Source organism: Acinetobacter pittii ATCC 19004 = CIP 70.29, assembly GCF_000369045.1.
Taxonomy (GTDB): Bacteria; Pseudomonadota; Gammaproteobacteria; order Pseudomonadales; family Moraxellaceae; genus Acinetobacter; species Acinetobacter pittii.
In genome coordinates this window covers 311,529-369,199 of sequence record NZ_KB849797.1, presented here as the reverse complement: position 1 = coordinate 369,199, position 57,671 = coordinate 311,529, and the positions used below count along the sequence as shown (strand labels likewise).

55 protein-coding genes and 3 tRNA genes (2 of these 58 cut by a window edge) are annotated in these 57,671 nt (G+C 40.0%); 28 read left to right on the top strand and 30 right to left on the bottom strand.

Features of this window, described 5'->3' with window-relative positions; all coding sequences use genetic code 11:
- Window positions 1-1,769, top strand: partial view of a molecular chaperone HtpG gene (gene htpG, locus F928_RS20360; RefSeq protein ID WP_005079391.1) — the 3' portion only. It extends 151 nt beyond the left edge of the window; the window shows 1,769 of its 1,920 coding nt (coding positions 152-1,920); its start codon lies off the left edge, out of view; it ends in the stop codon at window positions 1,767-1,769.
- An 85-nt stretch (window positions 1,770-1,854) separates the two neighbouring features.
- Here htpG and F928_RS20355 read toward each other — a convergent pair whose 3' ends face one another.
- From F928_RS20355 to dsb, 3 genes are all read right to left on the bottom strand, one after another.
- The gene (locus tag F928_RS20355) at window positions 1,855-2,751 is read right to left on the bottom strand and encodes a hypothetical protein (protein ID WP_005079389.1); all 897 of its coding nucleotides are present in this window, start codon (window positions 2,749-2,751) and stop codon (window positions 1,855-1,857) included.
- 125 nt (window positions 2,752-2,876) lie between these two features.
- Complete coding sequence (locus F928_RS20350; RefSeq protein ID WP_005079387.1) at window positions 2,877-4,019, bottom strand: hypothetical protein; 1,143 nt, start codon at window positions 4,017-4,019, stop codon at window positions 2,877-2,879.
- Between the two features lie 359 nt (window positions 4,020-4,378).
- Window positions 4,379-5,080, bottom strand: coding sequence for a DsbA family oxidoreductase (gene dsb / locus F928_RS20345; protein WP_005079385.1), 702 nt, complete (start codon window positions 5,078-5,080; stop codon window positions 4,379-4,381).
- A 177-nt stretch (window positions 5,081-5,257) separates the two neighbouring features.
- Between dsb and F928_RS20340 the strand changes: the two genes are divergently transcribed.
- On the top strand, window positions 5,258-6,016 hold the full coding sequence (locus F928_RS20340) for a hypothetical protein (RefSeq protein ID WP_005079383.1): 759 nt from the start codon (window positions 5,258-5,260) through the stop codon (window positions 6,014-6,016).
- A 21-nt stretch (window positions 6,017-6,037) separates the two neighbouring features.
- Here F928_RS20340 and hmrR read toward each other — a convergent pair whose 3' ends face one another.
- Complete coding sequence (gene hmrR, locus F928_RS20335; protein WP_002114700.1) at window positions 6,038-6,403, bottom strand: MerR family transcriptional regulator; 366 nt, start codon at window positions 6,401-6,403, stop codon at window positions 6,038-6,040.
- 71 nt (window positions 6,404-6,474) lie between these two features.
- Between hmrR and F928_RS20330 the strand changes: the two genes are divergently transcribed.
- Window positions 6,475-7,119 carry an RBBP9/YdeN family alpha/beta hydrolase gene (locus tag F928_RS20330; protein WP_016805935.1) on the top strand — a complete coding sequence of 215 codons (645 nt, stop codon included), beginning with the start codon at window positions 6,475-6,477 and terminating at the stop codon, window positions 7,117-7,119.
- 69 nt (window positions 7,120-7,188) lie between these two features.
- Here F928_RS20330 and F928_RS20325 read toward each other — a convergent pair whose 3' ends face one another.
- Entirely contained in the window at window positions 7,189-7,905 is a 717-nt protein-coding gene (locus F928_RS20325; protein ID WP_005079377.1) for a YidX family protein, read from the bottom strand.
- A 278-nt stretch (window positions 7,906-8,183) separates the two neighbouring features.
- Here F928_RS20325 and F928_RS20320 point away from each other — a divergent pair, with 278 nt between their 5' ends.
- The gene (locus tag F928_RS20320) at window positions 8,184-8,675 is read left to right on the top strand and encodes a hypothetical protein (RefSeq protein WP_005079375.1); all 492 of its coding nucleotides are present in this window, start codon (window positions 8,184-8,186) and stop codon (window positions 8,673-8,675) included.
- A 47-nt stretch (window positions 8,676-8,722) separates the two neighbouring features.
- Here F928_RS20320 and fadA read toward each other — a convergent pair whose 3' ends face one another.
- The 3 genes from fadA to F928_RS22275 form a co-directional block, all read right to left on the bottom strand.
- Window positions 8,723-9,895, bottom strand: coding sequence for an acetyl-CoA C-acyltransferase FadA (gene fadA / locus F928_RS20315; protein ID WP_005065826.1), 1,173 nt, complete (start codon window positions 9,893-9,895; stop codon window positions 8,723-8,725).
- Window positions 9,896-9,907: 12 nt separating this feature from the next.
- Window positions 9,908-12,061: a fatty acid oxidation complex subunit alpha FadB gene (gene fadB / locus F928_RS20310; protein ID WP_005079372.1), complete on the bottom strand. Its 2,154-nt coding sequence runs from the start codon at window positions 12,059-12,061 to the stop codon at window positions 9,908-9,910.
- 150 nt (window positions 12,062-12,211) lie between these two features.
- Window positions 12,212-12,328 (bottom strand): hypothetical protein, encoded by a 117-nt coding sequence (locus F928_RS22275; protein WP_080591617.1) that lies wholly within the window; start codon window positions 12,326-12,328, stop codon window positions 12,212-12,214.
- Between the two features lie 307 nt (window positions 12,329-12,635).
- Here F928_RS22275 and lpxO point away from each other — a divergent pair, with 307 nt between their 5' ends.
- Entirely contained in the window at window positions 12,636-13,550 is a 915-nt protein-coding gene (gene lpxO, locus F928_RS20305) for a lipid A hydroxylase LpxO (RefSeq protein ID WP_002114943.1), read from the top strand.
- Between the two features lie 117 nt (window positions 13,551-13,667).
- On the opposite strand, the gene F928_RS20300 is transcribed toward lpxO, so the two are convergent.
- Window positions 13,668-14,474, bottom strand: a complete 807-nt coding sequence (locus tag F928_RS20300) for an NPP1 family protein (RefSeq protein WP_005079370.1) — start codon at window positions 14,472-14,474, stop codon at window positions 13,668-13,670.
- 290 nt (window positions 14,475-14,764) lie between these two features.
- On the opposite strand from F928_RS20300, the gene F928_RS20295 reads away from it, so the two are divergent.
- The 6 genes from F928_RS20295 to F928_RS20270 all read left to right on the top strand — a co-directional run bounded on the left by F928_RS20295 (window position 14,765) and on the right by F928_RS20270 (window position 20,439).
- On the top strand, window positions 14,765-15,295 hold the full coding sequence (locus F928_RS20295) for a CHAP domain-containing protein (protein ID WP_002114964.1): 531 nt from the start codon (window positions 14,765-14,767) through the stop codon (window positions 15,293-15,295).
- Window positions 15,296-15,428: 133 nt separating this feature from the next.
- Window positions 15,429-17,228: an excinuclease ABC subunit UvrC gene (gene uvrC / locus F928_RS20290; protein ID WP_031944454.1), complete on the top strand. Its 1,800-nt coding sequence runs from the start codon at window positions 15,429-15,431 to the stop codon at window positions 17,226-17,228.
- A gap of 121 nt (window positions 17,229-17,349) precedes the next feature.
- Window positions 17,350-18,144, top strand: a complete 795-nt coding sequence (locus F928_RS20285) for a thioesterase family protein (protein WP_005079362.1) — start codon at window positions 17,350-17,352, stop codon at window positions 18,142-18,144.
- A 118-nt stretch (window positions 18,145-18,262) separates the two neighbouring features.
- Entirely contained in the window at window positions 18,263-18,850 is a 588-nt protein-coding gene (gene pgsA / locus F928_RS20280) for a CDP-diacylglycerol--glycerol-3-phosphate 3-phosphatidyltransferase (protein ID WP_002114808.1), read from the top strand.
- Between the two features lie 126 nt (window positions 18,851-18,976).
- Window positions 18,977-19,831, top strand: coding sequence for a methylated-DNA--[protein]-cysteine S-methyltransferase (locus F928_RS20275; protein WP_005079360.1), 855 nt, complete (start codon window positions 18,977-18,979; stop codon window positions 19,829-19,831).
- Window positions 19,828-20,439 carry an alpha-ketoglutarate-dependent dioxygenase AlkB family protein gene (locus F928_RS20270; protein ID WP_005065844.1) on the top strand — a complete coding sequence of 204 codons (612 nt, stop codon included), beginning with the start codon at window positions 19,828-19,830 and terminating at the stop codon, window positions 20,437-20,439. The genes F928_RS20275 and F928_RS20270 overlap by 4 nt, the downstream gene beginning before the upstream one ends.
- Before the next feature lie 184 nt (window positions 20,440-20,623).
- Here the strand turns inward: F928_RS20270 and F928_RS20265 are convergent, their stop codons facing one another.
- A complete protein-coding gene (locus F928_RS20265; RefSeq protein ID WP_002114686.1) occupies window positions 20,624-21,397 on the bottom strand; it encodes an IclR family transcriptional regulator in 774 nt (257 codons plus the stop codon).
- A gap of 367 nt (window positions 21,398-21,764) precedes the next feature.
- Here F928_RS20265 and F928_RS22270 point away from each other — a divergent pair, with 367 nt between their 5' ends.
- Genes F928_RS22270 through ydhJ form a run of 4 tightly spaced genes read left to right on the top strand, consistent with a single transcriptional unit; the run spans window position 21,765 to window position 25,226 of the window.
- Window positions 21,765-21,896: a hypothetical protein gene (locus F928_RS22270; protein ID WP_002115031.1), complete on the top strand. Its 132-nt coding sequence runs from the start codon at window positions 21,765-21,767 to the stop codon at window positions 21,894-21,896.
- The gene (locus tag F928_RS20260) at window positions 21,887-23,986 is read left to right on the top strand and encodes an FUSC family protein (RefSeq protein ID WP_005079357.1); all 2,100 of its coding nucleotides are present in this window, start codon (window positions 21,887-21,889) and stop codon (window positions 23,984-23,986) included. Before F928_RS22270 ends, F928_RS20260 begins: the two co-directional genes overlap by 10 nt.
- A complete protein-coding gene (locus F928_RS20255; RefSeq protein WP_002115096.1) occupies window positions 23,979-24,185 on the top strand; it encodes a DUF1656 domain-containing protein in 207 nt (68 codons plus the stop codon). Before F928_RS20260 ends, F928_RS20255 begins: the two co-directional genes overlap by 8 nt.
- Before the next feature lie 39 nt (window positions 24,186-24,224).
- Window positions 24,225-25,226 carry an HlyD family secretion protein gene (ydhJ, locus tag F928_RS20250; RefSeq protein WP_002114928.1) on the top strand — a complete coding sequence of 334 codons (1,002 nt, stop codon included), beginning with the start codon at window positions 24,225-24,227 and terminating at the stop codon, window positions 25,224-25,226.
- A 31-nt stretch (window positions 25,227-25,257) separates the two neighbouring features.
- On the opposite strand, the gene ruvX is transcribed toward ydhJ, so the two are convergent.
- The 3 genes from ruvX to recN form a co-directional block, all read right to left on the bottom strand.
- On the bottom strand, window positions 25,258-25,698 hold the full coding sequence (ruvX, locus tag F928_RS20245) for a Holliday junction resolvase RuvX (protein ID WP_002115066.1): 441 nt from the start codon (window positions 25,696-25,698) through the stop codon (window positions 25,258-25,260).
- Window positions 25,698-26,252, bottom strand: a complete 555-nt coding sequence (locus F928_RS20240; RefSeq protein ID WP_002114753.1) for a YqgE/AlgH family protein — start codon at window positions 26,250-26,252, stop codon at window positions 25,698-25,700. Before F928_RS20240 ends, ruvX begins: the two co-directional genes overlap by 1 nt.
- A gap of 123 nt (window positions 26,253-26,375) precedes the next feature.
- On the bottom strand, window positions 26,376-28,043 hold the full coding sequence (gene recN, locus F928_RS20235) for a DNA repair protein RecN (protein WP_005079353.1): 1,668 nt from the start codon (window positions 28,041-28,043) through the stop codon (window positions 26,376-26,378).
- Between the two features lie 114 nt (window positions 28,044-28,157).
- Here recN and F928_RS20230 point away from each other — a divergent pair, with 114 nt between their 5' ends.
- From F928_RS20230 to F928_RS20215, 4 genes are all read left to right on the top strand, one after another.
- Window positions 28,158-29,468: a tetratricopeptide repeat protein gene (locus F928_RS20230; RefSeq protein WP_002114682.1), complete on the top strand. Its 1,311-nt coding sequence runs from the start codon at window positions 28,158-28,160 to the stop codon at window positions 29,466-29,468.
- Between the two features lie 76 nt (window positions 29,469-29,544).
- Window positions 29,545-29,871 carry a pyrimidine/purine nucleoside phosphorylase gene (locus F928_RS20225; protein ID WP_002115102.1) on the top strand — a complete coding sequence of 109 codons (327 nt, stop codon included), beginning with the start codon at window positions 29,545-29,547 and terminating at the stop codon, window positions 29,869-29,871.
- A 102-nt stretch (window positions 29,872-29,973) separates the two neighbouring features.
- Window positions 29,974-30,723 (top strand): 23S rRNA (guanosine(2251)-2'-O)-methyltransferase RlmB, encoded by a 750-nt coding sequence (rlmB, locus tag F928_RS20220; protein WP_005079348.1) that lies wholly within the window; start codon window positions 29,974-29,976, stop codon window positions 30,721-30,723.
- Between the two features lie 35 nt (window positions 30,724-30,758).
- Complete coding sequence (locus tag F928_RS20215) at window positions 30,759-31,673, top strand: DMT family transporter (protein ID WP_005079347.1); 915 nt, start codon at window positions 30,759-30,761, stop codon at window positions 31,671-31,673.
- On the opposite strand, the gene coaE is transcribed toward F928_RS20215, so the two are convergent.
- From coaE to pilB, 4 genes are read right to left on the bottom strand one after another with little or no spacing between them, the layout of a single operon-like run.
- Complete coding sequence (coaE, locus tag F928_RS20210; RefSeq protein ID WP_005065869.1) at window positions 31,670-32,266, bottom strand: dephospho-CoA kinase; 597 nt, start codon at window positions 32,264-32,266, stop codon at window positions 31,670-31,672. The two genes, F928_RS20215 and coaE, sit on opposite strands and share 4 nt — an antisense overlap.
- A gap of 1 nt (window position 32,267) precedes the next feature.
- Window positions 32,268-33,128 (bottom strand): prepilin peptidase, encoded by an 861-nt coding sequence (locus F928_RS20205; protein WP_005079345.1) that lies wholly within the window; start codon window positions 33,126-33,128, stop codon window positions 32,268-32,270.
- Window positions 33,128-34,354 carry a type II secretion system F family protein gene (gene pilC, locus F928_RS20200; protein WP_005079343.1) on the bottom strand — a complete coding sequence of 409 codons (1,227 nt, stop codon included), beginning with the start codon at window positions 34,352-34,354 and terminating at the stop codon, window positions 33,128-33,130. The genes F928_RS20205 and pilC overlap by 1 nt, the downstream gene beginning before the upstream one ends.
- Before the next feature lie 26 nt (window positions 34,355-34,380).
- A complete protein-coding gene (gene pilB, locus F928_RS20195; RefSeq protein WP_005079341.1) occupies window positions 34,381-36,093 on the bottom strand; it encodes a type IV-A pilus assembly ATPase PilB in 1,713 nt (570 codons plus the stop codon).
- Between the two features lie 291 nt (window positions 36,094-36,384).
- On the opposite strand from pilB, the gene tpiA reads away from it, so the two are divergent.
- From tpiA to rbfA, 9 genes are all read left to right on the top strand, one after another.
- Window positions 36,385-37,179, top strand: a complete 795-nt coding sequence (gene tpiA / locus F928_RS20190; protein WP_005079338.1) for a triose-phosphate isomerase — start codon at window positions 36,385-36,387, stop codon at window positions 37,177-37,179.
- A gap of 12 nt (window positions 37,180-37,191) precedes the next feature.
- Window positions 37,192-37,521, top strand: coding sequence for a preprotein translocase subunit SecG (secG, locus tag F928_RS20185; RefSeq protein WP_002115012.1), 330 nt, complete (start codon window positions 37,192-37,194; stop codon window positions 37,519-37,521).
- Window positions 37,522-37,577: 56 nt separating this feature from the next.
- A tRNA-Leu gene (locus F928_RS20180) sits at window positions 37,578-37,662 on the top strand.
- A gap of 38 nt (window positions 37,663-37,700) precedes the next feature.
- Window positions 37,701-37,777: transfer RNA gene (locus tag F928_RS20175), tRNA-Met, on the top strand.
- An 89-nt stretch (window positions 37,778-37,866) separates the two neighbouring features.
- Window positions 37,867-37,943, top strand: a tRNA-Met gene (locus tag F928_RS20170).
- 215 nt (window positions 37,944-38,158) lie between these two features.
- Complete coding sequence (rimP, locus tag F928_RS20165; RefSeq protein WP_002114922.1) at window positions 38,159-38,683, top strand: ribosome maturation factor RimP; 525 nt, start codon at window positions 38,159-38,161, stop codon at window positions 38,681-38,683.
- Between the two features lie 37 nt (window positions 38,684-38,720).
- Window positions 38,721-40,205, top strand: coding sequence for a transcription termination factor NusA (gene nusA, locus F928_RS20160; protein ID WP_002115134.1), 1,485 nt, complete (start codon window positions 38,721-38,723; stop codon window positions 40,203-40,205).
- A gap of 10 nt (window positions 40,206-40,215) precedes the next feature.
- A complete protein-coding gene (gene infB, locus F928_RS20155) occupies window positions 40,216-42,915 on the top strand; it encodes a translation initiation factor IF-2 (protein WP_002114697.1) in 2,700 nt (899 codons plus the stop codon).
- Window positions 42,915-43,316, top strand: a complete 402-nt coding sequence (gene rbfA, locus F928_RS20150) for a ribosome-binding factor A (RefSeq protein WP_002114836.1) — start codon at window positions 42,915-42,917, stop codon at window positions 43,314-43,316. Before infB ends, rbfA begins: the two co-directional genes overlap by 1 nt.
- A gap of 56 nt (window positions 43,317-43,372) precedes the next feature.
- Here rbfA and phaG read toward each other — a convergent pair whose 3' ends face one another.
- The 13 genes from phaG to F928_RS20085 all read right to left on the bottom strand — a co-directional run.
- Window positions 43,373-43,777 (bottom strand): Na+/H+ antiporter subunit G, encoded by a 405-nt coding sequence (gene phaG / locus F928_RS20145; RefSeq protein ID WP_005065884.1) that lies wholly within the window; start codon window positions 43,775-43,777, stop codon window positions 43,373-43,375.
- A gap of 12 nt (window positions 43,778-43,789) precedes the next feature.
- Window positions 43,790-44,065, bottom strand: a complete 276-nt coding sequence (locus tag F928_RS20140) for a monovalent cation/H+ antiporter subunit F (RefSeq protein WP_005065886.1) — start codon at window positions 44,063-44,065, stop codon at window positions 43,790-43,792.
- Window positions 44,062-44,589 (bottom strand): Na+/H+ antiporter subunit E, encoded by a 528-nt coding sequence (gene phaE / locus F928_RS20135; protein WP_005079335.1) that lies wholly within the window; start codon window positions 44,587-44,589, stop codon window positions 44,062-44,064. The genes F928_RS20140 and phaE overlap by 4 nt, the downstream gene beginning before the upstream one ends.
- Before the next feature lie 2 nt (window positions 44,590-44,591).
- Complete coding sequence (gene phaD, locus F928_RS20130; protein ID WP_005079332.1) at window positions 44,592-46,403, bottom strand: monovalent cation/H+ antiporter subunit D; 1,812 nt, start codon at window positions 46,401-46,403, stop codon at window positions 44,592-44,594.
- Window positions 46,403-46,771 (bottom strand): Na+/H+ antiporter subunit C, encoded by a 369-nt coding sequence (gene phaC, locus F928_RS20125; protein WP_002115033.1) that lies wholly within the window; start codon window positions 46,769-46,771, stop codon window positions 46,403-46,405. Before phaC ends, phaD begins: the two co-directional genes overlap by 1 nt.
- The gene (gene phaAB / locus F928_RS20120; RefSeq protein WP_016806026.1) at window positions 46,768-49,617 is read right to left on the bottom strand and encodes a monovalent cation/H+ antiporter subunit A; all 2,850 of its coding nucleotides are present in this window, start codon (window positions 49,615-49,617) and stop codon (window positions 46,768-46,770) included. The genes phaC and phaAB overlap by 4 nt, the downstream gene beginning before the upstream one ends.
- Before the next feature lie 294 nt (window positions 49,618-49,911).
- A complete protein-coding gene (locus F928_RS20115; protein ID WP_005079327.1) occupies window positions 49,912-51,303 on the bottom strand; it encodes an AAA family ATPase in 1,392 nt (463 codons plus the stop codon).
- Window positions 51,304-51,326: 23 nt separating this feature from the next.
- On the bottom strand, window positions 51,327-52,829 hold the full coding sequence (locus F928_RS20110; protein WP_005079324.1) for a UvrD-helicase domain-containing protein: 1,503 nt from the start codon (window positions 52,827-52,829) through the stop codon (window positions 51,327-51,329).
- A 9-nt stretch (window positions 52,830-52,838) separates the two neighbouring features.
- Complete coding sequence (gene hisIE / locus F928_RS20105) at window positions 52,839-53,612, bottom strand: bifunctional phosphoribosyl-AMP cyclohydrolase/phosphoribosyl-ATP diphosphatase HisIE (protein ID WP_002156965.1); 774 nt, start codon at window positions 53,610-53,612, stop codon at window positions 52,839-52,841.
- A 174-nt stretch (window positions 53,613-53,786) separates the two neighbouring features.
- Window positions 53,787-54,173, bottom strand: coding sequence for a VOC family protein (locus tag F928_RS20100; RefSeq protein WP_005079321.1), 387 nt, complete (start codon window positions 54,171-54,173; stop codon window positions 53,787-53,789).
- A 26-nt stretch (window positions 54,174-54,199) separates the two neighbouring features.
- A complete protein-coding gene (locus F928_RS20095; protein ID WP_005079320.1) occupies window positions 54,200-55,513 on the bottom strand; it encodes an FAD-dependent oxidoreductase in 1,314 nt (437 codons plus the stop codon).
- Window positions 55,514-55,638: 125 nt separating this feature from the next.
- Window positions 55,639-57,258, bottom strand: coding sequence for an ABC1 kinase family protein (gene ubiB, locus F928_RS20090; RefSeq protein WP_005079317.1), 1,620 nt, complete (start codon window positions 57,256-57,258; stop codon window positions 55,639-55,641).
- Between the two features lie 12 nt (window positions 57,259-57,270).
- A protein-coding gene (locus F928_RS20085) for a ubiquinone biosynthesis accessory factor UbiJ (RefSeq protein WP_005079315.1) crosses the window boundary here: on the bottom strand, window positions 57,271-57,671 show its 3' portion. The gene runs 268 nt beyond the window's last position; only the last 401 of its 669 coding nucleotides appear in the window; the start codon falls outside the window, past its right edge; its stop codon occupies window positions 57,271-57,273.

Genomic DNA, 57,671 nt, shown 5'->3' with positions numbered 1-57,671 from the left:
AAGGAATTAATCATCCTGAATATTATGAAAATGATCCAGACTTACATGTACGAATCAGTTTAAATAAAGAAGATAAAACGTTAACGATTTCTGATAATGGTATTGGTTTAAGCCAGCAAGAAGCAATTGATAACTTAGGTACAATTGCTAAGTCAGGTACTAAAGATTTCATGTCAAAATTGACTGGTGATCAAAAAGCAGATGCTCAGTTGATTGGTCAATTTGGTGTGGGTTTTTACTCAGGTTTTATTGTTGCCGACAAGATTACGGTTGAATCACGCCGTGCGGGTCTAGAGGCATCTGAAGGGGTGCGCTGGATTAGTGGTGGTACAGGCGAGTTTGAAGTTCAGCAAATTGATAAGGCGTCACGTGGTACTGACATTATTCTTCACTTACGTGATGATGCGCTTGATTATTTAGAATCTTATAAAGTTAAGCAAATCGTTAATAAATACTCTGACCACATTAGCTTGCCAATTGAAATGCAAAAAGAAGTTTGGCAAGAAGAAGAGGTTGCTGAAGGTGAAGAGCCTAAAGGCGGCCAAATGGTCAAAACTGACGAGTGGGAAGCGATTAACTCGGCAAGTGCTTTATGGACACGTAATAAAAGCGAAGTGACTGAAGAGCAATATATTGAGTTCTATAAAAACTTAACTCATGACTTTGAAGCACCACTGGCTTGGGCACATAACCGTGTTGAAGGTAGTACGGAATATACCCAATTACTTTATATTCCAAGTAAAGCACCACATGACATTTTTACACGTGAAGCAAAAGCGGGAATTAAGCTATATGTAAAACGCGTCTTTATTATGGACGATGCGGATAATTTAATTCCAAACTATTTGCGCTTTGTGCAAGGTGTAGTGGACAGCGCTGATTTACCGCTTAATGTTAGCCGTGAGTTGTTGCAAGAAAGCCGTGATGTCAAAACGATTCGTGAAGGTAACGCACGCCGTGTATTAACTGTACTTGATGGTTTGGCTAAATCGGAAGATGAAAAAGACCAAGAAAAATTTAAGACCTTCTACAGTGAGTTTGGTTCAGTACTTAAAGAAGGCTTGGGCGAAGACTTTGGTAACCGTGAACGTATTTTAAAATTATTACGTTATGCGACTTCAACAAATGATGAAGTAACGACTTCTTTTGCTGACTATAAGGCACGTATGAAAGAGGGCCAAAAAGCCATCTATTATGTGACTGCTGACAGTCTAGCAGCAGCGAAAAACTCGCCGCAGCTTGAGTTGTTTAAGAAAAAAGGCATTGAAGTGTTATTAATGGCAGAGCGTGTTGACGAATGGGCAATGAATTTTGTTCAAGAGTTTGACGGTACACCATTAAAGAATGTGTCGAAAGGGGCTGTTGATTTAGGCGATTTGCAAGATGCTGAAGAGAAGAAAGCACTTGAGCAAGCAGCTGAACAGTTTAAGCCTGTTGTTGAGAAACTAAGTGACTCATTAAAGGCTAAAACTAAAGAAGTACGTGTAACTACACGACTAGTTGATTCTCCAGCGTGTTTAGTAACAAGTGAAGGTGAGTTGTCTCCACAACTTATTCGTATGCTTAAACAAGCGGGGCAAGCCGTACCTGAAATTAAGCCAATTTTAGAAATTAACCCTGAGCATCCTTTAGTGAAAAAACTTGAAGGCTCAGAGCAATTTGATGACTTGGCAAATGTGATTTTCGATCAGGCTGTGATTGCTGAAGGTGGTTTACCTGAAGACCCAGCAGCTTACGTGAAACGCATTAATAGCTTATTGTTGAAATAATTTTTTGATATAAAAAAAGCCTCTGAACTGTCAGGGGCTTTTTTGTGGATAAAGAAAGAGTTATCCACAACCTGATGATTTTTGTTTAAAAATTAGCTTCAAGATTCATTTGCACACTGAGTTGGTGTTTCGGATCATCATCAATATGGTTAAAAAAATTAAGATCATTTTGCATAAAAATCCAATCTCTCCATATCGGTTGACGCCATGAAATATAAGGCCCCCAGCTATTTAGTCGAATATCATTTTTAGTATATACGCCACCGCTATAAATACCGTAAGTCAGGCTATTATCTTTCACAAACTCAAATTGTTGAAAAGTCCAATTGCCCCAGTTGTAATCTTCATTTTCGCTCTTGTTCACATTAAATTTATTAGAAAATAATGTGTTATCTTGCATTTTCTGCGTTAAGTTTAGGGTAGTTTCAGAATAATTTCGGCTGGTAGAGCCGTAACGAAAGATCTGTTCTGTATCAATTCTAATGTTATGTCTCAAATTCCATTTCTTCTTTGCTAAAAATTGTACGTAGATATCACTATCTGAATTTGAGCCTAAATCGAGGTCATTTTCAAAAGGCATCCATGTTGAAATGGTGGCCCAGCTCGCACTCAGTGGATTTGTGACTGAAACCTGAGTTGATGAATTCTTCTTCTTTCTTTTACCCAAAGCTTTATACGTTTGTTCAGGTTGAGTCGCACGTTTCCATAACGTATCATTTCCAAATACAGCCATAAGCTCTTGAATTAAATTAGCATCAGATAAGGTATTGTTTGGCTCTACTTCACAAGGAGAGTATGAAAATGATTGCCGTTTTACTTGTGCGAAACTTGTAGAAGAATAGGGATAACGCCGTGACCGTTGGTGTTTTAAAGAGTTATAAAAAAATTGAGTATGTGGAAGTAAAGCTAATAAACCTAAACTATAAATACAAATGAAGACTGTCGATTTATTTTGAAATGGAGAAGAAGAAAATTGATTCATTTTTAAAGATAAGGAATCAAAAATAAAAATTAGAACAATACTTTAAAAGGCTAATCTTAAAATTTTATTTAAAAGTATTTTGCTATTCATCACCTTGGATGAGGTCCAAGGTGATGTTTGCTAGTTTAGAAAAGTGCTTCTAAACGCAAGAAGGTGCTGACAAAATGATTACGGTCTTCGCGGTGGTCATTAAAGTAATTTACATCGCCTTGTACAAAGAACCATTCACGTAAAACGGGTTGGCGCCATGAAACAAACGGTCCCCAACTGTTTAAACGTAAGTCATTGTCGTTGTAATAACCACTTGTATAAATACCATAGTTAAAACGGTTGTTTGCAAAGAAACTGTGTTCGCGGAAAGTTCTGTTTTCCCAAGCTAAATCATCGTCTTGATCATCTGCATAGGTTAGGCTGAACTGATTGGATAAAATCGGTTGATTCGGTCTAGCATGAGTAAGTTCAAGATTAGTACGTAAATAGTTTTCGCTATCTATGCCGTAACGATAAATTTGTTCAGCATAGAATTTAAAATCATTACGGAGTTGCCAATCTCTCGATGCTTTTAAACGAATATAAATATCGTCTCCAGAACGAATACCTAAGTCTGCATCGGTTTCAAAAGGCAGTTTTTTCGAGAAATTTGACCAACGCAAAGCAATTGAGCTGTTGTCATCTCGAGTTTGCTTACCATCTAACTTCTTATTAGAGTCTTGATTTGGGTTTTGGTTAATATTGGCTGGGCTGTTATTAAATTCATTATCTAAAGAGTCATCACCAAATACCACGCTTAAACGTTTTTCTAGCGTAGGGAGCTTAATCTTACCGCGAATTCTGGGCTTAATTTCAAAGTTGTCGTATTCATTCCAATAGTTGTCGACCATTACCCGAATGGTTGCAGTAGCTGGTTTTTGTGGATCAACTTCACCAAACCAATTATCAATTTTTTCAGAAGTACGATCGGCCCAATTGCGAATTTTCTTTTGCTTACGATCAACCCAGGTTTGATCTTCAGTTTGTTCGGTAGGCGGAACAATAGGCTCATTAGACTGCTCTGGAAAAATGGTTGGGGTTGCGTCCACCCAACGTGGAATTTGATCTAAGAGGTTCTCGTCTGTGGTGACTTCAGCTTGTACTCCAGATGATGTACTTCCTATTTGTTGGTTTGCAGAAGAAGAGGCGGTCTCTGCATGAGCGATGCATACTGAACCAAATCCAATCGTTAAAAGTGCAAAAAGTTGCCGGTACGGCATTACATGAAATGTTTTCATATCTATCTTTATGTTTTGTTGTTGTTTCCACTTTTGTTGATTTTTCTAATAAAATCAAGAGGGAGACACAAAAGTTAAGTAAATTTAACTTTTTTTACATATTTGAAATAAATGAAAAAGTTTAAGCTATTAGCGATTATTTTTAGCCAAAAAAAATCCCCCAGTGAAGGGGGATGATAGATCAAGGAAACTTCAAATTCCGATCATTAAACACATAAAAAACAGAACATTACAGCGCGAATATTCTAAGCGGCAATAATAAACTGATTTTTAGCAATTAGATAGTTCTTTTTTTAGAACGCTCTATTGCTAAAATGATGATAAAATATACGATTTGATCACATTTTAATTGTGTTCATTTATTTCTTTGGAACATCGCAAGTTTCATCGGTACAAACAGCCGCATCATCTTGCTCGACCTCTTCAGTATTTGCTTTGATTTGTGCTTTTTCCAAAACTTGTAAAAAGACTTCACGTGGTTGAGCGCCAGCAAGAGCGATTCTTTGGTCAAATACAAAAAATGGCACGCCAGTTACATTAAGCTGCTCACGTGCAATTTTTTCATCATGGCGGACAAAGTCAGATAGTTCGTTGGTATCTAGTACGTATTCAACTTCAGCATTGTCTAAACCAATACGAGACGCAATTTCTTCTACAACTTCACGTTCACCAATTGCGAGACCTTCGGTCATATAAGCATGGAAAAAAGCTTCTTTAGCTTCATTACCTAAACCTTTGCTTTGCGCAAGGTGAATAATGCGGTGTGCATTGAAACTATTGCCTGAGTTCGCCTTTTGCCATTGGAAATCAATACCTTCAGAAGCAGCCATAGCCGCAATGTTGCGCTCCATTTCTTCCATCTCTTCATAGGTACGGCCATATTTTTTAGCTAGACGCTCAGTATTTGAAGTGTCATGTTTTGCTGGCGCATCAGGATCTAATTCAAAACTATGCCAGTGAATTTCAAGATCAATACCTGCTTCAGCAGCTACATGCTCAAGGCGTTTTTTGCCGATATAACAAAAAGGGCAAACTACATCAGACCAGACATCTACACGCATGGGAGAATCTCATAAATTTTAATTACCCATCATAATAGGGATGATGGATAAGGATTTAAAGCTTTGAGTAGCGAATACAGTGTTGCGTATTGTGAAATAAATGGCATATAAAGAAGAATAAGCGCTATTTTATAACTATAAAGAGCAAAACTATAAGAAGGGAAATAGGAGGTGTGTATGCGCCGAGTTTTGATTGCGATTGCAAGTCTGATTGTTATCACAAGCATTATTTTTTTCACCTATCAGCATATCAAACAGCAGCAAGCCAAAGACAGTAGTCAAATGTTTGATGTCGTCATGACTGAAAAAATGAATCAGCTTTACGAACAAGCACAAGACTGGTCTAAACCCGTCCAGCTCGATATTCACGATAAGCGTTTGGCAGGACACTATAAGCAAATTTCAGAATTCCTTTTAAGTTATTGGATTCAAAATATTAATGCACGTAATGCATACTTAAGAGAACTCAAAGCAGCCAAATGGGATACTTTCTTAAATGTGGACCGTTTAGATATTGATAAAAAACAGAAGTATGCAGAAACCGAAAAGATGCTAGCCGATGTCCGTAAAGCTTCGGATCAGTATCAGAGTGAATATGAAAAGATTCATAAGACTTTCTTAGCAAAGGTTCAAGAGTTATCTGTTGATGCAGAGATGAGGCAACTTCTTGAAATGAAATTGGGAACTCAGCAAAAAGCAGATCAAGATCATGCAATTTTTATGATTGAGCTACAAATTTTAGATAAAGCAGAAGAAATGTTTAAGCTTCTAAAAAATTATGAATGGCAAAAGAAAGATCAGATGATTCTTTTTCATGAAAATGCTCAGGTCAAAAAGTTTAATGGGCTTTATCAAGATGTTCTAAAGCTAAATGCAAAAATTGAAAAAATTAAGAAAAAGAATGTGGCTGCGCTCGAAGGAGATTTAAAAGAATAAGCAGAACATGAGCATCAAATATTATGATTTGGTGCTCTCGACTTTTCCTTTGGTTAAAAAAGATTGTAATAAACTTTGAGAAGTTTGCAGTTTGTTTAACTGCTCAGACACATGCATGAGTTCAGTTTGCAGTTTTTCTTGAACCACTGAGCATAGTGTAAATACTCGTTCATCTAAATCAAAACAAGGGAGCAAAACCTGAATATCTTTTAGGTGCATGCCTGCATCATTTAATATTTTGATTTTCTTAATATTTTCAATATCTTTTTGCGTATAACTTCGATAGTTATTACTCGCTCGAAGAGGCTGTATAAGCCCTAAGCTCTCGTAATAACGCAGCATACGAGGGCTTACTTTTGTGAGCTCGGCAACTTTAGCTAAGTTCATAAAATGGGGTTGACCTTAACAGTGGTGTCATAGTTTAGCATGTTTTTATCTTTCAAAATGGTACTTGTTCAATGATCAGAAAACTCATTTTATTGGTGTTACTCGGATTAATGTCATTTGTTGCAAATACCAAAACACTTGAACTTCAGGAGAAGAACATGCGTCAAATATTTGTGCTTCACGGTTACTCTGCTTCTATCAATGATCATTGGTTTCTAGATTTAAAACATCAAATAGAAGATGAATATACAACCGTTACCTTAATTCCATTTCCAGATTCTGAGAATCCTGATGTAGATGCATGGCAAAAGGTTATAGACCAACAGATCCCTAAGGTGGATGAGAATACCTATTTTGTTGCGCACAGTTTAGGAGTGATTACGTTACTGCACTTTTTGCAAAGACATGATTATCAACATATTGGAGGAATGATTTTAGTATCCGGATTCTCTGGTTTAATTTCAGATTCTTCTGTTCTTAATAGTTATATAACCAAGAGTAAAGTCGACACGGATTACTTTAAGGACATAAAGAAAAAGCTAGTGTATTTATCGGATAATGATGATTTGGTTCCCCCAAAACTGACTATTGAATTGGCGAAAGAAATTGATGCGCCGTACATTACTGTTCCTAATGGCGGGCATTTTTTAGGTAGAGAAGGTTATACGAAATTTCCACAATTAGTTGATTCTTTAAAAGAGATGTTAAATGATTAATAAAAATCCCCGTAGTAAGCGGGGATTTTTAATCTTTACTGAAAGTTTGTAATTTTTATTCGGAGTCTATTAGGGCTGATAAATGATACCCATGACTTTCGCAGGTAAGGCGATCAGATCAAAAGTTAAGGTAAACGGAAGCAGTGGTAAACTTGCTAGCTTCTCCTTTGTTGATAAGGTCACTTTTCCGCTCTTATCGTGAAGATATTGGATTTTGATGTGATATGGCTTAGATAAAGGGGTTATTGTTTTAAGATTGTTTACAGGAGGATAAACAGTTCCTTTAATATTTAAATCAAATTTATGTGGTTCTGATGTCTTTGCACAGCCACATGGAACTACACCATATTGTTTAAATAAAGCTGATTCTTTCTCGTTCAATTTCCCATTAGGTGGGGTGTAAGAAAATCTAATATATCCGTAAAAATGATTACTATCCGGAGCTGGAGCATTAAAATCTAGTTCATTACTTATTTGGATATATTGTGGATTTAATTGATTAATTAATTGAATGAAATCGTTACCGCCTTTACTAATGACATAACTATATTTTTTCCCGGCGATGACAACACTGTCCTCTGGTTCATTAGGGAGAGATACTGATGGTTTACCAAATGCAATTACATCATCTTCAATTAAAGTGATCCATTCATGGCCTGAGTCATATTTTGTAAATAGCTCTCGCGTGTTTTCACCAATAATTCGGTTACTCGCACAACCAGTGAGAAAGAAACTGACGAGTAGGCAGCTCATAAGAATATTCTGATTTAATACTTTAAAGTTCATTATTTCTGTTGAATTCAATGGATTTATAAAAGTCTGACTATAAACAAAAGATCTTAATATTTAAATCTAGTAGTATAATCTGACTTAGTTATACTCAGACTAATTTCTAAAATATTTTAGAAAGTCCATTACTATTACATTAAAAATTTTAATTATATTTACCGTTTATCTGAGCCTTACTGAATCAAATTCGACTTTGTTGTAGCCTATTTATAGATACTTTTAATTTAATCATCATCTTTTAATTGAAATAGGGTGACTGATTTTTGGAGCAAGTTATGAACTTTCTAAAACAATCAGCCTTCATTGCTGCATTTGCTTTTATGGGTTTACCGACTGTTCAAGCAGAAGAAGTGGCTACTTTACCAACAATTCGCGTTATGGCTGAATCTGAGCTACGTGAAGAGGTGGGATTTGTACCCTTCCAAGAAGATAAAAAAGTGCGTCAGGCGCTGCAACATCGTGAGTATAAAACGCATTACGATATACAAAATGCTTTAGTCCCTGAAGGCATGACTACAGTAGATTATCAGCCAGTTATGGCTCAGCCCGATTTGTCCCAGCTTTCGCCATTTCTACAAGAATATATTTTAGCGGTAGCGGGTGGAATACAGTCTTCTGATCCAACCAATGGTATCTTTGAAATGTTAAGACCTTTGAATATTAATCGAAGTAATGTTGATGCTTATCGTGAGGGTACGATGAAAGTTAACCTTAGTGACCTCATAAAATTACAACAGCAAATTCAAGATGGTTTAAAAGGACGTTAAAATAAAAATCCCCGCATTGAGCGGGGATTTTTTTATCTTGGTGTTAATTAAACACGTTCGATCACTGTTGCAATACCTTGACCAAGGCCGATACACATGGTCGCAAGACCGATTTGAGTATCTTGTTGTTCCATTACGTTCAACAAAGTAGTGGTGATACGTGCACCAGAACAGCCTAGTGGGTGACCCAAAGCAATCGCACCACCATTTAAGTTAATGATGTCTTGCTTGTCATAAATACCTAAGCCTTTCATTACTGATAAGCCTTGAGCAGCAAATGCTTCGTTTAACTCGATAGTTTGAATATCAGCCATCGTTAAGCCAGCACGTTTAAGCGCTTTTTGAGTTGCTGGAACTGGACCGTAACCCATGATTGCTGCATCACAACCTGCAACTGCCATAGAGCGAATTACAGCGCGTGGTTTTAAACCTAACGCTTGTGCGCGTTCAGCAGACATAAGTAACATTGCAGAAGCACCGTCAGATAAAGCTGAAGATGTAGCCGCAGTTACAGTACCGCCTTTCGGGTCAAATACAGGACGTAATGCTTTGAATGCTTCAAGGTTTGCATCTGGACGAATTACTTCGTCGATGTCGCAAAGGATTTTAAAGCCATTTGCATCGTGGCCTTCAACACCAACGATTTCGTTTTTGAAACGACCTTCTTGAGTCGCAGCCCAAGCACGGCGGTGAGATTCAACACCAAAAGCATCTTGTTCTTCACGGCTAATGCCATTCATGCGACCTAACATTTCAGCAGTTAAGCCCATCATGTTAGATGCTTTTGCATAGTGTTTAGATGCTTCTGGGTTTAGGTCGATGCCATGCATCATACCTACGTGGCCCATGTGCTCTACACCACCAATAATGAAAATATCACCTTGGTTTGTTGCAATCTGTGCAGCAGCAGTATGAAGCGCTTGCATAGAAGAACCACAAAGACGGTTTACTGTTTGACCAGCAACAGTTTTTGGTAAGTCAGCCAATAGGCCGATGTTACGGCCAATATTCATACCTTGTTCTAGAGTCTGGTTTACACAACCCCAGATCAGGTCTTCAACTTCGTTTACATCAAACTGGTTACGAGCAACGAGTGCACGAACCAATTCAGCAGATAAGCTGTCAGCACGTACATTACGGAACATACCGTTTTTGGTTTTACCCATTGCAGAACGTACGCCATCAACGATGACAACGTCACGTGGATTTAAAGTAGCCATTCACGTTGCTCCTTAACCGTAGAATTTTTTGTTGTTAGCAGCCATGTCACGCAACATTTGTGGCGCTTCATAAGCCTTACCTAAGTGTGCATATTTGTCGCAAAGTGCAACGTATTCAGCAACACCAGTCTGGTCGATATAACGACATGGACCACCACGGAATGGAGGGAAACCTACACCCATAATCATTGCCATGTCTGCTTCAGCAGCAGTTGCAACAATGTTGTCTTCTAAGCAACGAACTGTTTCGTTACAGAAAGCAAGCATCATGCGGTCAATGATTTCTTGGTTATCAAACTCGCGTTTCTCACCCGTTACGAAAGGAGCAATGATTTCATACGCTGTTGGATCAACAGTTTTTGCTTTTTTGCCTTTCTTATCGAGTTCGTATTTGTAGAAACCAACGTCATTCTTTTGACCAAGACGTTTAGCTTCGTACATTGCTTGGATTGAACCTTTAAAGTCTGGCTTCATACGGTCTGGGAAACCTTCAGCCATGACTTCTGCACCATGTACACCTGTGTCGATACCTACAACGTCGATAAGGTAAGCAGGACCCATTGGCCAGCCAAACTTAGACATTACATTGTCAACTTGCTGGAAGTCTGCGCCGTCTTTTACAAGAAGGTCAAATGCACCAAAGTAAGGGAACAATACACGGTTAACCAAGAATCCTGGGCAGTCGTTTACAACGATCGGTGTTTTACCCATTTTTTGAGCAAGAACCACAGTTGTTGCAATCGCTTCTTCAGAAGTTTTCTCACCACGAATGACTTCTACAAGTGGCATCATGTGTACTGGGTTGAAGAAGTGCATACCAACGAAGTTTTCAGGACGTTGTAATGCTTTTGCTAAACGGGTGATTGAAATCGTAGAAGTATTAGAAGCAATAATCGTATTTTCACGAACATTCTTCTCAGTATCCGCAAGAACGATTTCTTTTACTTTTGGATTTTCTGTAACTGCTTCGATCACGATATCAACTTCTTTAAACTCATCGTAGCTTAAAGTAGGACGGATACGTGCAAGCGTTTCACCCATTTGCGCAGGTTTCATTTTCTTGCGTTCAACTTGTTTAGTTAACAAGCTGTTCGCTTCTTTCATACCTAGAGCAAGTTGTGGATTACCAATATCTTTCATGATAATTGGTGTACCTTTGCTTGCTGCTTGGTAAGCAATACCACCACCCATGATACCAGCGCCAAGTACAGCTGCTTGGTTTACAGGATGTGCACCTTTTTCATATTTTTTAGCAGTTTTCTTAACAACTTGGTCATTGAGGAATAAACCAATCAATGCACCAGCTTGTGGAGTAATCGCAGCTTTTGCAAAGCCTTCAGCTTCAGCTTTTAATGCTTCGTCACGCGCAAGGCTTGCACCAGCTTGTAATGAATCAAGTAATAATTTTGGAGCTGGGTATTGAGCAGGGTTTGCTTTAGCAAGCACTGCACCTTTTGCAGTATTGAACGCCATCATTTGTTCAAGTGGGTTCAATTTTACAGCTTCAAGCTTTTCTTGACGTTTTGCTTTCCAGTTTAAACGACCAGAAATTGCTTGCTTAACTAAGTCAGTTGCAGCTTCAAGTAATTTATCAGCAGCTACAACCGCATCTACCGCACCATCTTTTAGGGCAGCAGCCGGTTTTTTAGGAGCAGCCATCGCCATCCATTCAACCGCGTTGTCGATACCGATCAGACGGCTTAAACGTACGCTACCGCCGAAACCTGGGTAAATACCAAGTTTAATTTCCGGTAAGCCCACTTGTGCAGCTTCTGACATCACACGATAGTCACAAACTAAACACATTTCAAAACCGCCACCTAACGCCATACCGTTAATAGCAACAACTTTTGGAATTTCTAAATCTTCAAAGCTATTGAAGATTTCGTGAACAGGCATAAGCCAGTCAACAATTGCTTTTTCGCCTTGTGCGAAGTTTTCACCAAATTCGGTAATGTCTGCCCCAACAATAAATGTCGATTTGCCCGAGGTAACAACTAAGCCTTTAATATCATTATTTGCTTTTACCGCAGCAATAGCAGCTTGGAAATCTTCAATTGTTGCACGGTTAAATTTATTGACCGACTCACCTTGTAAGTCAAAGCGGAATTCTGCAATTCCGTCCGAAAGCATTTGGACGGTAATGGCATTGCCAGCGTGGATCATGCCTGATCTCCTTAGTTTTGGAGGACTTCTAAGTTGATGTTATGAAGCGTGTGCACATCTTAGGTACACATTTATGCTTCGCTAATCTTACGATAACTATATCTAAAAAAAACCTGACAAGTTGTATCAAGCCGTGACGCAAGGGTCATCTTATTTATTATTCAATTCATCTATATGAAATGCATAAAAGAAATCATAAAGATAGCTAACAACGAAAGACATTTGTTTTAATTTAACTTTTTCTTGATAAAGCATTGGAATTATCAAATTTTTATATAAAAAACGAATAAGTTTTAAAAGTTAATTTTTTGTCAAAAATGTCAATTGTTAGTGGGATCATCTGTAAATAACAGTAATAATAGTAATAAATTTTAACTTCCTTAAATTTATGGAAAAATACACTATATTTAAAATTTTTATTACACCAGCGCTGTCTATTATTTGACTTAATTTTTTTACATTCGCTTTTTCTAAGTCAATTTTGTTAAAATTTGCGCCAATTAAATAAACTTCCGGTTTCTCTCTCCTTAAATATAAGGTGAAGTTGCCCCTAATCTTTTGAAAGAGTAGCAATATGATTAAGTGGATCATATTAGCGATTTTTGTGATATCAGCATTGTATATCCAACATCGCGGCAAAGTGCGTCACTCGTTTTATCGTCAATTTTTTGACCATTCAACCTTGCTCGCACCGATTAACTTTTTAATGTACATCTTTTCAAAGGTGCCGAATCAGCCTTATATCGACACACAGCATTTTAAAGATCTAAAAGTGCTGGATGAAAATTGGGAAATGATTCGAGATGAAGCGAAAGCTTTATATGACCAAGGCGGAATTAAAGCTTCAAGTACCTATAACGACTTAGGTTTTAACTCATTCTTTAAAACAGGTTGGAAGCGTTTTTACCTAAAATGGTATGAATCGAGTCATCCATCTGCTGCTGAGCTTTGCCCAAAAACTACAGCACTTCTTAAAACATTGCCGACAATTAAAGCAGCAATGTTTACCGAGCTTGCACCTGACAGCCGTTTGGTAAGACACCGTGATCCGTATGCAGGTTCATTGCGTTATCACTTGGGTTTGATTACGCCGAATGATGATCGTTGTTTTATTGACGTCGATGGCGAAAGATATTCTTGGCGTGATGGTCAAAGTGTTGTGTTTGATGAAACTTATATTCACTATGCTGAAAATAAGACTGATCAAAACCGTATTATTTTCTTTGCAGACGTTGAACGTCCAATGAAAGTAAAATGGATGGAGCGTTTCAACCATTGGTTTGGTCGTAAAGTGATGACTGCGGCAAGTTCACCGAATGAAACAGGCGACCAAACAGGTGGCTTAAATAAAGCTTTTGCTTATCTTTATCAAATTCGTATTAAAGCTAAAGCCTTAAAAGCATCGAACCGTAAGTTGTATTATTTCTTGAAATGGTTCTTGATGCTTGGGATTTTCTTTTTGATTTTTGTTCGACCATATGTATTTTAATAAAAAACGCCCCAAAGGGCGTTTTTTACTTTAAGCAATTTTATTTAAATTATTTTAAATATCAATTCTCTAAAAATAGTTAAAGTTCCAATAAATTAAGTTTTTATTAAGTTTTAATTAATAAAAAGTCACATTGTTCCATTCAGCAGGTTTCTTACTATTTAAAAAATTAATAATTCGAGATGGTTTTATTTCAAGTGTTGCTTGACCGTAGTCCGAGCTAAAAAGAGTATTAATGTAATTTGTAGGTGCCTGATCAAATTCAATCACATTAGGTAAAACCCATTTTCCTGTTGGATTTTCTGGAACCTCATTAACGACTTGAATATTATTTGATGTCTTGGATGTTGCTAAACGCAAAGCATGTGTCAATACCCCATCTTTATGGTAAACAACGGCGTAGGCATTATTACCATATTCTTTTGCTAATGGAGATTGATTGGCGGGTGTATTAATTAGTTCTCCATGTGCACTTACACCTATATGCGTCACTTTACCATCCTTCATCCAGACTACAGCGTGCTCTAGATCATGTCGGTGTCCTATGAAGTCTAAACTACCATTTACGGCTTTATCTTTAACAGTGTAAAGTGCAAAAATACGACCGCAGTAAATGGAATTCTGATAAGTCGTACATTTTTCTTTATAAATAATATTTGCTTTGCTCAATTGATCCCTATAGCTGCATTGACCCTCTAAAGTGCCTGAAGTATCCAAACCATTATTAGGGAAATAGTTTTCACCTTGTTTTTGTACTGGTGCTGAAGCTAAACATCCATCTGTATCGAAATCAAAGACAATTTTTCCATTTTCTAAATTTACAGGTTTCAACGTAGAAAGGCCTGTAATACATGCTGGTTGGTCTGTACTGCATAGAGGAACTTGGCTCCAGTCTTTTGAAAAACCTTGAGTTGAGTAGATCATGCTACCGATTAGAGTAAAGATTAAGATATATATATTTATATATTATGGATATTTTAAGAGTTGAATCCAAATATTAAAAAAGTTAAATGACATTATTTTTTCAGTTTTATTAAAATATTATTTTATGTAGATAATATGAAAAATGTATTGATTATTGATCTAAATGATTAATTTTGTGACCTATTTCACAGTGCTGGTAATTTGTTACAACTATTAAGAGCCAATAGGCAATTTTGATTCTACAATGGCGCGGTTTTTTCGAAGACTGGTCAGCGGAAGTAGGTTTTAAAATGGCTCATGCTCATCACGCAGCTCATGCACATGTTCATCATATCGAAGAGAGAAAAGAAGACAGTTCTCAAGGCGATTTAAAAACAAAAGTGATGTTAAGACAAGTAGCTTCAACGACTGGAAAATCTAAACGATCTAAAACTCAAAATCATAAAGCTGAAGACCAAAATATTAATTTGCATAAGTTCTCGAGTAAGCTCGAAAGTATCTCTGCCAACCATAGTAAAGAGAAATGCGCCAAAAATATCCGCATTGCTCTACAAGCGGCTGGAGCAGATGTGTCAAAGCATCCTGTAGCTGCTTCTGATTGGGGGCAAACGCTAGAAAAGAATGGTTATAAGAAAATTAAACCTGCTTTCAACCGTCCACAAGAAGGTGACATTTACATTATTGAGCGAACAAGTGGTCACACCTATGGTCATATTGCAGGCTATACGGGCAATGGTTGGTTCTCGGATTTTCGTCAAAAAACCTATGCGGTCTACAAAGAAAAAGACGTTAAATATAGTTACTATCGTCTAGATTCTTAAGCGAGTACGACACAATCTGTCGGACCATATCTAAATCTGTTTCCAAATTTATGTTCTGGCACAGTAAAGCACTTGAAAATTAGGGGTGAAAACATCACATTAGGTATTCAGTATTAAGCCATGCATGCCAATAGTGAATCAAAACGCTCGTCCTCATATTGAAAAAATTTTAGCCAACATGACCCAGCTTCCAGGTGTTTATAAAATGCTAGGGAAGGAGGGCGAATTATTATATGTCGGCAAAGCAAAAAATCTAAAAAATCGGGTGTCGAGTTATTTTGTTAAAACGATTGAGCATCCTAAAACACAAGCTTTAGTTGCACGAATTTATGATATTGAAACTTTGGTTACTCGTTCAGAAACCGAAGCTTTACTCTTAGAACAAAACTTAATTAAACAACACCGCCCGCCTTATAACATTATGCTGCGGGACGATAAGTCTTATGTCTATATTTTTGTTTCGGCTGATAAACCTTATCCTCGGCTTGCCAGTGGGCGTGGTAAAGGTAAGCACCAAATTGGTAAGTTTTTTGGCCCGTACCCAAGTGCCTATAGTGCACGCGATACGTTACTGGTTTTGCAAAAACTTTTTAATGTGCGTCAGTGCGAAAATAGTTATTTTTCACAGCGCAAGCGTCCATGTTTGCAATACCAGATCAAGCGGTGTTCAGCTCCGTGCGTAGGTCTGATTTCGCCCGAAGATTATAAAGAAGACGTTAATAATAGTATTCGCTTTTTGCAAGGTGATACCAAAGAGCTTAATCAAGAGCTCATTGCCAAAATGGAGCAAGCAGCGGCTGAGCTTGAATTTGAAAAAGCTGTTTTTTACCGTGATCGTTTATCTTTATTACGTGAAGTACAAGCCCAACAAGCCGTATTTAAAGTCAAAGGCGAAGCAGATATTCTGGCAATTGCATATCAGGCAGGTGTGACATGCGTGCAAATTATGTATGTACGCAATGGGCGAATGCTGGGTGGAAAAAGTTATTTCCCAGACATGCTCGGTGATGATCTTGGGCAAATGCTGAGTGACTTTATGGCGAACTTTTACTTTCAAGTTGCAGATGAAGTTCCCAATGAGCTTATCGTAAATATTGCTTTGCCTGACTGTAAAGAATTACAAGAAGCGTTGGCACAGCAATTTAGCAAAAAGGTTCAGATTAAGAGTAATGTTCGAGAAACTCGTGCCGAGTGGCTGGAGCTAGCCGAAATGAACGTTCAACATGCCATTAAGGGGCAGTTGAGTAATCATTTAGAACTTAATGAACGTTTCCATCAGTTAGAGCAAGTGGTGGGAAGACCTGTCGATCGTATTGAGTGTTTTGACATTAGTCACACCATGGGTGAAGCTCCAATTGCCTCATGTGTCGTGTTTGACCAAGGTGGGGCACGTAAACGCGACTACCGTCAATTTGCGATTCAAGACATCACAGCAGGCGATGACTATGCTGCTATGCGGCAAGCCTTAACACGTCGTTATAAAAAGGCCATATTGCCTGATTTACTGTTGATTGATGGTGGTAAAGGCCAACTTCATATGGCGATGGAGGTCATGCAAGAGCTGGGCCTAGACGCTTTTATGGTGGGTGTATCTAAAGGTGAAGGGCGTAAACCCGGACTTGAAACCCTGCATTTTACTGACGGCACAAAAATCCAGTTACCAGAAGACCATAAGGCATTGCATTTAATTCAGCAGGTGCGTGATGAGGCCCATCGTTTTGCGATTACCAAGCATCGTGCTAAACGTGATAAACGCCGAAGTACCTCAGTTTTAGAAGCAATTCCTGGGTTAGGGCCAAAGCGCCGTCGAGATTTATTAACCCATTTTGGTGGGATTCAAGGTGTTTTAAAAGCATCTGAAAAAGAGCTTACTCTTGTGCCTGGTTTTGGTGAAATGATGGCAAGAACGATTTATAAAATTCTGCATGAATAAAGATAGGTTTCTATGCCGAGTGACCAAATAGTTGGCATATAAGTACAAGAATGATCATTCACATTCCTTTTAAAATGATGAAAGATGTTTCATCAAAAGTCAGAGTGCTTTAGGGAAGTGAATGTCATTACTGCAATTATTTGAAGAAATAAAACAAAAGGAATGGATTGAAATACCTGAAGGGTGGTTGCAGGGGCGAACTGTTTTTGGTGGTCTTGTTGCTGGACTACTCATGCAAAAAGCCTGCTGCAATATTCAAGATCCAAATAAAAGATTATTAAGTTGTAGTATTACTTTTGTGGGGCCTGTACAGCAGGGACCTGCTCAATTGACTATTGAAATTTTAAGAGAAGGAAAGTCGGTCACTACACTTGAAACCCGTTTATGGCAAGATGGTGCGGTACAAACGATTTTGGTGGCAAGCTTTGGTGTGCCGCGTGCGTCGGATATTGAAGTGCGACATGAGCCTATCGTTCCAGTTTATAGGCAACCTGAAGAGTTACAACCTATTCCTTTTGCTAGACAAATGCCAGAATGCTATCAACATTTTGATGTATGTTGGGCAGAAGGTCATTATCCTGTTACAGGAAGTCAGTATGCTGACTTTGGAGGATGGTCAAGGTTTAATCCCGATAAGCATGAAAATCGTCAAATGACTTTGCCAGATTTAATTGTTTTGATGGATATTTGGCCGCCTGGTGTATTGCCGATGTTTAAGCAAGTTGCTCCTGCAAGTTCTTTAACTTGGCACATTACCTATGTCCATCCGTTCCAACATCAATTGTGTGACTGGTTTAAATATAAAGTGGTAACTGAATATGCAGGTGAAGGTTATTCCACAGAATATGCCCATCTTTGGGACCAAAATGATCATTTAATTGCAATTTTACGGCAAACTGTTACGGTATTTACCTAAGCAGTCCACTTCCTCGATTCATATATTTCGTATAAAGTGGCTGTTACAGATAGATACAATATTGAAGAAAGTATTTTTGTCTGTTACAAGATGCATGAAGACTTAATTGGCGGTGTTTATGACCACAGGGCGAATCCTGAATATCCCAAATATCCTAACATTAGCGCGTATTGCGCTTATTCCTGTATTTTTGGTGATCGCGTATTGGCCGCCTGCAATGGGTATTGGTGAACATGAAGGAAGTATGAGTCGTCATATTATCTTGACGGCTATTTTTGTGTTTGCTGCTATTACCGACTGGTTTGATGGCTATTTGGCACGAACTTTAAACCAAACTTCAGCATTTGGCCGTTTTTTAGATCCAGTTGCAGATAAACTCATGGTGGCGGCTGCACTTATTGTTTTAGTGCAGTGGAATCCAACGATCTCAATGGCTTTTGCAGCAATTGTTATTATTTCACGTGAAATTACAGTTTCTGCTTTACGTGAATGGATGGCAGAACTTGGCGCACGAACCAGTGTGGCAGTATCGACTGTAGGTAAATATAAAACAGCCTTTCAGATGATTGCCATTAGTGTGTTCTTACTCAATTGGCAGCCTTTAGAAATGCTTGCCTATGCTTTGTTATATACGGCGGTCATTTTAACTTTATGGTCAATGTTTATTTACCTCAAAGCAGCTTGGCCTTATTTAAAGCAGCCTTAAGTGCATATTGAATGATTAAGCCTTTCTATAATGAAAGGCTTTTTTATTTTTGAAGAGTGCAAGAATCGGGTCGTCATAGGGCTTTGGCTACTTTAATGTAAGATATAAGTGCTAAGGAGGTGACACATGCAAATGCTTTCTTCTCGGCAATTTGCTGTAATTGCCACTGTGATTGAATATTTATATGAACATCTAGACCAGCAACCCAGTTTAGACGATGTTGCGAGCCATATGAATTTAAGCCCAAGCTATATTCAACGCCAGTTTCAGGAATGGGTAGGGATTAGCCCCAAAAAATTTGTGCAATATATGAGTTTGCAACAGGCCAAATATCATCTGTTGCAACAACGGAGTTTATTGGAAACTGCTTTAAATACGGGTTTATCTGGCACAGGACGTTTACACGATCTGTTTATTCAGCTTGAAGGGATGACGCCTGGGGAATATAAACAACAAGGCGAAGGCGTTATTCTTAATTATTCAGTTGAGACAAGTCCCTTCGGTGAATTGTTGGTTGTCAGTAGTGAAAAAGGCATATGTTCTATAAGGTTTATCGAAACTCACGCCAATATTGAACAACTCATTAAGCAGTACTTTCCGAAAGCTCAATTGAAAAATCAGTCACCGATTTGGCATCAACAAATTGCAAAGTGGTTTGAGCAGGATTTTTCAGAACACTTACAGCAGAAACTTCCTCTTAATTTGGCTGGAACTCCATTTCAGCTACAAGTATGGGAAGCCTTGCTCACCATTCCAGAAGGGCAACTTCGGACTTACCAAGATATTGCAGAGCAAATTGGGAAGCCTAAAGCAGTCAGAGCCGTTGCTACTGCAATTGGACAAAATCCGATTGCATATCTGATTCCTTGCCATCGAGTGATCCGTGCCACAGGGATGGTCGGAGAATATCATTGGCAAAAGGGGCGTAAATTGGCATTGTTAGCTTGGGAGATGTCAAAGCAACATGGAGAGACCGTATGACCTTGGATTTATTTTCTCCAGAGCCTTGTGAGAATTTATTACCCTACGATGGTGAAGTTCAGGACTATGGTTGTATTTTAAGCCCTGAAGAAGCTGAACAATATTTTGATTATCTTTACCAACACCTCGCATGGAAACATGACGAGGCTAAGTTGTATGGCAAGCACTTTATTACAGCTCGAAAAGTTGCATGGTATGGAGATGACTACTATCAATATAAATATTCGGGTGTCGCACGTGATTCTTTACCGTGGGACAAAGCACTCGCTAAATTAAAACAACAGGTAGAGCAAATACTTTCAGAAAAATTTAATTCTTGTTTGGCAAATCTTTATGAAGATGGAACCCAAGGAATGGCTTGGCACAGTGACTCGGATGTTTCTTTGGCAAGAACCACCACAATCGCTTCTTTAAGCTTTGGTGCTACTCGTAAATTTTCTTTTAGACATATTCAAAGTAAAGAGAAAATTGAATTGTGGCTACAGCCAGGCCAACTCATTGTGATGCGTGGTGAGACTCAACAATATTGGCAACACCGTTTAAATCGCTCAACAAAGATTTTACAACCACGTATTAATCTTACTTTTCGGCAATTTAAGTTTTTATAAAAATAAGACAAGAAAAAAGCCCATGATGGCAGCATGAGCTTATTCCTCTGAGGGGGATGCTTCTACTGATGAGCTGCTGATGAAAAGAATCATCAATAGGAGCTAAAATCATAATATGAGAATATTGTGAGATATTCAATGTTTTAAAGTGTAAGAAAAGTTTAAATTATCATAAGGTGGGGTTTTAGATTTCACCTTTTTCAGATAATTCCATAAAACGTTGTTCAATAAGTGCTGCATTTTCTTGCAAAATTTCGATGAGCTTTTCAACATTTAAAAAATCAAAACGATTTTTAGAGGCAACTAAAGTCAAAGCTAAAGGTACTTCTTTGTTTGAAAAACGAACAGGAACCGCTAGACCTGAAACATTTGGGTCAATCTCACCTTGTGAGAAATAGAACCCTTGTTTTTTAATTTTACGCATACGCTGAATAAAGCTCGGTTCATCTTCAGCAAAACCTGATTGTTTTAATTCTTGCTGGTAACGGTGGTAGTAGTCTTGCATGCGTTGTTTACTTAAATGCGAAACCATTGTTTTTGGAGATGATCCAACGTAAATCGGTCTTGGGCAGCCTCGGCCATATGAAAGTAGCTCAGTGTCTTTAAATATTTCATGATGTATGTCAATGCAATAGTCATCATTTAAATAGGTAAGCAAACAGCACAGTTCAGTACGCTCTACAATATTTCGCATAAATGGTGTGCTGATCTGAACGAGTGGGTCGGTTGTTCTAGATATATAGTCAAGAACTGCAATTTTTGAGCCTAAGGTATAATCGCCAGAGGTTCCATTAATGCGTTTTAATAGATCAGCTGATACTAGCTCTTTGAGGTAACGGTAACTCGTTGGTTTGGACAAGCCAAGTTCTTCGCAAATAATATCGACATTAATGATTGGACGCGAAACTGAAAATAGGTCCAGTACGGTTAAAATTTTGCCAAAACTTGAAATTGCCATAATGTCTTGTTCGTATCCTTTAACAACGAGTCATCTTTGAGTTTTTATAACAGAAAAAAAGAAGATTTGTCTCAATTCTAAAATAAATGCCTGATTTGAGTATTTTACTCTGACAAAAAGAAAACTTCTTTCGGCTTATACATCATATACGATAATTAAAAAATATATCAAATTATCAAATGGAGATATTTTAGTTGACTAAATCGCTTTATTTTGAAAAAATTGCTAAACAAAATATCTAATCGAGAAATTGGTCGGTTCTAGATTGATTTCTTGATACCTCTTCTTTCCAAAGCTTGGCCGTTTAAATGGCGCCCAAACTGAAATCATTTCGGCCAATCAGGCGAGATGTGGAAAAATCATTGTATTGAAGGATGCTCCTCATATCATTTGCTTTGAGGCAAATGGCAAAGTTGTGTTGTCTTTAGAAAGACAATCAAATATTGAAGGGCATGCTCATCAGTTCAAATCTGTATTTGAGATGAGTTCATGTTATTAAAGCAAATACTGGCGTTTCGCCCGAGTAGGCTTGATCTGATCTTTGCCTTAAAAACATTTATTGCCGGAATGTTGGCACTATTTGTTTCGTTTGAATTAGATCTGATTAACCCGATGTGGTCGATTGGTACGGTCCTGATTATTGCCAATCCATATTCAGGAATGGTGTCCTCTAAATGTGTCTATCGAGTGGTAGGGACAATTGGCGGAGCTGTGATTGCCCTAACCCTAACGCCCCATCTAATTAATACACCTTGGATATTTACCGTGGTGTTGTCGTTGTGGGTGGGTTTTGCGCTTTATGTGTCGTTACTCGATCGTACTCCACGTAGTTACGCTTTTATCCTGGCGGGTTACTCGACAGCCATGATCGTCTTCAATGCGATTACCTATATTGATCAATACAATATATTCGATATTGCTTTAGCTCGGGTTATAGAAATTTCGATTGGCGTGATTTCAAGTGCAGTGGTTTCTGCCACGATTCTTCCAATGCATATTGGCTCGGCAATTAAACAGCGGGTGATAAAAACCCTAAAAGATACAGAGAATCTTTTTGCTAATTTATTAAATACAGATTCGCAGCAGAACAATACTCAGCTCTTGGCTGCCATTACTCGCGACACCACAGATATTCATGCTTTGGCTGTACATTTGAGCTATGAGAAGGGCGAGTTGCATGGTATGACCAAACCCTTGCAGGAAATGCTTCATCAAATCTCAATGGTGGTCGCTAATCTAGTCGCTTTATCTGAGCGTATTAAGCAGCTTAAAGAACTTCGATTTATCGAGACTCATGCAGAAAAACTGCAACAGCTTTCAGCTCATGTTGTACAGTTTTTAGAGCAAAAAGATCTGATTATTGATGAAAATATTTTGCAGTTGCCTGATGAGTTTGAATGCGATTTTGCAAGTTTGATGGAGTCGGCTTCTACACATCAACAAGTTTTAGTTGCGGCCATGAAAATGGATGTGCGTCATTTCATTAGCAATGTTTTAGCGGTTAAAGTTTTGTGGCAGCGAATTCAGCAAGGTAATAAAGAAATTCCTGACAACATTACCCCAATGACGACCAAATATCCAAGTTTGCACCGTGACCATGGTGTAGCGATACGAGGCGGTATTAGTGCAGTCCTAATTACATTTATTGTGACTGGAGTCTGGATTGTTTCGGGGTGGAAAGCTGGATTTATGATGGCACAGATGGGCGCAGTAACCGCCTGCATTTTAACAGCTTTAGATAATCCGGTTCCGGTTCTGCGTATTTTTATCTGGGGCAGTATAGCTTCAGCCGTTTTAGTCTTTGTTTATGCATTTGGTATTTTCCCGCATGTCACAACTTTTTGGGAACTTGGTCTGGTTTTGTTACCGATGTTCTTATTCGCAGTGTCTATGATGGCTAACCAGATGCTGATGCCAGTAGGCATGGTGTTGGGTATTAATACCATGATGGGACTAAACCTACACAATGCTTATAGCATGGATGCAGTGTCTTATCTTGATAGTTCATTTGCCATGATCTTAGGTGTTTTAGTGTCTTTGATTGTCATTGACGTTGTTCGTGCCATGTCACCAGATACAAGTGCAAGCCGTATTTTAGCCTTGCATTATCGCGCCATGCGACAAGCGATCTATCTGCCATATGGTCTTGATTTTAAAGTTCATCTACGCAGTATGCTAGATCGGATTGGGATTCTAAACAGCAAAATGGTGCAATCAGACGAGATTAAAACTTCAATTCATCAGGCTCTGATTGAGTCGAGTAGTATTGTTGATTTAAGCCGATTGCAAGAGTTAGCCAATCAGTTTCCTCAAACATCCGAACTCACTCAGCATATTGGCGATTTGCAACAAAATCTGGATGAGTTGTTTAGAGCTAAAGAAAACGATGAAAATGATACGACCGCTTTAGTAGAGCGAATCTACCGAGCGTTATTTGAATTAAAACAGCTTGCTTCAAATGTTGAAGATATGACTATGCGACAAAGACTACTCATTTCACTGAACAATATTGCTTATAGCATGTGCCACGTTTCATCAGAGCAAATGAATGAAAACAGCACCCTGAGAGGAGCCACAGCAAATGGGTGAGTTTAATGTTTATGGTATTTATGTGCCTTCTTTGCTCGTTCAAGCACTCTTGGCATATATCTGTTTCCGTGGGTTAAGTCCTTTAACAAATAAGTTGATTGCACAAGGCTGGATTGCATTACCTAGTATTTTTAATTTGTGTTTTTACCTCTTATTACTTTTGGTAATACATCAAATTTTTGTTGGGGTCGGCGCGTAGAGATGTTTGCGAAATTAAAGATTGAGTTAGGTGAGTGAAATGAATCAGGTGGATTTGAAAAAAGTCATCCGTCCAGTAATTTTGATTGTCGCATTAATGGTGGCGGTCTATACCATTGTGCATTTGTGGAATTACTATAACGCGGCGCCGTGGACGCGGGATGGTCGAGTTCGTGGTGACGTTATTCAAGTATCTTCGGATGTCGCGGGGCTTGTGACAGAAGTATTGGTTCAAGATAACCAGACTGTGAAAAAAGGTCAGGTGCTCTTTAAAATTGATGTTTCCCGCCGAGCTTTAGATGTAGAGCAGGCAAAATCTGATTTAGCAAAAGCAAATGCAGCCTTTGCCCAAGCGCAAGCTGGTTTAGCACAAGCCAAAGCGAACCTGATTAAATCAGATACGAATATTAAACTAGCCGAGAAAAATGCAAGCCGCTACTCAAATCTTATGGATGGCGCCATCTCTAAACAAGAACAAGATCAAGTTTTCGCAACTCGTGATCAATCTCATGCTGAACATGAGCAACTCCAAGCTGCTATTCAACAAGCGGAAGCAACTGTTAAGCAACAACAGGCTCTGATTGAGGCGGCAACGAGCAACTTGCATTTGGCCGAGCTTAATATGCATCGTGCTGCGGTGATTGCTCCAGCTGATGGTACTTTATCTAACTTTGATATGCGCCCAGGTAACTATGTTCAAGTTGGTCAGGCTGTTGCGGCACTACTTGACCGTAAACAACTCTATGTTGTGGGCTATTTTGAAGAGACTAAATTAAACCGTATTCATGTCGGCGATCAGGCCAGTGTACAGTTAATGGGTGATAGCCAAAAAATTAAAGGCCATGTACAAGGTATTGCATCAGGTATTGAAGATCGTGAACGCTCAAGCAGCTCTAAACTTCTTGCCAATGTAAATCCAACGTTCAGTTGGGTTCGTTTAGCGCAGCGTGTACCTGTGAAAATCGTATTGGATGAAACACCAAAGAACCAGCTTGCTTTTGTCTCTGGACGTACGGCAACTGTACATATTATCGAGAAATAAAAAAGGAAGGCTTTAGCCTTCCTTTTTAATATTACGGGGTCAAACCGACCGGATTTCGATACCAACTCTGAATGAGTAAGGCGGCTGCAAAACTATCTGCAGAAAGTTTTTTTGCTCGACCTTGCTCTTGGTAGAAACCGAGTTCTTCTCGTGCTTCACGTGTAGTTAAACGCTCATCTACCATTAATGTTTCAATATTGGTTTGATGGCGTAAACGTCTCGCAAATTTGCGGGCACGTGTAGAAAGTTCTGACTCGCTATCATCCATATTCAAAGGCAAACCAACCAAAAATAGATCAGGTTGCCATTCTTTCACGATTTTTAAGAGCTGATCCCAGTTTGGAATACCATCTTTCATCACAAATAGAGGGAGGGGATTGGCACTTTCAATTGAAGACTGGCCAATCGCCATTCCCATTTTTTGAGTACCAAAGTCAAAAGCCATAATCGATTTTGATTGTGTTTCGGTCATTAAGCATGTCCGATTTCAGATGCTAACCATGCACGATCTACACCGATCTTTTTATAAGCTGCATCCCAACGATCGTCATAAGGCAGGTTAAAAATCAGATCCATATCGGCATCACAAATGAGCCAGTCACCGCGCGTAATTTCATCTTCTAACTGGTTTTTACCCCAGCTCGCATAACCTAAAGCAATTTGATATCGACCAACACCTTCATTGTGGGCAATCGCATCAAGAATATCTTTACTGGTGGTAATACAAACATTTTCACCTACAGCGATAGATGAATGCCATGTCGGTTGTCCAGTATGAAGAACGAATCCAGCTTCGGGACGTAATGGGCCACCTTGTAAAACCACATGTGGATTTACATTGTCTGCTTCAATGTCGAGATCATTGAGTAATTCTTTAATTTGAATGCCGGAAGGGCGGTTAATAATAATGCCTTGAGCACCTTCTTCATCATGACGGGCAAGATAAATTACAGTGTTTGCGAAAAAGTCATCTGCCATTTCTGGCGGGGCAATCAGACAACGGTGAGTCAGATATTGTTTGGTCACCTAAGCGGTTCTCCCTCAAAAAATGTCACTAGAGGGTCTCTCGACCCTTTTATCTATATAGGTTCTTTTTATCAACATACAAGAGTTAATCGGATTTCGCCAATCTTTTTCTCTCATTTTTTATTAATTTGAAGAAGCCTGAAATTTAAGTTGGCGTAATTGTTTTGCGTGTTGCAAGGTTGTTTCATTAATTTCAACACCACCTGACATGCGAGCTAACTCAAAAATGATTTGATTTTCGTCTAGTTCCACAATTGTACTGCTTGCCGGATCAGTTTGTTGCTTTTTAACTAATAAATGCTGATCTGATTGTGCAGCAACTTGTGCCTGATGGGTAATACATAAAAGTTGAACATGTTGGGCTAAGTCGGCAAGTAAACGTCCCACAACTTCTGCTGTACCACCACTAATCCCGACATCAATTTCATCAAACACTAACACTTCTGCTTCGGTTTTTTCAGCGTTCATGACTTGCATAACTAACGCAATACGTGAAAGTTCACCACCTGAAGCGACGCGTGCTAATGGTTGTGGAGGAATACCCTTATTGGCAGTAAATAACAGCTGAATAAAGCTTAAGCCTTCAGCGGTAGGTTGCTCTAATGGTTCAAACTTAAACTCAAAATGTGCTTCTGGTAGTGCTAAAGGTTTGACTTGTTCGGTTAATTGTTTAGCAAGTGGAGCAGCAGCTTCACGACGAATGTTGTCTAAATGCTGAGCTTTCTCTAAGAACTCCTTATGCGACTTCTCAACTTGTTCTGCCAGTGTTTCTGGGTCTTCAAGTTGATGTAATTGCTCAAGCTCGCTTTGCCAAGCTTCATATTCTTCTTTAAGCGTTTCTGGTTGAGTTCGGTATTTACGTGCTAAACGATGGAAAACTTCCAACTTGGAGTTTAGTTCTTCCATTCGTTCAGGATCAAAGCTTTGACGATCAATAAATTGACGCAAGTTTGCTGTTGCATCATCTATTTCACTTTGAGCATTCAGTAAAGAATTATAGATCTCAGAAAGTTGTTCGCTACGCCCCGCGTGGGATTCTAATCTACGAATAATCGAAGACATTTCTTGAGTAATGTTTTGCTCAGCTTCATCAAGCACATTTAGGCTATAGCTACAATCTTGCATGATATGTTCATGATGACTGAGGCGATCGAACTCTTGCTCAATTTCTTTATAGTCAGTTTGAATGACCTCTTCGAGCTCTTCAATTTGATGCTCTAAAGTACCAATACGTTGCAGTCGGGTTGCTTGTGCATCTAAGGCTGCTTGATGCAAACGAATGGTACGTTGCCATGTGCTATAGGCTTCACGTACATCATTTGCTTCAGCATAAAAATTGTTATAACGATCTAGCCAATGCTTTGGATAAGGCGGTTCAAGCAGCTGCTGCTGGCTGTGCTGACTATAGAGCTGAACGAGCAAACGGCCTAATTCTTTGAGTTCAGATAGACTACTTGGGCGTCCATTGACCCATGCTTTACTACGGCCAGTTGCAAAAATAACACGACGTAAATGAATTTCCCCAGAATCATCATCTAGTTCGTGGTCTTGGAGCCATTTTGCTTCAGGACTATTATTTTGATAGGTAAAAACAGCGGTAATATCCGCTTTGTCCGAACCATAACGGACATAATTTGTATCTGTACGTTCCCCTAGGCAGGCAGAGAGTGCATCCAGTAATAATGATTTTCCGGCACCTGTTTCGCCTGTTAGAACATTAAATCCTTGTTCTATATCAATAGCCAAATGATCAGCTAATGCAAAATTAATTAAAGTTAAATGTGTGAGCATAAACGCATCCAACGCGCCAAATTATGGGTTAAAGATAGAGAAGTTTTGAATTTGCTACAAGTGATCTATTATTCTAACTGAAATTATAGAACAGCAAGATTGCGGATATTTACAATGAAAAAAACATTAAGCTTACCGAAACCACCAATAGGGATGATCAACCGCCATAAAAAAAACAATCCTGCAGAAATGAATAAAATTTTAAATCAGCATTTTAATGCATTTAAACAGGCAGCAGCAAAAGGGGATTATGCCAAAGCTTATCAACATGTTAAACAAGCTGTTAATTTGGTTCCCAAGCATGCTGGCGCCTTATCAGATTTAGCTTATACCGAATTACGCTTAGGCCGTTATAACGATGCCTATCAACATTATTTACAAGCGATTCAAGCAAGTGGAGCTAATGTAAATACAAACTTATATGATGGACTCACAGAAGTTTGTCATCATTTAAATAAAAAAGAAGAAACAATCAAATTTGGACGCTTGGCAATTGCAACTAAAAAAGAACTAGCGAAGAGCGAACCTGTTTTGGCAATTCCAGATCAGGTACCACTAACCTTTAGTGCAAACCCTCAAGAAAATATTATTGCTTTTTCTTTGTTTGGGGGAAATCCTCGCTATTGTGAAACTTCTATTTTAAATATTCAGTTAGCCAAACAAATTTATCCTGAATGGACGTGTCGCTTTTATGTCGATGATACTGTGCCAGTACTGGTGCAACAGCGTTTAAAAGAGAAGGGCGCGCAAGTTATTCAGGTTACAGATTCTCAAAAACAGCTATCTGGTTTGTTTTGGCGCTTTTTTGTAATGGATGATCCGACAATTAAGCGTTTTCTGATACGTGATGCCGACTCCATTGTCTCGCACCGCGAAAAAGCAGCTGTAGACGCTTGGCTCAAGAGTGATAAATGGTTTCACTTAATGCGAGACAATTATTCTCATACCGAGTTAATTTTGGCGGGAATGTGGGGTGGATGTACGGGGATTTTTCATAATATTGAAGCACATATCAGGGATTATGTTGCCACCGGACGTTATCTGGATAATCGGGTGATGGATCAGCATTATTTGCGCTACTGTATTTGGCCGACTTTAAAACAAAGTGTGCTTATACACGATAGCCAGCAATTCGATTCAGAAGCTATCGATTTTCCAGTTTATGATCTGGCGTTAATGCAAAACGACAGCGAAAATTTTCATGTAGGAATGAATGACGGTTCACCGGTAGTTGCTACAGCAGTTGCCCATCCAACTGCACAGAGAGTGTGTTGGGTACTTCTAGATGAAAATCAGGTCGAAGTTTGCAGATACGATGCAATTGTGTCGAATAGTCGAAATATTGAGATTAACTTACCTTATGCTTTTGCCAAAAAAATTCAGGCACAGCAGTGGAAATTACAAGTCTATCCGTATGAAAACTGATTGATTAGTTATTTAGGCACAATTAAACTACATTCATCATAATTTATATAAATACGGCATTATCTGGAGAGTGTGCATGAGTTCAACCCAATTTGATCATGTAACGGTCATCAAAAAATCAAACGTTTATTTTGGTGGAGCATGTATCAGCCATACCGTGCAATTTGAAGATGGAACAAAAAAAACACTAGGTGTTATTTTGCCGACTGAGCAAGCTTTAACTTTTGAAACCCATGTTCCTGAGCGTATGGAAATTATTTCAGGTGAATGCCGTGTAACAATCGCGGACAGTAATGAAAGTGAGTTGTTCCGTGCAGGCCAATCATTTTATGTGCCTGGTAATAGTCTTTTTAAAATCGAAACTGATGAAGTGCTCGATTACGTGTGCCATTTAGAAGGCTAAGAAATTCCTATTCAAATCGGGTACACTATGCCCAAAGAAATCCTGTGAAGTTGGCTTTGCAGGATTTTTATTTTTTTGCTCAAACGTTGTTAGAGGTCATGCATGGCAAAACCGGAATATTATTATGGCGTTCATTCAGTGGAGTCATTGTTAGAACTTGAACCGGAACGTGTGCTAACCCTGTTTACTTTAAAAGGACGGGATGACCAGCGTTTGCAAAAGATTTTGCAATTGGCAGAGCCTTTTGGAATTAGTGTACAAAAAGCAAGCCGTGATAGTCTCGAAAAGCTTGCAGGTCTACCGTTTCATCAAGGTGTGGTTGCAGCAGTACGTCCACATCCGACTTTAAATGAAAAAGATCTAGATCAGATCTTAGCTGAAACCCCAGATGCTTTATTGCTGGCATTAGATCAGGTGACAGATCCGCATAACTTAGGGGCTTGCATCCGTACCGCTGCTGCAATGGGCGTGCAAGCAGTAATTGTACCTCGTGATCGTTCAGCAAGTTTAACCCCAACAGCTCGTAAAGTTGCAGCGGGTGGAGCTGAAAAAGTTAAATTTATTCAAGTCACAAACTTGGCTCGTACATTAGCCCATCTCAAAGAGACGACTCATACACGTGTGATTGGCACTATGCTTGATGAAAGTGCAATGCCAATTCAAAAATGTGATTTCTCTGGCCCAGTCGTGATCGTGATGGGAGCAGAAGATACGGGTTTACGCCCAATTACACAGGCACAGTGTGATCATAAAGTTTATATTCCGATGTCTGGAAATTTACAGAGTCTAAATGTGAGCGTGGCAACAGGTATGGCACTTTATGAGGCTTGCCGTCAGCGTTCTGAGGTATAATCTAGCTGCCTTTCTAGTTTGTAAGCAGTCTTGATATGTCTCCCCGTAAGCAAGGTTATTTTTTTGTATTGGTGACCATGTGCATTTGGGGCGGGTTTACACTTTTTGCCCGTTTAAATGCACAGTGGCACATCAGTGCTTGGGACATTGCTGCACTGCGCTTTGCTATCGCCTTCCTGATTTTGATGCCGATTTTGATCTATAAGAAAGATCTCGCTTTTTTATGGAGTAAGCACGCTGTTATTTTGGCGCTCATTGGCGGAGTTATTTATTGTCTTACCGTCTATACCGCGTTTCTCTATGCTCCCGCTGCACATGCTGCCATTTTTTTAAATGGTTGTATTCCTATCTGTACTGCAATTGCAGCATACATTTTATTTAGACAACCATTTGATAAGCATACATGGGTGAGTCTTGCAATTATGATCACTGCCTTGGCTCTCATGAGTGTGTTGATGTTGCAAGGTAATGCTTCTGCTTTTGGCATGGGGGATTTACTTCTTTTTATTAGTGCGATTTGGTGGGGCATTTTCACTGTATTACTTAAACAGTGGAAACTTTCCGCATGGCACTCTATGGCGAGTGTTGCGATTTGGTCTGCAATTATTTACTTACCCATCTATGCTTTATTTTTGCCTAAACATTTCATGGAAGTCAGTCCTGTTCATCTAGCGATACAGGGCATTTTCCACGGTGTGTTTGTTGTTATTATCGCAACTTTGACTTATGTAGCAGCGATTCAGCGACTTGGTGCTTTTAAAACGGGAAGTATTGTTACTTTGGCACCGTTTATTGCTGCCATTTTGGCTGTACCTTTACTTGATGAGTCTTTAAGTCCATCGATTGTTGTGGGCTTGGTTGGAATGGGAATCGGTGCCTTACAACCTTGGCGCTGGTTTCGACAAGATAGCTTGGCACAAAAGATTCAGCAGCAAAATAAGCAAGACTAGTTGGCGCGCTTCAAATAGCTTTGATGTAAAGGTTCTAATTGCTGATATAAATGTTCGAGTAATCCGTCATTAAACACAATGTCATTGGCAAGTTCACGTTTACGCTCGCGTGGCATTTGTGCAGCAATAATTTTCTGGATTTGTTCTTGATTTTGCCCATCACGTTGGCTTGCACGCTGAATTTGAGTTTGTTCACTTGCATCAACTAATAAAGTGTGATTAACCAATTCATGCTGGTTGGTTTCAAAAAGTAGGGGTGAAACTAAAATCACATAAGGACTTTTTGGGTTTTGTAGCTGTTGAATAATAGATTGGCGAATGGCTGGATGCGTGATTTTCTCAAGTGTTTGTCTTGCTTCAGGGTTTTGAAAAATATATTCACGTAGTGCACGGCGGTCTAGATTGCCATCGGGTTGAAGTACCCAATCTCCAAAAGTTTGTTGGATTTTTTGGAGGGCAGGTTGGCCTTTTTCAACCACTTCGCGAGCAACAATATCGGCATCGACGACTTGGATTCCTTGGGATTCAAACCATTGTGTTGCAGCAGATTTCCCACTGCCAATACCACCTGTGACTCCCAGAATAAAAGCCATCTTAACCTCCCAAATAAATTTTCATAATTTGGTCACCCCATAAAAAGGCAACCCAACCTGCAATGGCAATGTAGGGCCCAAAGGCAAAGGGCTGATTGTCATTGCGTAATTTTAATAAAATGATGCCAATAATTGCACCAAGTAAAGATGACAATAGCACAATTAATGGCAGCATCAATGGCCCCATCCACGCGCCTAATGCGGCAAGTAATTTAAAGTCGCCGTAGCCCATACCTTCTTTGCCTGTAATCACTTTAAATAAGTAATACACAATCCAAAGACATAAAAAGCCGATTAAATATCCCCAAATAGCTGAGTTAGGCGAGGTGTAAATATTAAAGGTATTAATACCTAAGCCGAGAGCGGCCAAAGGTAGGGTGAAACGGTCAGGTAGTAGCTGAGTATCAAAGTCTATAAATGTTAAAGCAATCAAAATCCAAGTGAGCACTAGCCCCCAAAGCATTTGTAGGGTTGGACCAAAAACCATGACGACTACTAATGAACATAGCATCGTGAGTAATTCAATCGCTGGATAACGAATGCTAATAGGATGTTGGCAATGGCCACATTTTCCTCTTAACATTAACCAACTTATAACTGGAATATTTTGATACCAACGGATCGGTTGCTGACATGCAGGACATGATGAAGCAGGTTTACTTAATGTCAGCTTTTCATGCTCAATGATGGGTTGTTCGGGATTAAGCAACATTTGACATTCCTGCTGCCAATCTTGTTCCATCATTTTGGGGGTGCGATAAATCACCACATTCAAAAAGCTACCAATACATAGGCTCAACAGTGCAACTGCAATATAAAGTGCAGTTAAGTTTTGAATAAAATAAGCAATAATTTCTTGCATTATATGACTGAGCCCATTTGGAAAATTGGAAGATACATAGCAATCACTAGACCACCTACGAGTACCCCTAAAATTGCCATGATTAAAGGTTCCATCATTGAAGTTAAACCATCAACGGCATTATCAACTTCATTTTCATAATAAGTGGCAACTTTATCGAGCATGCTGTCTAGTGCACCAGATTCTTCACCAATTGCGACCATTTGTATAGCCATAGATGGAAAACGATTTGAAACACGCATTGCAAATTGGAGTTGTTGACCGGTAGCAACATCTTCACGAATTTTCATGACGGCTTCTTCATAAATGACATTGTTGGTTGCACCAGCCGTTGACTCAAGCGCATCAATGAGAGGAACACCAGCGGCAAACGTGGTGGCTAAAGTACGGCTATAGCGGGCAATAATCGCCTTATAAACCAGATCGCCAAAGATAGGTAGTTTCAGTGTAAGTTTATCTAACCCATCACGGAATTTTTTACTGCGCTTCTTGGCTTCCAGAAAGGCAGCAATCACTGCTCCAATCACAATAATCATAATGAACCAGTATTCCTGCATCCATTTCGACATATTCACGACCATTTGGGTGAATGCAGGTAAATCTGCACCAAAAGAAGAAAACAGGTCTTGGAAAACAGGAACTACTTTAACCATCAAAATAATGGTAACAACCACAGCAACTACAATAACCGTTGCTGGATATTTCATAGCCTTCTTAATTTTCTGCTTAAGTAATTCACTTTTTTCTTTGTAAATTGCCACACGGTCCAACATGGTTTCAAGCGCACCAGATTGTTCACCAGACTCTACAAGAGAACAAAACAAGTTATCGAAGTGTTGAGGATACTTCCTTAAAGCTGAAGCAAAGGTACTACCACCTTCAACTTCACCTTTAATTCCGAGTACCACCTCGCGCATGGCTGGGTTTTCCAGACCCTCCGCTACAATTTCAAAGCCTTGTACCAGTGGCACACCTGCTTTCATCATCGTTGCAAGTTGCCTAGTAAAAATTGTGATATCGAGTGTTGATACTTTCTTCTTGAATAAACCCTCAAGAATATTTTTACGCTTTTCCCGAATATTACGGACAGTTACACCTTGTTTGCGTAGGGTGACTTTGGCTAAGGCCATATTCTTAGCTGGAAGTTCGCCCTTAATTTTTACGCCCTTACGGTCAACCCCTTCATAAGCAAAAGTCGGCATCATTTGTGCCTTTTTGACAGTCATGAATTATCCTTATTTTAAATTGTCTTTTATTCACTGGTCACGCGGTTAACTTCTTGTAAGGAAGTTACACCTTGCATGACTTTCTTTAACCCTGAACGACGCAGATTATTAAACCCCAGTTTTTCAGAAGCAGCAGCGATTTCTAAAGCATTGCCATCTTCCATAATAATCTTGGAAATTTCAGGTGTAACTTTCATCACCTCGTAAATACCTACTCGACCTTTGTAGCCTTCACGACACTCAGTACAACCTACAGGTTGAAAAACTTGAAAATCGGGATGGGTTAAATCTTGGTCGGTAAAGCCCATTTCTAATAGGCTCTGTTTAGGAATGTCAGCAGGTATTTTACACTGTGGGCATAACCGACGCGCCAAACGTTGAGCAATCACCAGATTGACAGACGTTGCGATATTAAAGGATGGAACACCCATATTACGTAGGCGAGTAAGTGTTTCTGGCGCACTATTGGTATGCAGTGTGGACATGACCATGTGACCGGTTTGTGCAGCTTTAATCGCAATTTCAGCCGTTTCTAAGTCACGAATCTCACCGACCATAATAATGTCGGGGTCTTGACGTAAAAATGATTTCAGTGCGGCCGAAAAAGTAAGACCTACTTTCGGGTTAACGTTAACCTGATTAATACCTTCAAGGTTGATTTCGACTGGATCTTCGGCAGTGGAAATATTAGAGCTTTCAGTATTTAAAATATTTAAGCCTGTATATAAAGATACCGTTTTACCAGAACCTGTAGGACCAGTAATTAAAAGCATACCTTGTGGTTTATCGAGTGCTTCTAAAAAAAGAGCTTTCTGATCTTCTTCATATCCTAAAGCATCAATTCCGAGCATTGCGCTAGATGGATCGAGAATACGCAGAACCAGTTTTTCACCAAACAAGGTTGGAAGTGAGTTCACACGAAAATCGATTGCTTTAGTTTTTGATAACTTAAGCTTGATACGACCATCTTGAGGTACCCGCTTTTCGGAAATATCCATTTGAGACATGACTTTTAAACGTGAAGCTAAACGGTTAGCCAATTGCAAAGGCGGATTTGCAATCTGACGCAACACACCATCGACTCGGTAACGGACCCGATATGATTTCTCATAGGGTTCAAAATGTAAGTCTGAAGCCCCCATACGAATTGCATCGATGAGTAATTTATTAATATATTTAACAATAGGTGCTTCATCACCTTGAGGCGTTTCTTCCTCATCCTCTTGTGAGGGTGGAGCTTCAAGGTCTACATCAAGATCAAACTCTTCATCACTAAATTCGAAGCTGCTTTCTTCGGTAAATTGCTGCGCCAGAATTTTCTCAAGCTTATGGTGCTCGACAATAACTGGTTCAACCATGAGCTTGCTATTAAAGCGAATGGCATCAATTGCTTCAATATTACTCGGGTTGCTGGTTGCGACATATAAAATCTGTCCTCTTTGTATGAGAGGTAAGACCCGATGTTTTAAAACTATTTTCTGATCGACCAAATCTTTGGGAATTTGGCTTGTATCGTAAACATCCAGATCAAAATATGGTTCAGCAAATTCAATAGAAATTGTTTCAGCTAATAAAGAAGGGGAGAGATTAACCTCTTCAATCAGGTACGCAACTGTATCCCGTTTAGCTCTCTTTGCTGCATCTAATGCTGTTTGCATGGTCGCTGCCGACACATGTTTTTCTTCGACTAATCGTCGAAAAAACCCCGAAAATTTTGGAGATGTATGTATGACTGACATCTGCCTACCTGTGCTCATATGTTTATAATTGGTATATAAAAAATTATACTTTTGTTATCTAAAATTACTACCTGAGAAAATGATGCTCTGGTCTTGATCCACTCGCCAAAGCTTGAACTAGTCGAAGTTTTTATTCATTAATTTTTAAAAGACGATTCTTTAGACTCAATAAAGTTTTATAACTGTTTTCAATTAGTAGAAAAGATATGAGCAAAGCCGTTAAAGAAAAGTATCTGAAATTTGTATAAATGCGTGTAGAATGTGCTGCATTTTTGATGAAAGGTGAGCCGTATGTCGGGTTCGACGATTACGCCTTGGGTAGTTGGCAACTGGAAAATGAACCCAATGCGTGCCAATGCCAAACAACTTATAGAAGAATTTAAACAACTATTGCAACAAAACCAAATTGCAGATGAAAGCTGTCATGTAGGGGTTGCTCCGGTTTCTATTGCACTTGCAATGGTACAAACACAATTGCAAGATGCTGCAAGAACAGTATATACAGTTGCACAAGATGTATCACGTGTAGCGGGTACTGGTGCGTATACTGGCGAAGTCAGCGCAGAACTATTAAAAGATAGTCAAATTAATTTTGTACTGGTTGGGCATTCTGAGCGCCGTGATATTTTTGGCGATAACGTTGAAATTTTGAAAGCTAAACTCCAAAATGCATTAAATGCGGGCTTGACTGTCATTTATTGTGTCGGTGAAAGCCTCGAACAACGTGAACAAGGTTTGGCAGAACAAGTGGTATTGCAACAAATTTGTGATATTGCTCCTGTAGTGACTGCTGAGCAGTGGCAAAAGCAAATTGTAATTGCCTATGAGCCAATCTGGGCAATTGGGACAGGTAAAACTGCTTCTCCACAAGATGCACAGGCAATGCATGCTAAGATTCGTGAAGGTTTAAGTCAGATTACCTCAGCGGGTTCAGATATTGCTATTTTATATGGCGGTAGTGTAAAAGCTGAAAATGCGGTCGAATTGGCGGCATGTCCAGATATTAATGGTGCGTTGGTAGGCGGTGCTTCACTAAATGCAGCATCTTTTTATCAAATTGTACAAGCCTTTGCACAAAGTAAATAACGAGGATAGGGTATGCACTCTTTTGTACTGATCGTACATATTATTTTAGCGGTACTGATGATTGCCTTAATTCTAGTGCAACATGGTAAAGGTGCTGATGCCGGTGCTTCTTTCGGCGGTGGCGGAGCAGCAACTGTATTCGGTGCATCAGGTTCAGGTAACTTCCTTACTCGACTTACTGCTATCTTAACTGCGTTGTTTTTTGTGACGAGTTTAACTCTCGCTGTTTTTGCGAAAAAACAGACTACTGATGCATATAGTTTGAAAACTGTACAAACTACAGCGCCAGTTCAAACGACATCGCCTGAAACTTCACCAAATGCACCAAAATCGAGTCAATAATTCGAAATAGGGCTTTCCTTTTGCAGTGGGAAGGACTAGAATGCGTCCCACAAGCTGCGGTGGTGGTGGAATTGGTAGACACGCTACCTTGAGGTGGTAGTGCCTTCGGGCGTGGGGGTTCAAGTCCCCCCTTCCGCACCAACTTTGAACCAGAAAGTTGAGTGCAAGCAGTTTTTTGATGCGGGATGGAGCAGTCTGGTAGCTCGTCGGGCTCATAACCCGAAGGTCGTTGGTTCAAATCCAGCTCCCGCTACCAATTTGATTAAGGTGCAACTTAATCAAGCGAATATTAGATAAGTTTACATTGACTTTTTTCGATATTTGTATATAATTTTTGCACGTTGATGCGGGATGGAGCAGTCTGGTAGCTCGTCGGGCTCATAACCCGAAGGTCGTTGGTTCAAATCCAGCTCCCGCTACCAAGTTTCTTAAAAGAGGCTCACAGACAGGTGGGCCTTTTTGCACAGTGGACTATTGTTTTCTGTGCTAAATAGGGGCGATTAACGCCCTTTTTTATTGGTTATCGTATCGCTATCGTGTAGTGTCGACATCAATTGGTCAAATAGTCATGCTTCACTATAGTAGGTCTGTGTCGGTTAAAACAACCGATTGAATCGCACGAGAATGACGAGAGTAAATGAAATTATCAAATAAATCCCAAGCATTGCATGACTTAATTGTTCCTGCAGTGGAAGCATGTGGTGTCGACCTTTGGGGAATCGAGTTTCTCCCACAAGGTAAACGTTCATTATTGCGTATTTATATCGATAAAGCGGTAAGTGAAGATGCTGAGCCTGTAATTAATGAAGATGGCGAAGTAGAACTAGGCCGTGGTATTGGTGTACAAGATTGTGTGCGTGTAACACAACAAGTTGGCGCAATGTTGGATGTTCATGATCCAATTTCAGGTGAGTATTCATTAGAAGTTTCTTCACCGGGTTGGGATCGTCCATTTTTTCAACTAGAACAGTTACAAGGCTACATCGGACAACAAATTGCTTTGCGTTTAATTGCAGCAGTAGAAAACCGTCGTAAATTTCAAGCAAAACTTATCGCAGTAGACCTTGAAAATGAAGAAATTCAGGTTGAAGTTGATGGGAAGCATGTGCTTGTGATCGACAGCAACAATATCGATAAAGCAAACTTGATCTATCAAGATTAAATTTATTTAAATTTTATAAGAAATCGGTAGGTGACTTATGGGCCGCGAAATTCTTACCGTTGTTGAAACGGTTAGTAATGAAAAAGGTGTTAGTCGTGAAGCGATCTTCGAAGCTTTAGAACAAGCTCTAGTTGCTGCAACGAAGAAAAGATTTTACGAAGGTACGCATGCTGAAGAAGCTCAGCTTCGTGTAGAAATTGATCGTAAAACTGGTGATTACCGTACGTTCCGTCAATGGACTGTTGTGGCAGATGAAGATCACGAAATGCCAGCTTGCCAAGATGCAATTTCTGACGTTGATCCGGCTAAATGGTCAATTGGTGACGTGCGTGAACTCGAAGTAGAATCTATTGAGTTTGGTCGTATTGCTGCACAAATTGCAAAACAAGTTATTGTACAAAAAATTCGTGAAGCTGAGCGTGCTTTAGTTGCTGATGCATACGAGTCTAAAGTTGGTGAGTTAATTTACGGTGAAGTGAAAAAACAAACCAAAGATGGCTTCATTATCGACTTAGGCGACAACGCAGAAGCTTATCTTGCACGCGAAGAGATGATTCCAAAAGAAATTCTTCGTCCAAAACAACGTGTAAACGCTATTTTATATAATGTTAACCGTGAAGGTCGTGGCGCTCAGTTGTTGTTATCACGCGCTAAGCCTGAAATGTTAATTGCTTTAATGAAAAAAGAAATTCCAGAAATTTCTGAAGAAATTATTGAAATTAAAGCAGCGGCACGTCAACCGGGCGTTCGTGCTAAAATTGCAGTGAAAACAAATGATCACCGTATTGACCCTGTAGGTGCATGTATTGGTATGCGTGGTACGCGTATTCAAGCTGTACAACAAGAGTTAAATGGTGAACGTATTGATGTAGTGGTCTGGTCTGATGATCCGGCTCAATACATTGCTAGTGCATTAGAACCAGCTGATGTTTCAGGCATCGTGCTTGATGAAGATGCAAGAAGTGCCGACATTATTTTTGCAACCAGCGATCAATTAGCTCGTGCGATTGGCTCTCAAGGTCAAAACGTTCGTTTAGCTTCTGATTTAACTGGCTACAAACTCGACATGATGCTTGAAGAAGAGTATCGTGCTCGTCAGCAAAATGAAGCTCAGCAATATCTTGATATGTTTGTATCACGTCTCGATATTGAAGAAGATTTAGCAATGGCATTGGTGGAAATGGGCTTCACTTCTTTAGAAGAGATTGCTTATGTTCCTGCTGAGACTTTTGACGAAATTGAGCTTGATGCTGAATTGGTTGAGTTATTGCAAAGTCGTGCAAAAGAAGCAGCCCTTACTGATGCTTTGAAACAGCAAGAAAATATTCAAGAACCGAGCGCAGACCTTCTCACTATGGAAGGCATGACTTCTGAGATCGCTTACTCGCTTGCCGCTCGCGGTATTATTACTGTCGACGATTTGGCAGATCAGGCTACTGACGATATCTCTGATATTGAAGGACTTGGTCATGAAAAAGCAGGTCAATTGATCATGAAAGCTCGCGAATCATGGTTTAACTAGGAGATGAAATATGACGGACAAGTCGATTAAAGAGTTAGCTCTCAGTGTAGGACGTCCTGTTGAGAAGCTCCTAGAACAGGCTCGTGAAGCAGGTTTGCCTCAACGTACAGCAGACGACATTATTACCACTGAACAACAGGATACTTTGGTCAATCACTTGAAAAAAGTTCATGGTCAGGAAAGTGGTAACACAGGAAAAATTGCGTTGAAACGTAAAACAACCAGTACCGCTAAAGTTGCAAGTACTTCAGGTAAAGCAAAAACGATTAACGTAGAAGTACGTAAAAAACAGGTTTTTGCTAAACCAAACCCTGAACAAATTGCAGCCGAAGCTAAAGCACGTGCAGAAGCTGAAGCAAAAGCACGTGTAGAACAGCAAACGCGTGAAACTGCCGAGCAAAAAGCGCGTCTTCAAACAGAGCAAAAAGCTAAAGCAACTTTAGATGCGATGCGTGCTGCTCATCAACAAGATAGTGCTGCACAGACAGCCCCAAAAGCTGCTGTTGTAGTGAAAAAGCGTGGTGGTGGTACAGTTAAACCTGCACCAAAACCAGCTGAAACTCCAGAACAGAAACGAGCTCGTGAAGAGCAGTCAGCTCAGTTAAAAGCAACTGAAGAAGCTGCACGTCGTAAAGCAGCTGAAGAAGCTCAGCAACGTACACTTGAACAAATGCGCAAAATGGCGTCTAAGTATTCAAATGACGATGCTACTACGACAATTCGTGTGATTGATGATTCTCCACTTGCTTCAGGTCTAGTTGGCCAAGCTTATGAAGATTCATTTAAGCAAGAAGACCGTGAAATTAAACGCGGTGGCGCAACCACTAACCCACGTGCTGGGAAGAAAGGTGGTCGTCGTGGTCAAGAAGAGCAAAGCTTTGTTAACCATAACAAACGTGGTTTAAAATCAAGCCAAGCGAATAAGCATGGATTTGAAAAGCCAGTTAAAAAGCAAGTTTATGATGTAGAAATCGGTTCAAGCATTGTTGTTGCCGATCTTGCTCAAAAAATGGCGATTAAAGTACGTGAAGTTATCAAAACACTTATGAAAATGGGTGAATTGGTTAATCAAGATCAAGCTATTGATCAAGACACAGCGGCACTTGTTGTAGAAGAAATGGGCCACAACCCTGTTTTAGTTTCTGATACACAAGCGGAAGATAACTTGCTTGAAGCAGCTGAAGAAGCTCGTGGTGAGCAAACAACTCGTCCGCCAGTTGTTACCATTATGGGTCACGTTGACCATGGTAAAACATCATTGCTTGACCGTATCCGTCGTTCGAAAGTGGCAGCTGGAGAAGCAGGTGGTATTACCCAGCATATTGGTGCATATCACGTTGAAACAGACAAAGGAATTATTACATTCCTTGATACACCGGGACATGCGGCATTTACTTCAATGCGTGCACGTGGTGCTAAAGCAACAGATATCGTTGTATTAGTTGTTGCTGCAGATGACGGTGTAATGCCACAAACTGCAGAAGCAATTGACCATGCTCGTGCAGCAGGTACTCCAATTATTGTTGCAATCAACAAAATGGATAAAGAATCTGCTGATCCAGACCGTGTGTTAAATGAATTAACAACGAAACAAATCGTTCCAGAAGAATGGGGTGGTGATGTTCCGATTGCTAAAGTTTCTGCACACAGTGGACAAGGTATTGATGAACTCCTTGATTTAATTCTTATTCAATCAGAATTGATGGAATTAAAAGCATCTGCTGAAGGTGCTGCGCAAGGTGTTGTTATTGAAGCACGTGTTGATAAAGGCCGTGGTGCAGTAACTTCTATTCTTGTTCAAAACGGTACATTAAACATTGGTGACCTTGTTCTTGCAGGTTCATCTTATGGTCGTGTCCGTGCAATGTCTGATGAAAACGGTAAGCCGATTAAATCAGCAGGACCATCTATTCCAGTAGAAATTCTGGGTCTTCCAGATGCTCCAATGGCGGGTGATGAAGTTCTTGTTGTAAATGACGAGAAGAAAGCGCGTGAAGTTGCCGATGCTCGTGCTGACCGTGAGCGTCAAAAACGTATTGATCGTCAAAGTGCTATGCGCCTTGAAAATATCATGTCGTCAATGGGCAAAAAAGATGTTCCTACAGTGAACGTTGTTTTGAAAACAGACGTACGTGGTACTTTAGAAGCATTGAATGCTGCTCTACATGAATTATCTACTGACGAAGTAAAAGTTCGTGTAATTAGCTCAGGTGTTGGTGCGATTACTGAGTCTGATGTAATCCTTGCTGAATCTTCAGAAGCTGTATTGTTAGGCTTTAATGTTCGTGCCGATACGACTGCTCGTCAACGAAGTGACCAAGACGGTATTGATATTCGTTACTACAGTATCATCTATGAATTAATTGATGATGTGAAAGATGCCATGAGCGGTAAGCTTGCTCCTGAACATCGTGAAACAATCTTGGGTGTTGCGGAAGTACGTGAAGTATTCCACTCAAGTAAGTTTGGTGCAGCAGCAGGCTGTATGGTACTTGAAGGCACATTACATCGTAATAAACCGATTCGCGTATTACGTGATGATGTTGTAATTTTCCAAGGTGAGCTTGAATCTCTTCGTCGTTATAAAGACGTTGTTGATGAAGTTCGTGCTGGTATGGAATGTGGCCTTGCGGTGAAAGGTTATAAAGACATCAAACCACAAGATAAGATCGAAGTGTATGATGTTCAATTGATTAAACGGAGTCTTTAATGGCGGGTAGCCAACGCTTAAAGCGCATGGCGGATTCAGTACAACGTGAGTTGTCTGAGCTAATCCGTCAAGAGCTTAAAGATCCTCGCTTAGGTGGTCTAGTGACCATCTCTGCGGTGAAAGTCAGTGCGGATATGGGTTATGCTGAAGTTTATGTCACCGTTATGGGACGTGAACTCGGCGATGAGCAAAGTGAAGCAGCAAATAAAGAAACTTTAGATGTATTAAATAAAGCTTCTGGTTTCTTGCGTCATGAATTGAGCCGTCGCATTAAGACTCGTATTACGCCTCGCTTACGTTTCCATTACGATAAGACGAATGCATATGGTAACTATATGTTTGGTCTAATCGAAAAAGCGGTACAAGATTTACCAGAACGTAAGTCAGATGACCAAGAGTAATTAAAACTCAAAATAAAAAAGCCACCTTCGGGTGGCTTTTTTATTGATTCAATTTCTTATTCTTTAGGAGGTTCCATTGGTGGTTTGTTTTGTGAAAAGCGTTGACCAATTTTGTACCGGTCCCAAGGGAGCGGGCGTTCAATTGCCTCAGGTACTTCACCACTCAGTGAGCGTAAACGTAAATGTAGCGCAGCTTGTGCAATCAAATTAGCCGAAACAGGCGCGGTAATAAAAGCTAAAAGGGTAATAAGTAATTCGGCAAAACCAAAGCGACCTTGGAAAGCAAAAAAGATCATGGAAGCGATCAGAAAGCTTCCTAAGCCGAGCGTACTCGACTTAGTTGGCGCATGTAAGCGCATGAATAAGTCGGGTAAACGGACCATACCGATTGAGCCAACTAACATGAAGAAGGCGCCAAAAACCAGAAAGACCGAAACAATAATTTCCATTGTAAATTGCATTTTGACCTCTCCTTAATCGATAACATGACCGGTTGTGAAGTAGCGTGCTAAGGCGGCTGTAGATACGAAACCTAACATCGCAACCAATAGTGCTCCTTCAAATAGAGAAGTCGTCATCCAATAAATGCCTAACACAACAATGAGGCAAGTTGCATTTAAGAAAAGCGTATCGAGCGCTAAAAGGCGGTCTACAATTGATGGGCCCATAACCAGTCTAAAAAGGCAAAGTAGCATCGAGATTGTAACGGCAATCAAGCTAATACCTAGAGCATAGGGTAGGATTGTCATGCACTTGCCTCCGTTTTACTTTTCACATCAAAAATTTCCATAAGAGGAATTTCATAACGTTCTTTGATGTCTTGAATATCAGATTCGGTATTATCTGTGCTCAAAGCATGAACCAGAATATCCCCACGTTCCTGATCGATACCCGCAGAAACCGTACCTGGTGTTGTGGTAATGATCATTGCCAGTAAGGTATTGACCTGCTCATGTTCTGTCTCTAAAGGTACGCGATACCATTTAGGATGTAATTTTTTAGTAGGTCCCAAAACAAGTTTTGCGACCTTAAAGTTAGAAATAATAATATCCCAAAGAACTACAAAACATAGCTTAACCGCAGGTTTCCAGTGAATATGCGGTGTGCGGGTAATAAACGGTTTGACTAAACGAGGGATGATTAAGCCCAAAAGCATCGCAGTCAAAAGATCACTCGCATCAAGACTATGCGCCAGCATCAACCAAAATAAAACGATGAGAACCGAGACAAATGGATGTGGAAACCAGCGTTCAAGCAAATGAGTTAACTGCATTGTTATGGCTCCATAGGTTTCAATTGACTTTCATCAACAATGGTAGGCGTTTGGAGTTTGTCCTGTTGCTGAATTTGTCGTTGTTTATATTCAGAAATATGTTCGCCATTGAACGTATCTTTCGAAATAACATCTGGAACAAGATAAGCATTATGATCTTCAACTTCACCGCCGTACTTGGTTTCCGGTAAGTAAGCTGGGTCATATGGTTGCACACTGATGACTTCACCGTTTTGATCTACTTTAAGAATAGAGTGCTGGTAAAGTGCATGGTCCTGAATTTGTTGTGCGGTGCTTAATGTGTAATGCTGAATGGGTGCAGCAAAGACAACATAAGCGATTAAACCAGCTAATAATAGATAGATGACTTGATCGTTACGTGGTGGTGCGCGTTCCGGCAAAGCACGATAAAGAATATAAGCTGGATGGATTGGATCTTCTTCTGGAGCAGATGCGCGCCAGAATAAGATAAAACCAACACGTGTGAGTGCAATAATACTTAATAGGCTCACAACAAGTACAACACCAATAATCCAGCCTTGATAGCTAGCTTCAACTGTCGCTTGTAAAATGAATACTTTTCCAAGAAAACCACTAAAAGGTGGTAATCCAGCCATCATCATCGCAATCAAGAAATAAGTCAGCATAGCTGCTTTTTCTTGTTTGATTCTTGGGGCAACTTTTAAATGATCTTTAAAATCTCCACGTTGTGAAGTGATCCATCCACAAAATAGATAAAAAGCTGCGCCGATCAATGTACTGTGCACTAAGTAATATAAAGCACCAGACCATGCCTGCGTATTAGACATGGCAATTGCTGTAAGCAAGGTGCCAATTGAAGAAAGGACCATAAAGCCCACAAAGCGACGTAAACGATCTGCTCCAATTGCGGCAATCACACCATAGAGTGAAGTAATTAAGCCAATAGGAAGTAACCAGCTTTTTAAGATTTCTTGACTAAGCGTATCGTCAAATACTGTTCCATTTACACGTAAAATAGAATAGATCCCGACTTTAGTCATGATAGTGAAAATTGCAGCTACAGGCGTACTTGCAACAGCATAGGTTTTTGGTAGCCAAAAACCGACAGGAAGCATTGCTGCTTTAATACCGAAAACGACAAAGAGAAGTAACGAACCAGCGACTGCTAATTTGTGTTGATCTGCTTCAAGTGTCGGTATAAGACGTGAGACATCCGCCATGTTGAGGCTACCTACACTGCCATAAATCATACCAAGCCCAATTAAGAAAAGGGCAGAGGCTAAAAGATTGATAATGACATAGTGAACGCCAAGCTGAAAACGAGGTTTGCCTTGTCCATGTAAGAGCAACACATACGAAGCCATCAACAGGATTTCAAAAAAGACGAAAAGGTTAAATAAGTCGCCTGTTAGAAATGCTCCACAAATCCCCATTAATAGAAAATGTACCATGGCATGGAAATAGCGGCCACGGGTGTCCCAGTTATCACTTGCATACCATAAAACTGGTACTGCTAATGCATAAGTCAGTGCCAGCATAAAAGCAGAAAGACGATCGAGTACAAGCACAATACCAAATGGCGCTGACCATTCGCTTAATTGGTAAACAGTAATTTGCCCCGTGCTGGCGTAACTAAGATAAACAATAGCGGTAATTAATCCGGCAATTGCTGAGATAAGGCTAATGCCACGACGCCAAGGTTGGCGCCAGTCATCTTTTAAAGCACCTGCCCCAGGGTTACCTAACAGTAATAAGATAAAAGCAGTAAATGCTGGGATGAGAATGCTAAAAATAGGCGTGTGTTGTTGCCAAAAAGATAAAAAATCAAACATCACGGCTCATCCTCACGTGGGTCGTATGTTGGGGAAGCATCTTCTTTAGCATCAACATGATCACTACCTGATTCATAACGGCTACGTAGCGCAAGTTGTACAATAAACGCTGTAGTTGCAAAACCGATCACGATGGCGGTTAACACCAACGCTTGAGGGAGTGGATCGGTTATTTTTGTGGTTTCAGTTAAAATTGCCGGTGAGCTGATTTGTAATCGACCCATAGCAAATAAAAATAGGTTTACTGCATAACCGATTACAGCCAATCCGAGCACAACAGGGAAAGTACGAGCACGTAAAATCAGATAAATACCTGTGGCAACAAGTAAACCAATAGCAGAAGCCAGTAAGAATTCTAAACTGATCATGATGATTCCTCCCGATGTGGTACAGGACCGGACATACTCGAATGACGAGAGTCGCCTAATACAGAGATGAGCAACATTGTCGCGCCTACAACGGTGATATAAACACCCAAGTCAAAACTTGCAGCTGAAGCTAGATGTAGTTTTCCTAGAATTGGTAATTCAACATAGACATGAGCACTTGTGAGGAACGGACGTAACCAGAACCATGCTGCTATACCAGTCAGACCTGCAATCGTTAATCCTGTTCCAATCCAGACTTCGTAAAGGCGGCCAGACTTCGCTTTTAACAGCTGTTCTGCTTGATCTTGACCTAGTGCAATATATTGAATGATTAGCGCCATTGAGGTGATTAGACCTGCAATGAAGCCACCGCCTGGATAGTTATGTCCTCGCAAAAAGATATAAACACTGACGACAAGCGCTAGAGGTAATACCCAAGAGGCCGTAATACGGAACATAAGCGGAGAAGGATTAAAACGGTAGGTGAGGCCTTGCGTCATGGTGGTGCCGTGTACACGCATACCATCCATTAAACATAGGGCACCAATCGCAGCAATGCCTAATACCGTAATTTCACCGAAGGTATCGAAGCCACGGAAGTCAACTAAAATGACATTTACAATATTTGAGCCACCACCAAGTGGTAAAGACTGTTGGGCAAAGAACCAAGAAATTGAATTATGATCACGGGTTAAAATCAGCCAAGTAATCCAGCCAATTCCTAGTCCTCCAATAATTGCTAAGGCAGCATCTCTCAAACGTCTAGAACGACGAGATTCATACGGCGTGAGCTGTGGAAGTAAAGATAAGCTCATTAATAAAAGAACAGTCGTTACAACGTCTACTGTAATTTGAGTCAGCGCTAAATCTGGTGCTGACATGGTGACGAAGACCATCGTTACCACTAGACCAATTGCACCACTAATAAGTACTGCCTTAATACGCTCATGGTGGAACCAGAGCATCATCCAACAGCCTGAGAACAACGTCAGCCAAAGAACTACAGCAATCCATGGAGCATGGGTGAGTTCACGTGTACCTGTGCTCAGCCCTTGATTGAGTAAAGGCAGAGTGACCATGATGATGCTAAAAGCAATGATCCAGAACAAATAACTTTGCAATGAACCATTTTCAGTTTTTTGTTTGATTTTTCGGCTTGTAAGCAGCAGATGTTTTAAAAATAAATCAAATAAGATGCGGCCTTGTAATTTGCCTAGACGTGGGTCAAGGTCAATTTTACGAATCATGCCGTCTTTTGCTAAGGCAAAGTAGAACAGCGTACCGCCTACTAAAGCAATAATACTCATCACAAGAGGAGCGTTGAATCCATGCCAAATTGCAAGGTGTGTACCCGCAAATTCTGGTTGCATTAAGCTTGCTCTAGTTACGCTATTGACCAGTGGTTCTACCAATAACGAAGGCAGAACGCCAACCAAGATACAGAGCACAGCAAGAAGAATGGCTGGAGCACGCATCCCGATAGGTGGTTCATGTGCGTCTTTATTTGGCACTTGTTTGCCAATTGGGCCGTCAAAGAAGACACCATGTACTAAGCGAATTGAATAACTTACTGCGAAGATACCAGCCAGAGTTGCAATGATGCTGGCAAAGATAACTGTTGAGCCTGAAAGATTCGCCAATAGCTCGGTAAAGAACATCTCTTTTGAAATAAAGCCGTTGGTAAGTGGTACACCTGCCATAGAGGCAGCGGTAATCATGGTGAGTGTGGCAGTGAAAGGAAGTAATTGCCAAATACCACTGAGTTTTCGAAGATCACGTGTGCCGGTTTCATGATCAATAATCCCTGCAAGCATAAACAGCGCTGCTTTAAATGTTGCATGGTTAATAATATGGAAAATAGCAGCGGCAACTGCTAAAGGAGAACCGATACCGAGTAAACAAACAATAAGCCCTAAATGACTAATGGTTGAATAGGCTAACAGTCCTTTTAAATCTTCTTTGAAAATAGCAAAACACGCTGCCATACAGAGCGTAAATAGGCCGACAAACGTAACGATATTGTGATAGATCGCAGCGCCTATAAAGATTGGAAGTAAGCGGGCAAGTAGAAAAATCCCGGCTTTTACCATGGTCGCAGAGTGCAGGTAAGCGGACACTGGTGTGGGTGCCGCCATTGCGTTAGGTAACCAAAAATGAAATGGAAACTGAGCACTCTTCGTAAATGCGCCAAGCAAAATAAGCAATAACATCGGAATAAAAAGAGTATGAGCTTGGATCGCATCTCTCATGCCCATGATTTCGCTAATTTCATAGGTCCCAGTGATTTGTCCTAAGAGAACAAATCCACCTAGCATTGCTAAACCACCCATTCCTGTAATGGTGAGTGCCATCCGAGAGCCACGTTGAGCAGCTTCATAGTGACTCCAATAACCCACTAACAAGAAAGATGAAATACTGGTGAGCTCCCAAAAGACTAATAAAATAATAAGATTATTAGAGAGCGAAATACCCAGCATTGCTGCCATAAACAGCATGAGTAACGTATAGAGTTTACTTAATGAATTTTTAGGGCCTAAATAATAATAGGCGTATATATAAATGAGTGTACCGATACCGGTAATAAGTAAAGAGAATAATAAACCAAGAGCATCGAGCCTGAAGCTCAGATTAATCCCTAATTGAGGTAGCCAATCCCAGCTTTGTTGAATGCTTGCACCACCAAGCACAGTTTTAGCTTGAGTCAGTAATAAACCAAAACTGGTTAAACTGACTCCAATTGCCCCTAAAGCCGTTACTCCACGCGAGAACCGTTGAAGCAATGAAACAAGGGTGGTGCCTAATATTAACGGTAATAAGATAATTATCGGTAGCACACTCGTATCCATATGTGATTTAGGTCGAAACCTAAAGGTGAAATTTTAATTTCAGAATAGATAGGAATTCAAAGAGAGTTCCAAAGCTTATTATTCCGAAAACCCAACCAAATTAGAAAATAAAGCGAGAAACAAGTTGTATTGCGCAACTTGAAGAATAAAAACGCAAAATGAAATTTATTGTACACTAAAAAAGCATTGAAAATCTGATGTTATTACATGTAGTAACAACATCTAGTTATTTTAGTGCCTAAAAAACCGTACTCCACCATATATTTTGTGAGTGTATTTTTTTGATTATAAAACTCAAACCGAAGGGCTTTCTTCCGGTGCGTCTCCCGCATGAATCATCCTTAATAATTCATTTTTTTGTTGTTCAGTTAAACCCTGAATCTGCTGAAATAAAACCTCAATCTGTGCTGGTGTTGGCGTCGGATCTATTAAACTCAGAGGCTGTGCTTCTATAGATGGTGTTAAAGGTTCGCTTCTTTGAAGTAAGGTATAGATATGTTCAAGCTGTTGCTTGGTCGTATTTAGGTCAAGATGGCTAATTTTACCAGACTCTAATTTTAGACATTGATAGGTCGAGGCATGTTCAAGTAGCTCTTCACGACTTCCTGTTGCAATAATTTGTAGGCGTGGGAAAGCTTGATGAAGCCGATTTAAGATTTCGGAGCAATGCGTTGAGTCGAGCTGTGCATCAATCTGGTCAATGAGTAAAACGCCATCTCCCTCAAGACAAGAGTTTAAGCTCAAAGGATTGAGTAAACAGAGTCGGCGGGCTATATCGCCTACTAAAGCAATCCAAGTTTTTGTTGTATTTGAAAGTTGCTGAAAAGGTAAGGTTTGACCTTCATAATCAACCATAAGTTGCAACCGAGGCTGATATTGTAAATAGATATCTTTAAGCTCAGGCAGAACTATATTTAATGCATTCTTGAGGGCGTAGAGATTGGGTGAAGTAAGCTGTTTAGGTTGCACTGATAACTCTTTTTGAAGCTCATTTAATAATTCTGTTTGATCTTGCTGATCTGATTGTTTCGATCTAATCCGTTGTACTAGATATGCAGCTTGAGCATTTTCGATATCACTGATTTCTCGTAGCCATTCAAAAAAGCGTGTAAAAGTTGTAAACGGTAGTGGGCTAATGTCATAGGCTGAAATGGCTTGAGTAATGCCGGGTAAATTTTTATTAAGTAGATTAATATCATTCACAAATCGCTCGGCTGGGTAGTAAGCGATTAAGGGAAGCCCCTGTAATGGATCTTTTTTTATGACTTGTTGATAAAGAGCCATGGTTTGGTCAAGTTGCTGAGTTTCAACTTGGCTCACTCCAATCCCACTTGCATTTAGGGTTTTAAAAAGTTTCCAGCTACATAGTGAAGAGTCTACCTGCTGAGCAGAGGTACTTTCTGGCAGGTGACCAATTTCTGAAGGAATTTGAATAGTCACTTCAATTTTTGATTGTAGACGCGACTGAGTAATGTCTTGATCAGGCATGACAATACCGGGACTACGCAAATCTTTAAGGCGAGCAGGGAGCCAAGTTAAAGCATGATAAGTATGTTTGAGTAACATACTTTTACCAGTTGCCTGTTCACCTAAAATTAAGGTGATTGGCTGTTTTTCATAGTGAAAGTGTATTTTAAGGTCGTGAAACAGAGCAATATGTTTAAATTGGACAGATTCAAGTTTCATAGGCTCACCTAAATATGAGCGCTTCAACCAACCGACTGACGAAGACTTAAAGGCGCCCTTAGTTTTAATTGTTGTATCAGATCATAAAGATGATGGATATTTAGACTTACTTTAGCACGAGTACAGGCAACGTACAGTAGTCTTAACTCTTCATCAGTAATCTTGTATTCTAACCCATTAATTTTAAATTGATAGTCATCTTCAATATGAACACGGTTCCATTCTAAGCCTTTCGCTTTATGGGCTGTAGAGATGACATAGTCAGCTTGCTCAAGTGGTGTAATCTTTGCAAGCGCTTTTTTTAGTGGGTCAGTGCCGTGATCATCCACCAATTTAACCAATGGTTTAATATCACTGCCTTCATTGGTTTCACAGTATTCATGGACATCATGCCATGAGTTGAACCATGCTAATTCAGGTACATCAGTAACCCGTTTTCCTTGCTTTAAGAGGCTTGCGGCATCTACAAAACGGTTTAGTTTTTGATGGTCAGCCTGCAAACTCACTTTATCGCCGTGAACTAAACCAGCTAATAAAAGTTCCATTGCACGAGCATTGGTACGGCACAAAATCGCATCACGCATTTTAGTGTGTGGTTTATTTACAACACTTGATTTCTGGTTTGGATTACCAAGCAGAGGAACAGTTTCATTTAAGCCGCCCAACAATGCATTGGCAACATCGGCAATCGTTTCACCAAAACGAAAAGAAGTGGTGAGGCGAGACTCTGGCAATGGTAATTGCTGCATGGCATTAATTGCACCACGCCACGCGTAGATTTGCTGATGTGCATCGCCAACATAGATAACCTGAGTATTTTTTTGACGAAGCAAAATGCCCAACATTAAAGGATCGGCATCTTGTGCTTCATCAAATAGTACATAATCGGCTGGAATGTTCGGTTCAGACAATGCCCAAAGTTTGAGGTAAATATCGTGACCAATTCCTGCTTGATGATTTGGGTCGATCGACTCTAACCAGCGGCGTTCAACAGCAGAGTAAAGATGAGTTTGTAGCTCGGTAATATCGTCTGGATGTAACCAGTTGGGTGCCTGAATATGTCGAGGAGCAGGGTATTGCGAGCTGGTCGAGCAAAAATAGCTGACAGCATTGGCGACAAGACTTGCGAGGCGACTTGGCATTAAGACGTATTTTTCATAACGTCCACCCATCATGCGTCGCAAAGTTATAGGTTGTAGTCGATATTCTTTTGCAATAAAACTTGGGCTTAAGCGAGGTAAGCGTAATTTATCAGTCACACCTCGTGGCACACTGCGAAAAGCGAGGGAGTGAAAAGTACGACAATCTACATTACGATGAAATTTGTTTTGTGCTTCGCCTGCAATTGCTTTGTTAAAAGCCAAATACATACCGCGCCGTTCAGGCATGGCATCACTAATCATTTGTAAGGTAGTAGTTTTACCTGTACCCGCATAGGCAATCACTTTAAATGATTGCCCAAGACGTGCGTTATCTATGGCAATTGCTTGCTCATAGGTGGCTTTAGGTTTTTCGATATTCGACACTGAGTGATTTTAAACCTTGTTGCGGTTAGCTTTTTCAACTAAACCAGATAAACCCTGACGACGAGCTAATTCGTCAATAATAAGTTGTGGATTAAGATCGAAATAACCCAACATGACAATGCTATGGAACCACAAATCGGCAGTTTCATAAATCAAGTCATTTAAATTACTTTCTGTATTTTGAGCAGCGTAGTCTTTCGCAGCAATAATAGTTTCTACGCTTTCTTCACCGACTTTTTCCAAGATTTTATTGATACCTTTTTTATAAAGGCTTGCAACATATGACGTATCCGCTTCAGCTTGCTTACGCTCTTGCATCAATTGCCCTAAGTGAGCAAGTACATCCACTTGTTCAGTGGTGTGAGCATGATCGTGGCTTTCAGTTTTGGCTTTATCGCCATAAATTGCAGTAGGGTCTTTTAATTGTGCATCGACAATTTCCCAGCCCTGTGGGGTAAGTTTACGGTAGAAACAAGACTCACGACCTGTATGGCATGCAATACCGCCGTGTTGCTCAACTTGTAATACGATTACATCACCATCGCAGTCCAGACGAATTTCATAAACCGTTTGGAAATGGCCTGATTCTTCACCCTTATGCCAAAGTTTTTGGCGAGAGCGAGAGAAATAAACAGCCTGATTTTTTTCTGCTGTGAGCGCAAGTGATTCACGGTTCATCCACGCCACCATCAAAATACGTCCGGTTTGATGATGTTGAGCAATGGCAGGGATAAGACCTTGTTCGTTAAATTTTACTTCATCGAGCCATTGCGTGTTATTCATGAGGAATCACCAAAGAAATATGAACTATAAATTGATTTCAATCTGATGCTAAAAAATAGCTCGTATAGTGTACGGCATCAACGTCGCTTTGCGGAAAAATTCTTTATCCTTTTTGTCTTTGCTAGCGTAATGAATAGCTTGTAACACTTACCAATCTGTATCTTATTCAAATGACTAAGGCGTGAGGATATTTGAAATCTCAATCAAATTTTGATCTGGATCACGAATATAAACTGAAAGAATAGGATGCATTGCACCAGTACGCTCAATCGGACCTTCTTCAATTTGAATATTTAATTGATTAAGGTGTGCAACCACTTCTGAAATGGGAGTGTCTGAAATAAAACACAAGTCGGCAGATCCGGGAGTCGGCTGTAATGCCTTCGGTTCAAACTCGTTGCCTTGCTGGTGTAAATTTATTTTTTGATTTCCAAACTTTAGAGCTTTTCTATTACCTTTAAACGTGATGACTTCAAACCCCAATATGGTTTGATAGAAATGACAGGTAGTTTCAATATTTGAGACGGTTAAAACAAGATGATCAAGATGGCTGATTTTCATGTGTTAATCACTATTATTTGGTGGGATTAATAGTCAGACAAAGATTGGCTTTCTAAATGAAATGCACTGTTTTCTTTAGGCAATTGAGCGACTTGATCATAATCAAGTTGTTGGAATGGCCCTGTTTTTAAGCCTGAAATTGTAATTGCCATTTCTTTTCGAAAATAAGGGATTTGATACATCCACGGAAAAACTAAATCTCTTAAACCTCCAGCCCACCAATGATCAGACTGATAAAGTGGTGTTAATAAGCGACTAAGGAATTGATAATACTGGGTGGATGAGCGGCGAAGCTGGTGGTAGTGCTGCCAGAGCAGGGACCAATCAATATTCTGGTTTTTTTGAGCATGTTGCAATGATTGAGAGAAAGCCCAAGCATCCAATAATGCCATATTTGCACCTTGACCTAACTGTGGACTCATTGCATGAGCGGCATCGCCAATCACCCCAACTCGACCCTGACCAAATTGAGTCAGGACGACATCGCGGTAGTTTGCAGATAGCCATTTAGGCTGAGTTTGACTGTTATACAAAATTTCTTTCAGCCATTCTGCAACTTTGGGCCAACGTTCTGAGACTTGCTTTAACCAAGCTTGTTTAGCCTGCTCATCTTGTAAAAAGCTTTGTAGTTGTGGTGTAGGTAAACTCCAAAAAACACTTGAAAGGCGCTGTTGAGGTTCAGTTGGAATCGCTCCTGTAGGAAGAATTCCCATCATAATTTTCGAGCGATCATAAAATTGATGCAGAATTTCAGAATCGAGAACTTGGCACTCAGGTACGATACTCCATGCCGCACCCCAAGGATAAGCTTTGTCAACCTTTACCCATGCTTGAGGGCGTAACTGGCTACGTGCACCGTTGGCAATGAGTAGGCTATCAAAGCAAGCATCAAACTTTTGGTTTTGATGACTGCCGAATAGCTGAACTTCATTGTTATGTTCTTCAAAACTTTCAACAGAATGGTTCATATGCCAAGTGATCTGGCTTGAATACTCGCTAAGCTTTTGAGTGAGTACATGACACAAAGTGGCTCGGTGTATACCTAGACCATAGAGGTTTGCTGATGCTTCGTGATAATGACTATTAACTAAAAGGCGCTTGTCTGGAAGTTGTCCTTCTAGGCCTGTTACTCTTGCGCCTAATGTTAAGGCTTTTTCGAGCACACCTAAGTGTTCAAATACAGCTAAGCCCGCAGGTTGTAGTAATAAACCGGCACCTACCGGAGATAACTCATCAACTTGTTCAAAAATAGTAACGTTATTGCCTTGGCGGGCAAGCAAAATAGCAGTGGCTAAACCTGCTGTACCTGCACCGATAATGGCAAAATGAGGTGTTTTCATTGTTTGTTCTTTTGAAGCATTTATAGCTTCAATTTAGCAATGAACGAATAGCTGATCTATAAATTTTTTGAAAATTAAATTTTTTCCATAAAAAAAATCCCTTGCACTGGCAAGGGATTTTGAACTTATTTCAATATACGCCAAAGCGCTAATAAGCTACTCAGCACAATTAGAATAATCGAAACAAACCAAGGGCTAATAATTGCAATAGTCAGTAAAATCAGCATAGTACTGCCGAACATCCAGCTACGGCGTTGCTGATGTTCCATTTGCAAACGAAGTTGCTGAATTTCGCGTAACTGGCGGTCTTGCCAAGCCGACTGATTTTTTAAACCATTTAAGCTATCAATAATTAAGCTTGGGAAATCTTGAGCGCCTAAAAGCAGGTCAGGTAATTGCTGGCCGAGTTCTTTTACATTTTTGACTGGATTCATGTTGGATTTGACCCATTCCGTCAAAATTGGTTTTGCCAATTTCCAGATGTCGAGCTGCGGGTAAAGGTCAGTCCCTAGGCCTTCTACATGCACTAAAGTTTTGAGTAGCAGCATGAGCTGTGGCGGAATCTCAAGATGGAAGCGTCGAGCAATATCCATCACTTGAATTAAGATACCCGCAAAATCAAGCTGGTCCATTGGTTTAGATACCATTGGCCCAACAGTGCGGCGCATCTCACGTGCTAAAGCATCTTGGTCTGTACCCGGTGGAATCCAGCCAGCTTGGTGCACAATTTGAATGAGCTGCATAAAGTTGCTGTTCATGACAGCAAGCAACATACGGGCAACTGTCATCTGGTCGTGTTTAGATAGCTCTCCCATAATCGCACAGTCCAGTGCGATAAAGCGTGGATTGCTTGGATTAATGGTTTCTACAAAGACATTACCGGGATGCATGTCGGCATGGAAAAAGTTATCGCGGAATACTTGCGTAAAGAAAATGGTTAATCCTTTTTCTGCAAGTTGTGCACGGTCCATGCCTAGACGGTCAAAGGTTGCCGTATCTGAAATAGGGACACCAGTAATACGCTCAGCCACCATGACATCTTTGGTGTCCATGTAGACTTCTGGTACATACATCATGGTTGAACCAGTGAAGTAATGGCGCATACGACGGGTGTTATCTGCCTCAATACTCAAGTCCAGTTCATTTAAAATGATCTGGCGGTAGTCTTGAATAATTTCGGTGAGATGCAACGCACGAGCAGCTTCTAGGCGACTTTCTAAGGTGTTGCCTAGCCAAGCTAAAATTTCAAAGTCTTGTAAAATCTGGCTACGAATGTCCGGACGAGTAACTTTAACAACAACTTCACGGCCATCATGCAGTGCCGCTGTATGTACTTGTGCAATTGAAGCAGCAGCTAATGGTTGGTCATCAAAGCGGGCAAATAGAGTATTTACGTCTGCTTTTAAAGAATCTTGAATACGTTGTTTGGCAACATTGCTATCAAAAGGTTTTACTTGATCTTGAAGTAAAACTAGTTGAGCGAGTACCTCAGGTGGAATTAGGTCACGGCGAGTAGACAGTAATTGACCAAGCTTGATTGCAAGTGGTCCCATATCTTCTAAAGCTTCTTTAAGCTTTAAAGGATTTTTACGTTCACGACTCGACCATGCAGCTGGATGCATTTTAATAATATTTAATGCATGCTGAGCTTTAACTGGTAATTCATCCGCAGGGAACAACGTATCGAGTCTATAGTGCGCTGCAATACGCCAAAGTTCGAGTAAACGTGAAACGTGCGGAATCATATAAAGTCTTACCTAGTCTTGAGAGGGTTGTAGTTGTGCATTGAGTTGCTGCAATCTTGCTTCAAGACGGTCAATGTCTTGATTAAGCTTGCGAGTTGCTTGAGTTAAGTCGTCCATTTCCCAGCGAGGGGCAAATAGGCCGCTATCTTCTTTTAAGGCATCTTCAGCAAAAAACAGATGGCTTTGCACCGAGCGTTTTAAATGTTTTGGTGCAAGTTGAATCTTACCAATTTCATGAGCGAGTTGAGGACCCACCCATCTTGATAAATGCGCAGCTAAATCAGGTTCAGCTTGCTGCATAATTTTTTGAATATCCTGTAATAGGTGATAATCACCTTGGAGCGGGATATTCCCAATCTGGTCTGGATCGCTGACCAATAATTTAATCAGTTCAACGACATCTTTAACATGCA

What these genes read in the sequence shown, in the direction of transcription:
- ruvX (WP_002115066.1), bottom strand. Translation starts at nt 25,698, where the DNA reads ATGACCGAAACACAATCAAAATCGATTATGGCTTTTGACTTTGGTACT.
- fadA (WP_005065826.1), bottom strand. Translation starts at nt 9,895, where the DNA reads ATGGCTACTTTAAATCCACGTGACGTTGTCATCGTTGATGGCGTACGT.
- recN (WP_005079353.1), bottom strand. Translation starts at nt 28,043, where the DNA reads ATGCTCACACATTTAACTTTAATTAATTTTGCATTAGCTGATCATTTG.
- F928_RS20355 (WP_005079389.1), bottom strand. Translation starts at nt 2,751, where the DNA reads ATGAATCAATTTTCTTCTTCTCCATTTCAAAATAAATCGACAGTCTTC.
- F928_RS20295 (WP_002114964.1), top strand. Translation starts at nt 14,765, where the DNA reads ATGGCTCATGCTCATCACGCAGCTCATGCACATGTTCATCATATCGAA.
- F928_RS20340 (WP_005079383.1), top strand. Translation starts at nt 5,258, where the DNA reads ATGCGCCGAGTTTTGATTGCGATTGCAAGTCTGATTGTTATCACAAGC.
- F928_RS20270 (WP_005065844.1), top strand. Translation starts at nt 19,828, where the DNA reads ATGACCTTGGATTTATTTTCTCCAGAGCCTTGTGAGAATTTATTACCC.
- pilB (WP_005079341.1), bottom strand. Translation starts at nt 36,093, where the DNA reads ATGTCAGTCATACATACATCTCCAAAATTTTCGGGGTTTTTTCGACGA.
- F928_RS20140 (WP_005065886.1), bottom strand. Translation starts at nt 44,065, where the DNA reads ATGACAATCCTACCCTATGCTCTAGGTATTAGCTTGATTGCCGTTACA.
- hisIE (WP_002156965.1), bottom strand. Translation starts at nt 53,612, where the DNA reads ATGAATAACACGCAATGGCTCGATGAAGTAAAATTTAACGAACAAGGT.
- F928_RS20255 (WP_002115096.1), top strand. Translation starts at nt 23,979, where the DNA reads ATGGGTGAGTTTAATGTTTATGGTATTTATGTGCCTTCTTTGCTCGTT.
- ubiB (WP_005079317.1), bottom strand. Translation starts at nt 57,258, where the DNA reads ATGATTCCGCACGTTTCACGTTTACTCGAACTTTGGCGTATTGCAGCG.
- F928_RS20260 (WP_005079357.1), top strand. Translation starts at nt 21,887, where the DNA reads ATGTTATTAAAGCAAATACTGGCGTTTCGCCCGAGTAGGCTTGATCTG.
- tpiA (WP_005079338.1), top strand. Translation starts at nt 36,385, where the DNA reads ATGTCGGGTTCGACGATTACGCCTTGGGTAGTTGGCAACTGGAAAATG.
- F928_RS20225 (WP_002115102.1), top strand. Translation starts at nt 29,545, where the DNA reads ATGAGTTCAACCCAATTTGATCATGTAACGGTCATCAAAAAATCAAAC.
- nusA (WP_002115134.1), top strand. Translation starts at nt 38,721, where the DNA reads ATGGGCCGCGAAATTCTTACCGTTGTTGAAACGGTTAGTAATGAAAAA.
- F928_RS20325 (WP_005079377.1), bottom strand. Translation starts at nt 7,905, where the DNA reads ATGAACTTTAAAGTATTAAATCAGAATATTCTTATGAGCTGCCTACTC.
- fadB (WP_005079372.1), bottom strand. Translation starts at nt 12,061, where the DNA reads ATGATCCACGCTGGCAATGCCATTACCGTCCAAATGCTTTCGGACGGA.
- rimP (WP_002114922.1), top strand. Translation starts at nt 38,159, where the DNA reads ATGAAATTATCAAATAAATCCCAAGCATTGCATGACTTAATTGTTCCT.
- coaE (WP_005065869.1), bottom strand. Translation starts at nt 32,266, where the DNA reads ATGGCTTTTATTCTGGGAGTCACAGGTGGTATTGGCAGTGGGAAATCT.
- F928_RS20100 (WP_005079321.1), bottom strand. Translation starts at nt 54,173, where the DNA reads ATGAAAATCAGCCATCTTGATCATCTTGTTTTAACCGTCTCAAATATT.
- phaD (WP_005079332.1), bottom strand. Translation starts at nt 46,403, where the DNA reads ATGTTTGATTTTTTATCTTTTTGGCAACAACACACGCCTATTTTTAGC.
- F928_RS20330 (WP_016805935.1), top strand. Translation starts at nt 6,475, where the DNA reads ATGATCAGAAAACTCATTTTATTGGTGTTACTCGGATTAATGTCATTT.
- lpxO (WP_002114943.1), top strand. Translation starts at nt 12,636, where the DNA reads ATGATTAAGTGGATCATATTAGCGATTTTTGTGATATCAGCATTGTAT.
- phaAB (WP_016806026.1), bottom strand. Translation starts at nt 49,617, where the DNA reads ATGGATACGAGTGTGCTACCGATAATTATCTTATTACCGTTAATATTA.
- ydhJ (WP_002114928.1), top strand. Translation starts at nt 24,225, where the DNA reads ATGAATCAGGTGGATTTGAAAAAAGTCATCCGTCCAGTAATTTTGATT.
- pilC (WP_005079343.1), bottom strand. Translation starts at nt 34,354, where the DNA reads ATGACTGTCAAAAAGGCACAAATGATGCCGACTTTTGCTTATGAAGGG.
- F928_RS20350 (WP_005079387.1), bottom strand. Translation starts at nt 4,019, where the DNA reads ATGAAAACATTTCATGTAATGCCGTACCGGCAACTTTTTGCACTTTTA.
- pgsA (WP_002114808.1), top strand. Translation starts at nt 18,263, where the DNA reads ATGACCACAGGGCGAATCCTGAATATCCCAAATATCCTAACATTAGCG.
- phaG (WP_005065884.1), bottom strand. Translation starts at nt 43,777, where the DNA reads ATGCAATTTACAATGGAAATTATTGTTTCGGTCTTTCTGGTTTTTGGC.
- infB (WP_002114697.1), top strand. Translation starts at nt 40,216, where the DNA reads ATGACGGACAAGTCGATTAAAGAGTTAGCTCTCAGTGTAGGACGTCCT.
- phaE (WP_005079335.1), bottom strand. Translation starts at nt 44,589, where the DNA reads ATGCAGTTAACTCATTTGCTTGAACGCTGGTTTCCACATCCATTTGTC.
- dsb (WP_005079385.1), bottom strand. Translation starts at nt 5,080, where the DNA reads ATGCGTGTAGATGTCTGGTCTGATGTAGTTTGCCCTTTTTGTTATATC.
- F928_RS20300 (WP_005079370.1), bottom strand. Translation starts at nt 14,474, where the DNA reads ATGATCTACTCAACTCAAGGTTTTTCAAAAGACTGGAGCCAAGTTCCT.
- F928_RS20320 (WP_005079375.1), top strand. Translation starts at nt 8,184, where the DNA reads ATGAACTTTCTAAAACAATCAGCCTTCATTGCTGCATTTGCTTTTATG.
- F928_RS20275 (WP_005079360.1), top strand. Translation starts at nt 18,977, where the DNA reads ATGCAAATGCTTTCTTCTCGGCAATTTGCTGTAATTGCCACTGTGATT.
- F928_RS20205 (WP_005079345.1), bottom strand. Translation starts at nt 33,128, where the DNA reads ATGCAAGAAATTATTGCTTATTTTATTCAAAACTTAACTGCACTTTAT.
- rlmB (WP_005079348.1), top strand. Translation starts at nt 29,974, where the DNA reads ATGGCAAAACCGGAATATTATTATGGCGTTCATTCAGTGGAGTCATTG.
- F928_RS20095 (WP_005079320.1), bottom strand. Translation starts at nt 55,513, where the DNA reads ATGAAAACACCTCATTTTGCCATTATCGGTGCAGGTACAGCAGGTTTA.
- F928_RS20265 (WP_002114686.1), bottom strand. Translation starts at nt 21,397, where the DNA reads ATGGCAATTTCAAGTTTTGGCAAAATTTTAACCGTACTGGACCTATTT.
- hmrR (WP_002114700.1), bottom strand. Translation starts at nt 6,403, where the DNA reads ATGAACTTAGCTAAAGTTGCCGAGCTCACAAAAGTAAGCCCTCGTATG.
- F928_RS20215 (WP_005079347.1), top strand. Translation starts at nt 30,759, where the DNA reads ATGTCTCCCCGTAAGCAAGGTTATTTTTTTGTATTGGTGACCATGTGC.
- F928_RS20285 (WP_005079362.1), top strand. Translation starts at nt 17,350, where the DNA reads ATGTCATTACTGCAATTATTTGAAGAAATAAAACAAAAGGAATGGATT.
- secG (WP_002115012.1), top strand. Translation starts at nt 37,192, where the DNA reads ATGCACTCTTTTGTACTGATCGTACATATTATTTTAGCGGTACTGATG.
- phaC (WP_002115033.1), bottom strand. Translation starts at nt 46,771, where the DNA reads ATGATCAGTTTAGAATTCTTACTGGCTTCTGCTATTGGTTTACTTGTT.
- F928_RS20115 (WP_005079327.1), bottom strand. Translation starts at nt 51,303, where the DNA reads ATGAAACTTGAATCTGTCCAATTTAAACATATTGCTCTGTTTCACGAC.
- F928_RS20230 (WP_002114682.1), top strand. Translation starts at nt 28,158, where the DNA reads ATGAAAAAAACATTAAGCTTACCGAAACCACCAATAGGGATGATCAAC.
- rbfA (WP_002114836.1), top strand. Translation starts at nt 42,915, where the DNA reads ATGGCGGGTAGCCAACGCTTAAAGCGCATGGCGGATTCAGTACAACGT.